Source organism: Kitasatospora sp. NRRL B-11411, assembly GCF_000721345.1.
GTDB lineage: Bacteria > Actinomycetota > Actinomycetes > Streptomycetales > Streptomycetaceae > Kitasatospora > Kitasatospora cineracea.
Genome location: NZ_JOGH01000042.1, coordinates 1 through 50,425, shown reverse-complemented (window position 1 = coordinate 50,425; position 50,425 = coordinate 1). Strand labels below are relative to the sequence as shown.

General features: G+C 73.1%; 42 protein-coding genes, 1 pseudogene and 2 CRISPR repeat arrays. Of the genes and pseudogenes, 14 read left to right on the top strand and 29 right to left on the bottom strand.

The window, feature by feature from the left end:
- Positions 1 to 94 (top strand): annotated as a pseudogene (locus IH44_RS45495) (fasciclin domain-containing protein); the annotation flags it as partial.
- Positions 95 to 165: 71 nt separating this feature from the next.
- Here IH44_RS45495 and IH44_RS0120390 read toward each other — a convergent pair.
- Positions 166 to 570, bottom strand: a complete 405-nt coding sequence (locus IH44_RS0120390) for an SsgA family sporulation/cell division regulator (protein WP_051817103.1) — start codon at positions 568 to 570, stop codon at positions 166 to 168.
- 315 nt (positions 571 to 885) lie between these two features.
- On the opposite strand from IH44_RS0120390, the gene IH44_RS0120385 reads away from it, so the two are divergent.
- On the top strand, positions 886 to 1,971 hold the full coding sequence (locus IH44_RS0120385) for an S-(hydroxymethyl)mycothiol dehydrogenase (RefSeq protein ID WP_030461076.1): 1,086 nt from the start codon (positions 886 to 888) through the stop codon (positions 1,969 to 1,971).
- Positions 1,971 to 2,600 (top strand): MBL fold metallo-hydrolase, encoded by a 630-nt coding sequence (locus IH44_RS0120380; protein WP_030461075.1) that lies wholly within the window; start codon positions 1,971 to 1,973, stop codon positions 2,598 to 2,600. The genes IH44_RS0120385 and IH44_RS0120380 overlap by 1 nt, the downstream gene beginning before the upstream one ends.
- A 7-nt stretch (positions 2,601 to 2,607) precedes the next feature.
- On the opposite strand, the gene IH44_RS0120375 is transcribed toward IH44_RS0120380, so the two are convergent.
- The 3 genes from IH44_RS0120375 to IH44_RS0120365 are packed head-to-tail and all read right to left on the bottom strand — an operon-like array spanning position 2,608 to position 4,712.
- The gene (locus tag IH44_RS0120375) at positions 2,608 to 3,246 is read right to left on the bottom strand and encodes an AAA family ATPase (protein WP_051817102.1); all 639 of its coding nucleotides are present in this window, start codon (positions 3,244 to 3,246) and stop codon (positions 2,608 to 2,610) included.
- A 42-nt stretch (positions 3,247 to 3,288) separates the two neighbouring features.
- Complete coding sequence (locus tag IH44_RS0120370) at positions 3,289 to 3,495, bottom strand: ferredoxin (RefSeq protein WP_030461073.1); 207 nt, start codon at positions 3,493 to 3,495, stop codon at positions 3,289 to 3,291.
- 26 nt (positions 3,496 to 3,521) lie between these two features.
- Positions 3,522 to 4,712 carry a cytochrome P450 gene (locus IH44_RS0120365; protein ID WP_030461072.1) on the bottom strand — a complete coding sequence of 397 codons (1,191 nt, stop codon included), beginning with the start codon at positions 4,710 to 4,712 and terminating at the stop codon, positions 3,522 to 3,524.
- Between the two features lie 569 nt (positions 4,713 to 5,281).
- Between IH44_RS0120365 and IH44_RS0120360 the strand changes: the two genes are divergently transcribed.
- Entirely contained in the window at positions 5,282 to 5,866 is a 585-nt protein-coding gene (locus tag IH44_RS0120360) for a TMEM165/GDT1 family protein (RefSeq protein ID WP_030461071.1), read from the top strand.
- Here the strand turns inward: IH44_RS0120360 and IH44_RS0120355 are convergent.
- A complete protein-coding gene (locus IH44_RS0120355) occupies positions 5,856 to 6,824 on the bottom strand; it encodes an NAD(P)-binding domain-containing protein (protein ID WP_081967001.1) in 969 nt (322 codons plus the stop codon). The two genes, IH44_RS0120360 and IH44_RS0120355, sit on opposite strands and share 11 nt — an antisense overlap.
- 60 nt (positions 6,825 to 6,884) lie before the next feature.
- Here IH44_RS0120355 and IH44_RS0120350 point away from each other — a divergent pair, with 60 nt between their 5' ends.
- Both IH44_RS0120350 and IH44_RS0120345 read left to right on the top strand, forming a co-directional pair.
- Positions 6,885 to 7,265, top strand: coding sequence for a MerR family transcriptional regulator (locus IH44_RS0120350; RefSeq protein WP_030461069.1), 381 nt, complete (start codon positions 6,885 to 6,887; stop codon positions 7,263 to 7,265).
- Positions 7,262 to 8,281, top strand: a complete 1,020-nt coding sequence (locus IH44_RS0120345; protein WP_030461068.1) for a phosphotransferase family protein — start codon at positions 7,262 to 7,264, stop codon at positions 8,279 to 8,281. Before IH44_RS0120350 ends, IH44_RS0120345 begins: the two co-directional genes overlap by 4 nt.
- Before the next feature lie 14 nt (positions 8,282 to 8,295).
- On the opposite strand, the gene IH44_RS0120340 is transcribed toward IH44_RS0120345, so the two are convergent.
- Both IH44_RS0120340 and IH44_RS0120335 read right to left on the bottom strand, forming a co-directional pair.
- Complete coding sequence (locus tag IH44_RS0120340) at positions 8,296 to 9,891, bottom strand: M4 family metallopeptidase (RefSeq protein ID WP_030461067.1); 1,596 nt, start codon at positions 9,889 to 9,891, stop codon at positions 8,296 to 8,298.
- A gap of 165 nt (positions 9,892 to 10,056) precedes the next feature.
- The gene (locus IH44_RS0120335) at positions 10,057 to 11,403 is read right to left on the bottom strand and encodes a VWA domain-containing protein (RefSeq protein ID WP_030461066.1); all 1,347 of its coding nucleotides are present in this window, start codon (positions 11,401 to 11,403) and stop codon (positions 10,057 to 10,059) included.
- 87 nt (positions 11,404 to 11,490) lie between these two features.
- Here IH44_RS0120335 and IH44_RS0120330 point away from each other — a divergent pair, with 87 nt between their 5' ends.
- Entirely contained in the window at positions 11,491 to 12,147 is a 657-nt protein-coding gene (locus IH44_RS0120330; protein ID WP_030461065.1) for a DedA family protein, read from the top strand.
- Positions 12,148 to 12,331: 184 nt separating this feature from the next.
- Here the strand turns inward: IH44_RS0120330 and IH44_RS0120325 are convergent, their stop codons facing one another.
- The 6 genes from IH44_RS0120325 to IH44_RS0120300 all read right to left on the bottom strand — a co-directional run bounded on the left by IH44_RS0120325 (position 12,332) and on the right by IH44_RS0120300 (position 20,998).
- Positions 12,332 to 13,186, bottom strand: a complete 855-nt coding sequence (locus IH44_RS0120325; RefSeq protein WP_030461064.1) for a DMT family transporter — start codon at positions 13,184 to 13,186, stop codon at positions 12,332 to 12,334.
- Positions 13,187 to 13,338: 152 nt separating this feature from the next.
- Positions 13,339 to 14,571, bottom strand: a complete 1,233-nt coding sequence (locus IH44_RS0120320; RefSeq protein WP_030461063.1) for a hypothetical protein — start codon at positions 14,569 to 14,571, stop codon at positions 13,339 to 13,341.
- Positions 14,572 to 14,720: 149 nt separating this feature from the next.
- A complete protein-coding gene (locus IH44_RS0120315; protein WP_030461062.1) occupies positions 14,721 to 16,607 on the bottom strand; it encodes a discoidin domain-containing protein in 1,887 nt (628 codons plus the stop codon).
- 162 nt (positions 16,608 to 16,769) lie between these two features.
- The gene (locus tag IH44_RS0120310) at positions 16,770 to 18,608 is read right to left on the bottom strand and encodes a hypothetical protein (RefSeq protein WP_030461061.1); all 1,839 of its coding nucleotides are present in this window, start codon (positions 18,606 to 18,608) and stop codon (positions 16,770 to 16,772) included.
- Positions 18,609 to 18,845: 237 nt separating this feature from the next.
- Entirely contained in the window at positions 18,846 to 20,453 is a 1,608-nt protein-coding gene (locus IH44_RS0120305; RefSeq protein WP_051817106.1) for an AMP-binding protein, read from the bottom strand.
- A 242-nt stretch (positions 20,454 to 20,695) separates the two neighbouring features.
- Positions 20,696 to 20,998: a hypothetical protein gene (locus tag IH44_RS0120300; RefSeq protein ID WP_030461059.1), complete on the bottom strand. Its 303-nt coding sequence runs from the start codon at positions 20,996 to 20,998 to the stop codon at positions 20,696 to 20,698.
- A gap of 202 nt (positions 20,999 to 21,200) precedes the next feature.
- Between IH44_RS0120300 and IH44_RS49740 the strand changes: the two genes are divergently transcribed.
- Positions 21,201 to 21,527: a hypothetical protein gene (locus IH44_RS49740; protein WP_157852407.1), complete on the top strand. Its 327-nt coding sequence runs from the start codon at positions 21,201 to 21,203 to the stop codon at positions 21,525 to 21,527.
- Between the two features lie 218 nt (positions 21,528 to 21,745).
- Positions 21,746 to 23,458: a CRISPR direct-repeat array (repeat unit 37 nt; unit sequence GTTGCGATCCTCGGCCGTCCCGAAGGACGACCGCCAC).
- Between the two features lie 139 nt (positions 23,459 to 23,597).
- On the opposite strand, the gene cas2 is transcribed toward IH44_RS49740, so the two are convergent.
- From cas2 to cas5c, 6 genes are read right to left on the bottom strand one after another with little or no spacing between them, the layout of a single operon-like run.
- On the bottom strand, positions 23,598 to 23,888 hold the full coding sequence (gene cas2 / locus IH44_RS0120290; protein WP_030461057.1) for a CRISPR-associated endonuclease Cas2: 291 nt from the start codon (positions 23,886 to 23,888) through the stop codon (positions 23,598 to 23,600).
- Complete coding sequence (cas1c, locus tag IH44_RS0120285) at positions 23,888 to 24,922, bottom strand: type I-C CRISPR-associated endonuclease Cas1c (RefSeq protein ID WP_030461056.1); 1,035 nt, start codon at positions 24,920 to 24,922, stop codon at positions 23,888 to 23,890. Before cas1c ends, cas2 begins: the two co-directional genes overlap by 1 nt.
- Complete coding sequence (cas4, locus tag IH44_RS0120280) at positions 24,919 to 25,593, bottom strand: CRISPR-associated protein Cas4 (RefSeq protein ID WP_030461055.1); 675 nt, start codon at positions 25,591 to 25,593, stop codon at positions 24,919 to 24,921. Before cas4 ends, cas1c begins: the two co-directional genes overlap by 4 nt.
- Positions 25,590 to 26,516, bottom strand: coding sequence for a type I-C CRISPR-associated protein Cas7/Csd2 (gene cas7c, locus IH44_RS0120275; RefSeq protein WP_030461054.1), 927 nt, complete (start codon positions 26,514 to 26,516; stop codon positions 25,590 to 25,592). The genes cas4 and cas7c overlap by 4 nt, the downstream gene beginning before the upstream one ends.
- Positions 26,517 to 26,569: 53 nt before the next feature.
- Positions 26,570 to 28,351: a type I-C CRISPR-associated protein Cas8c/Csd1 gene (gene cas8c, locus IH44_RS0120270; protein ID WP_051817101.1), complete on the bottom strand. Its 1,782-nt coding sequence runs from the start codon at positions 28,349 to 28,351 to the stop codon at positions 26,570 to 26,572.
- Positions 28,352 to 28,355: 4 nt separating this feature from the next.
- A complete protein-coding gene (cas5c, locus tag IH44_RS0120265; protein WP_035955756.1) occupies positions 28,356 to 29,039 on the bottom strand; it encodes a type I-C CRISPR-associated protein Cas5c in 684 nt (227 codons plus the stop codon).
- 383 nt (positions 29,040 to 29,422) lie between these two features.
- Positions 29,423 to 31,226: a CRISPR direct-repeat array (repeat unit 37 nt; unit sequence GTTGCGATCCTCGGCCGTCCCGAAGGACGACCGCCAC).
- A 189-nt stretch (positions 31,227 to 31,415) separates the two neighbouring features.
- Between cas5c and IH44_RS41225 the strand changes: the two genes are divergently transcribed.
- Positions 31,416 to 33,662 carry a CRISPR-associated helicase/endonuclease Cas3 gene (locus IH44_RS41225; RefSeq protein ID WP_081966997.1) on the top strand — a complete coding sequence of 749 codons (2,247 nt, stop codon included), beginning with the start codon at positions 31,416 to 31,418 and terminating at the stop codon, positions 33,660 to 33,662.
- A 55-nt stretch (positions 33,663 to 33,717) separates the two neighbouring features.
- Positions 33,718 to 33,912, top strand: coding sequence for a hypothetical protein (locus tag IH44_RS0120255; protein ID WP_035955753.1), 195 nt, complete (start codon positions 33,718 to 33,720; stop codon positions 33,910 to 33,912).
- A 502-nt stretch (positions 33,913 to 34,414) separates the two neighbouring features.
- Here the strand turns inward: IH44_RS0120255 and IH44_RS0120250 are convergent.
- Entirely contained in the window at positions 34,415 to 34,936 is a 522-nt protein-coding gene (locus IH44_RS0120250; protein WP_030461049.1) for a hypothetical protein, read from the bottom strand.
- Positions 34,937 to 35,065: 129 nt separating this feature from the next.
- Here IH44_RS0120250 and IH44_RS0120245 point away from each other — a divergent pair, with 129 nt between their 5' ends.
- The 4 genes from IH44_RS0120245 to IH44_RS0120230 all read left to right on the top strand — a co-directional run bounded on the left by IH44_RS0120245 (position 35,066) and on the right by IH44_RS0120230 (position 40,344).
- A complete protein-coding gene (locus IH44_RS0120245) occupies positions 35,066 to 35,965 on the top strand; it encodes an amidohydrolase family protein (protein ID WP_030461048.1) in 900 nt (299 codons plus the stop codon).
- Positions 35,966 to 36,017: 52 nt separating this feature from the next.
- A complete protein-coding gene (locus IH44_RS0120240) occupies positions 36,018 to 36,845 on the top strand; it encodes an alpha/beta hydrolase (protein ID WP_063759650.1) in 828 nt (275 codons plus the stop codon).
- A gap of 322 nt (positions 36,846 to 37,167) precedes the next feature.
- On the top strand, positions 37,168 to 38,454 hold the full coding sequence (locus IH44_RS0120235; RefSeq protein ID WP_030461046.1) for a glycoside hydrolase family 16 protein: 1,287 nt from the start codon (positions 37,168 to 37,170) through the stop codon (positions 38,452 to 38,454).
- A 213-nt stretch (positions 38,455 to 38,667) separates the two neighbouring features.
- A complete protein-coding gene (locus IH44_RS0120230) occupies positions 38,668 to 40,344 on the top strand; it encodes a beta-1,3-glucanase family protein (RefSeq protein WP_030461045.1) in 1,677 nt (558 codons plus the stop codon).
- A 140-nt stretch (positions 40,345 to 40,484) separates the two neighbouring features.
- Here IH44_RS0120230 and IH44_RS0120225 read toward each other — a convergent pair whose 3' ends face one another.
- The 9 genes from IH44_RS0120225 to IH44_RS0120185 form a co-directional block, all read right to left on the bottom strand.
- The gene (locus tag IH44_RS0120225) at positions 40,485 to 41,981 is read right to left on the bottom strand and encodes an MFS transporter (RefSeq protein ID WP_030461044.1); all 1,497 of its coding nucleotides are present in this window, start codon (positions 41,979 to 41,981) and stop codon (positions 40,485 to 40,487) included.
- Positions 41,982 to 42,090: 109 nt separating this feature from the next.
- Complete coding sequence (locus tag IH44_RS0120220) at positions 42,091 to 43,194, bottom strand: hypothetical protein (protein WP_063759647.1); 1,104 nt, start codon at positions 43,192 to 43,194, stop codon at positions 42,091 to 42,093.
- Positions 43,195 to 43,460: 266 nt separating this feature from the next.
- On the bottom strand, positions 43,461 to 44,327 hold the full coding sequence (locus IH44_RS0120215; RefSeq protein ID WP_051817099.1) for a Rieske (2Fe-2S) protein: 867 nt from the start codon (positions 44,325 to 44,327) through the stop codon (positions 43,461 to 43,463).
- Between the two features lie 64 nt (positions 44,328 to 44,391).
- A complete protein-coding gene (locus IH44_RS0120210) occupies positions 44,392 to 45,057 on the bottom strand; it encodes a response regulator transcription factor (protein ID WP_030461041.1) in 666 nt (221 codons plus the stop codon).
- Complete coding sequence (locus tag IH44_RS0120205; protein ID WP_035955737.1) at positions 45,054 to 46,358, bottom strand: sensor histidine kinase; 1,305 nt, start codon at positions 46,356 to 46,358, stop codon at positions 45,054 to 45,056. The genes IH44_RS0120210 and IH44_RS0120205 overlap by 4 nt, the downstream gene beginning before the upstream one ends.
- Positions 46,355 to 47,452, bottom strand: a complete 1,098-nt coding sequence (locus IH44_RS0120200) for a hypothetical protein (protein ID WP_051817098.1) — start codon at positions 47,450 to 47,452, stop codon at positions 46,355 to 46,357. Before IH44_RS0120200 ends, IH44_RS0120205 begins: the two co-directional genes overlap by 4 nt.
- A gap of 161 nt (positions 47,453 to 47,613) precedes the next feature.
- Positions 47,614 to 48,033 (bottom strand): PaaI family thioesterase, encoded by a 420-nt coding sequence (locus tag IH44_RS0120195; protein WP_030461038.1) that lies wholly within the window; start codon positions 48,031 to 48,033, stop codon positions 47,614 to 47,616.
- 179 nt (positions 48,034 to 48,212) lie between these two features.
- Positions 48,213 to 48,671 (bottom strand): SRPBCC family protein, encoded by a 459-nt coding sequence (locus tag IH44_RS0120190; RefSeq protein ID WP_030461037.1) that lies wholly within the window; start codon positions 48,669 to 48,671, stop codon positions 48,213 to 48,215.
- A gap of 168 nt (positions 48,672 to 48,839) precedes the next feature.
- A partial coding sequence (locus tag IH44_RS0120185; protein WP_157852405.1) for a PP2C family protein-serine/threonine phosphatase occupies positions 48,840 to 50,425 on the bottom strand: 1,586 nt, incomplete at its 5' end.

The following is a 50,425-nucleotide window of genomic DNA, read 5'->3' as shown; positions in this document are numbered from 1 at the left end:
CGTCAACACCAACTCCAAGGTCCTGTGCGGCAACGTCCAGACCGCCAACGCCACCGTCTACATCGTCGACACCGTCCTGATGCCCACCTCCTGACACCCGCCTCCTGACAGTCGGCGCCTGATCGCCCGGCGCCTGATCGCCCGGCGGCCTGGCACCCCGGCGGGTCAGGCCGTCCCCAGCCGGGCGATCAGGCCGTCGAGGTCCAGGTGCTCGTGTTCGCGGCCGGCCGGGACGAGCGTGTAGCACTCGAGCAGGAAGCCGGTGACGATCTCGGCCGGGATGTTGACCACCGCCGCCCCGGTGCCGCCGTGCAGGGTGACCAGGACCTCGCCGTCGGCGCCGGGGCGGACGGTGACGTCGCCGTGTCCGGCGGGGGCGAGGCGGCCCTCGTTGAGCAGGTCGCGGCCGAACACCCATTCCACGGCGCCGACCCGGCCGACCGGCGGGAACACCAGCCGGACCGCGTACGGGAGCGAGGAGTCGAAGTGCAGCCCGGCCTCCACCGCCAGGTCGGGGTGCGGGCTGTGCGGGAGCGTGACGGCGGTGGACCAGCAGGTGGCGACGGCCATGCGGGGCGGCCTTCCTTCCGGGTGACGGCGGTGGGCGGTGCCGAAAGCTGACGGCAGGACCCCGACTACCCGCCCGGCCCGGCGATCCGCCGATCGACGCAGAACCTTCACCGATGTCCTCCACCCACCACACGAACGGCCGAACCCGGTGGCGGCGGGACGGGGTTCGAGCGGGTTCCTCGACGACGGTGCGGGAACCGGGGGCGGGCATGGACGGGCGACTTCCGTCCCGGAACGGCGTAAGTTCGCTGCTGGGCGGGCCCGAGGCCGGGTGCCGCCGTGGATCGAGTGCCGAGCAGAGGACGGGTACGGGACATGGCTCAGGTTGTCCGGGGTGTGATCGCGCGGGCGAAGGGTGCACCGGTGGAGGTGGTTCCCGTCGTGGTGCCGGATCCGGGGCCGGGTGAGGCGGTGGTGCGGGTGCAGGCGTGCGGGGTGTGCCACACGGACCTGCACTACCGGGAGGGCGGGATCAACGACGAGTTCCCGTTCCTGCTGGGGCACGAGGCGGCGGGCGTGGTGGAGTCGGTCGGCGAGGGTGTCGAGGACCTCGCGCCGGGTGACTTCGTCGTCCTCAACTGGCGTGCGGTGTGCGGACGTTGCCGGGCCTGCAAGCGCGGCCGGCCGTGGTACTGCTTCGCCACCCACAACGCGAAGCAGAAGATGACGCTGGAGGACGGCACCGAGCTGTCCCCGGCGCTGGGCATCGGCGCGTTCGCGGAGAAGACGCTGGTCGCGGCCGGTCAGTGCACCAAGGTCGACCCGGCGGCGTCCCCGGCGGCGGCCGGCCTGCTGGGCTGCGGCGTGATGGCGGGCCTGGGCGCGGCGATCAACACCGGGCAGGTGGGCCGGGGCGACAGCGTCGCGGTGATCGGCTGCGGCGGCGTGGGCAACGCGGCGGTGGTCGGCTCCCGGCTGGCCGGCGCGGGCACGATCATCGCGGTGGACGTGGACGACCGCAAGCTCGCCACCGCGCAGCGCCTGGGCGCCACCCACACCGTCAACTCCCGTGCGGTGGACCCGGTGGAGGCGATCCGCGGCCTGACCGGCGGCCACGGCGCGGACGTGGTGATCGAGGCGGTGGGCCGCCCGGAGACGTACCGGCAGGCGTTCTACGCCCGCGACCTGGCGGGCACCGTGGTGCTGGTCGGCGTGCCGACGCCGGAGATGACGCTGGAGCTGCCGCTGCTGGACGTGTTCGGGCGCGGCGGCGCGCTGAAGTCGTCCTGGTACGGGGACTGCCTGCCGGAGCGGGACTTCCCGATGCTGATCGACCTGTACCTGCAGGGCCGCCTCGACCTGGACGCGTTCGTCAGCGAGACGGTCCCGCTGGACGGCGTGGAGGAGGCGTTCGCCCGGATGCAGCGCGGCGAGGTGCTGCGCTCGGTGGTGGTGTTCTGATGGCGGCCCGGATCGAACAGCTGGTCACCTCGGGCGAGTTCAGCCTGGACGGCGGCACCTGGCAGGTCGACAACAACGTGTGGATCGTCGGCGACGACACCGAGGCGGTGGTGATCGACGCGGCGCACGACGCGGCGGCGATCAAGGAGGCGCTGGGCGGCCGGCGGCTGCTGGCGGTGGTCTCCACCCACGCCCACAACGACCACGTGGACGCGGCGCCCGAGCTGTCGGACCTGACCGGCGCGCCGGTGCTGCTGCACCCGGCGGACGAGGTGCTGTGGCGGCAGACCCACCCGGACCGGGCGCCGGACGGCCCGTTGGCGGACGGTCAGGAGATCGCGGTCGCGGGCACGGTGCTGACGGTGCTGCACACCCCGGGCCACAGCCCGGGCGCGGTCAGCCTGTACGCCCCCGGGCTGGGCACCGTCTTCACCGGCGACACCCTGTTCGCGGGCGGCCCGGGCGCCACCGGCCGGTCGTTCTCGGACTTCCCGACCATCGTCGCCTCGATCCGCGAGCGGCTGCTGACGCTGCCGCCGGAGACGGTGGTGCGCACCGGCCACGGCGACTCGACGACCGTCGGCGCGGAGGCCCCGCACCTGGCGGAGTGGATCGCCCGCGGCCACTGACCGGCCGTCAGCCCGCGTCCTCGGCACCGGCCCCGGCCGGTTCCGCGGCGCCGAACCGGATGCCGGCCAGCCGTTCGCGGGAGGCGGCGTCGGCCAGCAGCACCGACCGGGCGCCGGGGAACGCCGCCCGCCCGTCCCGTTCGAGCGCGGCCAGCAGCCGGGCGGTGCGCCGCACGTGCAGCCGGAAGGTGCGCGGGGCGGCGGTGCGGGCCCGGGCGTGCTGCCCGGCCAGGGCCTCGGCGGGGCGGACGGCGAGCAGCACCACGTGCAGTTCGCGTCCGGCCCGCCGGGCCCAGTGCGCCAGGGCCCGGCGCATCCACCAGCGGCTGCCGCAGTCGTGCACCAGCAGCGGCCCGGGGCGGCGGAACGCGGCGCGGGTGCGCAGCAGGTGCAGCAGGCGGACGGCGGGGCGGTAGAGCGGGTAGGGCAGGGCGGCGGGCATCCGGGCCTGGCAGGCGAGCCGGGTGGTGCGCGGGTCGATCAGGGCGGCGGGGGCGTCCCAGCGGCGCAGCAGGGTGGACTTGCCGCTGCCGGGGACGCCGCCGACCACCACGACCGCGTCCGGCCCGTAGCGGAGCTCCAGCGGCCCGCCGGGGCGGCCGCGCAGGTCGGCGACCGCGTCCGGGGCGTACCCGGTGACCTGCACGTGCCCGCTCCCCCGGTCGTTCCCGCTCGTCCGCCCGGCAGCCTACCGGGGCACTCCCTCCTCCAGCCGGATCGCCCCTCCGGGGCAGGCGGCGACGGCGTCGGCGACCTCGCGGACCAGGTCGGCGGGCGGGCTTGCCTGGAGCAGGACGACGGTGCCGTCCTCGTCGTTCTGGTCGAACACCTCGGGGGCGGCGAGGACGCACTGCCCGGAGCCGCAGCAGCGGTCCGGCTCGACGTGGACGAGCATGGCGGTTCCTTTCGGGGGGTGGGCGGTCACCAGGCGACCGGGAGGGACTCGACGCCGTAGACGGTCATCTCGTGGCGGAAGCGGATCTCCTCGAAGGGCACGGCCAGGTGCAGGTCGGGCAGGCGGCGCAGCAGGGTGTCGAGGGCGATCTCGAGTTCGAGCCGGGCCAGCGGCTGGCCGAGGCACTGGTGGACGCCGAAGCCGAAGGCGAGGTGGCGGCGGGTGTCGCGGGTGAGGTCGAGGGCGTCGCCGTCGGGGTAGCGCTCGTCGTCGCGGTTGGCGGTGTTGATCTGGCAGATGACGCCCTCGCCGGCCCGGATCAGCACGCCGCCGACCTCGGCGTCCTCGACGGCGACCCGGACGACGCCGGTCTGCACGATGCTGAGCCAGCGCAGCAGTTCCTCGACGGCGGCGGGCGTGGAGTCGGGGTGGGCGCGCAGGTGGGCGAGCTGGTCGGGGTGGCGCAGCAGGGCGAGGACGGAGAGGGCGGTCATGTTGGCGGTGGTCTCGTGGCCGGCGATGAGCAGCAGGCGGCCCATGGCGCCGATCTCCTCGGTGGGGAGTTCGCCGCGGGCGACCAGGCGGCTGAGGATGCCGTCGTCGGGGTCGGTGCGCTTGCTCTCGGTGAGGGTGTCGAGGTAGGTGGTCAGGCTGTCCTGGGCGGCGGCCACCTCCGCCACGGTGCTGGCGCGGTGCAGCAGGGTGCGGCTGCAGCGCTGGAAGAACTCGTGGTCCTGGTAGGGGACGCCGAGCAGCAGGCAGATCACCAGGGAGGGCAGCGGGAGGGCGAACTCGGCGACCAGGTCGGCGGCGGTGCGGCCGGTGGTCATCCGGTCGAACAGCTCGTCGGCGGCCTGCTGGACGGCGGGGCGCAGCGCGGCGGTCTTGCGGAGGGTGAAGTCGCCGGTGAGCATCCGGCGCAGGTGGGCGTGCTCGGGGTCGTCCATCCGGATGAACGAGGTCTTGCCGACGCTGAGTTGGCGGGCGGCGGCGGTGAGGAAGGGGAAGCCGGGGCGGGTGGCGTCGGCGCTGAAGCGGGGGTCGGCGAGGACGGCGCGGGCGTCCTGGTAGCGGGTGATCAGCCAGCAGGGGCTGTCGTCCCAGAGGGCGACCCGGGTGACGGGCTCGTCCTGCTGGGCCTGCTGGTAGGCGGGCGGCGGCGCGAACGGGCAGGCGCCGCGCGGTGCGGGGTGGGAGGTGGTGGCGGCAGTGGCCATGCTGGGGTCCCTTCCCGGGGCCGGGCGCTGCCGTCCGGGCCCGGGCGGGGGCGGGGTGCGGCAGGGCGGCCCGGCAATTGAGTGCCTCGGGCAACTAACTCACGGTCACGCTAACTCGCGTTCCGTGTCCACGGAAAGGACGCCCGGCCGCCGGAGCGGATTCTGTCCGGATTCCGGCGTGCCCCGACCGCCGCCGCGGGCGGCCGGGCCCGGCACCCACCAGGCGGGTCCGTGCCCGGCGGGGCGGCGGCCGGTCCGCCCGGGCGGTCGAGAACGGGCCACCTCCCCGCCCCCGACCGGGCTTTACCCTGGCTTTGCCGATCCCTTACACTCGGCACCGCGAAGGGGAGTAGTCCCGAAACACCACCGGTCGACACACTGGACGGCACGCCCGTCCCGGCCCGTGGGTCGCAGCAGGCCACTGCCGCGACGGACGAGACCTTCGGCCCCGTGCACGCCCCGGCCGCACCACCGTGCGGCAGGTCTCGTCGTGCCGGGCCGAGAGGTTCGCCCGTCGCCCGCCCGGTGCCGTTCGAGCCCGCGGCCCGGCCCCTGCAGAAAGCACCGCGATGTCCTTCGACCCCCTGGCGATGCTCACCGCCTTCGGGCTGATCTTCCTGGCCGAACTCCCCGACAAGACGATGTTCGCCTCCCTGGCCATGGGCACCCGCATGCGCCCGCTGTACGTCTGGTTCGGCACCTCGGCCGCGTTCGTCGTGCACGTGGCGATCGCCGTCGGCGCGGGCAGCCTGCTGGGCCTGCTGCCCGGCCTGGCCGTCAAGCTGGTCTCCGCCGCGCTGTTCGGCTTCGGCGCGTTCGTGCTGCTGCGCTCGGGCGGCGACGAGGACGGCGAGGAGGGCGGCGCGCGGACCGTCACCGGCTTCTGGCCGGTCTGGGCCACGGCGTTCACCACCGTCTTCATCGGCGAGTGGGGCGACCTGACCCAGATCACCACCGCCAACCTCGCCGCCACCAACGGCTGGCTGCCCACCGCGATCGGCTCCGCCGCCGCCCTGATGTCCGTCTCCGCCCTCGCCCTGCTGGTCGGCCGCTTCATCGCCAAGCGGGTTCCGCTGCGCACCGTGCAGCGCGTCGGCGGCCTGTGCATGGCCGTCCTGGCCACCTGGACCCTGGTCGAGGCCCTCACCGGCTGACCGCACCCGCCCCCTCCGCCCGGCCGGCCGCGTCCCGCTCGGCCCCGGGCCCGTCGTCCGCCGGCCGGGCGACGGGCTCGGCCAGCACCGCGGCCAGCCGGGCCAGGCCCTCCGCGCCGTGGCCGGCCGCCAGCGCCCGGTCCAGGGCGGAACGGGCCGCGGCCAGCACGCCGGTGTCCAGGCCGTGCCGGGCGGAGGCGTCCAGGGCGTGGGTGAGGCCGGAGCGGGCGGCGGCGAGGGTGGAGCGGGTGCCGGGGAAGCTCCCGGCGGCCAACTGCTCGGCGAAGTCGGCGGCCAGGACGGCCAGCAGGTCGCCGATCCCGGCGGCCAGCGGCGCGAACCGGCCCGGGTCGATGCCCTCGGCGGCGGCCAGCGCGAAGGCGTGCGCCAGCCCGTGCACCGAGGTGGCGAACAGGTCCAGCAGCGCCGTCTCGTGAGCACCCGCCAGCCCGACCTCCGCCCCGAGGTGGAGCACCGCGCCGCCGGTCGCGGCCAGCGTGCCGCGCACCGCCCCGAACACCTCCACCAAACCACTGACCAGCACCGTCGCGCCGGGCGTCCCGATCGTCCGGGTCGGGGTGAGGACCGCCCCGTCCAGGTACGCCGCCCCGCGCCCGGCCGCCCACCCGGCCAGCCGGCGGGCCTCGTCCGGCGGGCCACTGGTCAGGTTCACCAGCGTCCGGCCCTGCCAGCCGTCCGGCGCCTGCGCCAGCACCTGCTCCAGCGCCTCCCGGTGCGCCAGGCAGGCGACCACCACCGTCCCCGCCGCCACCGCCCCGGCGACGCTGCCCGCCACCTCCACCGGCAGCCCCGCGGCCTTGCCGGGCGTGCGGTTCCACACCGTCACCCGGTGCCCGGCCGCCCCGAACGCGGCGGCCAGCGCCCGCCCCATCGGCCCCAGCCCCAGCACGGCCACCGCCGTGCCGCCCTTCCCGTCGTCCCTCGTGTTCCGCGTCATGGCCGGGACGCTAGGCCCTCACGTTGACGTGAAGGTCAAGTCGCTGCTGGACTACGCCGCATGCGAATCGGGGAACTGTCCGAGCGCACCGGCGCCAGCCGCCGCGCGCTGCGCTACTACGAGGAACAGGGCCTGCTGGTGCCGGAGCGGCTCCCCAACGGCTACCGGGACTACGGGGAGCGCTCGGTGCCCACCGTGCGCCGCATCCGGGTGCTGCTCTCGGCCGGCCTGAACAGCGCCCTCGTCGCCGAGATCCTGCCCTGCCTGGCCGACGACACCGTGGTCCTCACCGGCTCCTGCCCGGAGCTGCTGTCCGGCCTGGCCGCCGAACGCCGCCGCCTCACCGCGGCGATCGACGACCTGCTCGCCGCCCGCACCGTCCTCGACTCCCTGGTCGGCCTCCCCCTCGCGCCCGCCGGGGAAGGCCGGTCGGCCGCGTGAGCGCCGGACCGGCCCGGGGCCGCGCGTTCGCCGACGCCCGCTCGCTGGCCCCCGTCGTGCGGGAGGTCTTCGGCGCCGCCCGCCGGATCTCCGCCGTCGAACGGCTGCGCGGCGGCAGCAAGAAGGGCGTCTACCGGGTCGTGCTGGACGACGCCACCAGCGCGGTGGTCTACCTGTGGAGCGCCGACGAGGACTACTGGGACGGCCTGCTCCCGGACGGCCACGACGACCCGGCGAACCCGTTCTCGCACGCCTCCGGGCTCGACCTGCTCGAAGGCGCCACCCGGCGGCTGGCGGCCGTCGGCGCCCGCGCGCCGCGCCTGCTGTTCACCGACCGCGGCCGCGGGCTGTACCCGGCGGACGTCGCCGTCGCCGAGGACGTCCGCGGCGGAACGCTGCAGGACCTGCTGGAGCGCGACCCGGCCGCCGGGCGGCGCACCCTGGGGCGGCTCGCCGGGGCCCTGCGGCTGATGCACGCCCACCGCGCGCCCGCGTTCGGGCGGGTGGCGTGGCTCGACGGCGGCGGCGCGCCGACCGGCGACAGCTGCGAACGGGGCTACCTGGAACGGGCGTTGGTCAACCTCTCGACCGCGGTCGCGCACGACCCGCGGGCCGCCGCGGCCGAGTCCGCCCTGACCGACCGGCTGCACGCCCTGTACGCCGGGGTCGAGCCGCGCGCCGGACTCGGCGTGGTGCACGGCGAACTGGGCCCCGAGCACGTCCTGGTCGGGCCGGACGGCGAGCCCGTGCTGATCGACGTCGAGGGCCTGCTGTACGCGGACCCCGAGGTGGAGCACTGCTGGCTGCGGATGCGCTTCGACGCGCACCGCGAGCACTACGAGGCGCTGCGCGACCCCGGCCTCGACCCGCGCCGCCTCGCCTTCTACCGGTACGCCATGCACCTGGACCTGGTCGGCGGCCCGCTGCGGATCGCCGCCGGCGACTTCCCCGACCGCCAGTGGATGCTGGACGTCGCCGACCACCACCTGCGCCAGGCCCTCGCGTACCGGGCCTGACGCCTGGCGGTGCGTCAGGCGACGGAGACCGCGCTCCAGGCGGCGCCCACCGCCGCGTACTCGGCGGAGTTCGCGCCGTACAGGTCGCGGGCGGCGCTGAGGGAGGCGGCGCGGGCGCCCTTGTAGTCGGTGGTGGAGGTCATGTAGACGGTCAGGGCGCGGTACCAGATCGCGGCGACCTTCTGGTTGCCGATGCCGGTGACGGTCGAGCCGTCGCAGGTCGGCGAGTTGTAGGCGACGCCGTTGACGGTCTTGGCGCCGCTGCCCTCGCTGGCCAGGTAGAACCAGTGGTTGCCGACGCCCGAGGAGTAGTGGACGTCCAGGCGGGCGACCTTCTTGCTCCAGCAGTCCGCCGAGGAGCCGTCCAGCGAGGGCTGGTCGAAGCGGCGCAGCCAGGGCGGGGTGGACTGGTCGCTGAACAGGTAGTCGCCCTTGTCGACCGCATTGTCGGCGTACCACTCGACCATGGTGCCGAAGATGTCGCTGGTGGACTCGTTGAGGCCGCCGGACTCGCCGCTGTAGCGGAGGTTGGCGGTGGCGCTGGTGACGCCGTGGGTCATCTCGTGGCCCATGGTGTCGAGGTCGACCTGCTCGGGGTCGGTGCTGCCGTTGCCGTCGCCGGTCATCATGCAGAAGCAGGCGTCGGACCACTGGGCGTTGTCCCAGTTCGTGCCGACGTGGACGAAGACGGTGGCGCCCTTGCCGTCGTTCTTGATGCCGTTGCGGCCGAAGGTGTTCTTGTAGTAGTCGTACGTCCAGGCGGTGTTGGCGTGGGCGTCGACGGCGGCGGTGGCCCGGTCGGTGGAGAACTTCCGGCCGTCGCCCCACACGTCGTCGGCGTCGGTGTAGAGCGTCCCGGAGGTGGCCTTGACGCTGCTCGCGGAGAGGTTGTGGGCGTCCTTGGTGGTGTGGCCGCGGACGGGGTCGATCAGCGCGTAACTGCCGTCCGCCTGCTGGGTGGTGGAGAGCGTGACGTCGCCGGTGTACTCGGAGTGGCCGGTGCCGGTCGCGGAGTGCTCGGCGTCGTAGCTGTCGATGGCGGCGCCGGTGGTGGCGTCGGTGACCACCACCCGGCCGGTGGGCTGGCCCTGCTTGCCGGTGCCGGTGACGGTGGTGCGCCAGGCGAGGCGGGCGGTCCCGTCGGCGGCCCAGACCACGAGTTCGGGCGCGGAGGTGGCCGCCGCGATGCCGGGGGCCTGCTGGAGCGCCTCGGCGGCGCTGCGCTGGGCGGGCACGGCCGGGCGGGTGGTGGGCACCTTCGGATCGTGGCCCTTGGCCCGGGAGGAGTCGGTGAGCCGCCCGCGCGCGTCCTGGTGCACCACCAGGTCGCCGCCGACCACGGGCAGCCCTTGGAAGCTGCGGTCGAAGCGGACGTGCTGGGTGCCGTCCGGGTCGAGCACCACGTCCTTGAGGACGAGGTCCTGGCCGGGCCCGTAGCCGAACAGGGCGGCGTGCTGGGTGACGTTGGCCCGGGCGCGGGCGACGGCCGCGTCCCGGCCGCCGGGGGCGGCGTCGGCGGTGCCGGTGGTGACGGCGGTGAGGAGGAGAGCGGCGGTGGCCGCGAGGGCGGCCGTGCCGAGGACGTGGCGGTGCGCGGAGGAGGGGCTCACGCGGGACTCCGGTCGGGGTAGCTGGAGGATGGCCGACCGAGAGCCTGATGGTGAACAGACAAACACTTCTAGTAAACAGAACGGACCGTGACCCTTTCGTAGCGTCCCGGGGCCGTTCCAGGACCCGTTCCAGGAGCCGCCCCGGAGCCGCTCCGTGACCGGCCGTCAGCGCAGGATGCCCGCCCGGCGGGCCGCCGCCACCCACTGCGGGAACTCGGACAGCAGCCGGTCGTAGAGCTCCGGGTCCGGGAGGGTGCTGATGTCGTCGACCGCGAAGAACCCGACGTTGTCGACCCGGCGGCCGGGCAGCGTGTCGAACCGCTCCAGGACCCCGTAGTCGCCGTGGCCCAGCCCGACGAACTGCCAGAACACCGGCTCCTCGACGGCCGCGCGCAGCTGCTGCTCGATCTCGCTGTTGCGGTAGACCCCGCCGTCGGAGAAGAACAGCACCAGGGTCGGCTCCGCCGTCGGGTTCTCCCGCACGTGGGCGCGGACCTCCGCGATGACCTTCTGCTCGTCGTTGTTGACGCCGACCGCCTTCATGTCGACCCGCCCGTCGGGCAGCGGCGGGCGGACCTTGCGGCGGCCGAACAGCGAGATCTCGCCGACCCGGACGTGCCGGCCCAGCCACTCCGGCAGCTCGGACAGCCTCAGGTCGGGCAGCCGGGCCGGCCAGGTCGCGAAGGTCCACGCCTGCATGGTCCGGTCCTCGTCCAGCTGCGCGGCGACGGCGGCCATCCGCTCCACCACGTCCGCCACCACGCCCCGGTGGTAGAGCCCGGCCATCGAACCGGAGGCGTCCAGCACCAGCACCACCCGCGCGACGAGGCCCTGCGCGCCGTGCTTGCGCAGGCTGACCGCGACCTGCTGCTTGCGCAGGCTCAGCCGCTTGCGCATGTCGACGGGCAGCGCGCGTTCCTCCTCCTCCCCTTGACCGGCCGTCAGCTCCGGCCCGGGCAGGGGCAACGGCACCGGCACCGGCACCGGCACCTGCGCCTGCACCGAAGGCATCTCGGGCTCCGGCTCCGGCTCGGGCTCGGGGAGGGTGAACCCGTGCGCGACGGCGAGGCCCGCCAGGCCGTCCGTCCAGCCCTGGCCGACGGCGCGGAACTTCCAGCGGCCGTCGCGCCGGTACAGCTCGCCGCAGACCAGGGCGCGCTCCGCGCCCGGCTCGGGATCGAAGCGGGCCAGGCCGGCCCCGGTGCGGGCGTCGCCGAGCAGCAGCGACAGGCCGGGGACGGCGCCGAGGCCGGCCTCGTCGGTGACGGCCAGCAGCAGCACCCGCTGGACGGCGGGGGCCAGCGCGGCCAGGTCGACGTCGATCCCGTCCGGCCGCACCAGGACGCCGGGGGCGTGCGTGCGGACCAGCCGGGGCCCGTCGTCCGGGCCGAGCAGCAGCGCGGCGGTGCCCACCGCCGGGACGCCCGGCCCGGCCCGCCAGGAGAGTGCGGCCCGGACGGCGGCAGCGTCGATCGGCAGGTTGGCGCCCTTGGCGAGCGGAGTCTCGGTCACCTCCTCAGTCTGCCCGCTGCGGCGGCGCGGGTCCCCACCCCGGCCGGTGTCCGCACGTTACGGTGGGACGGGAGCGAGGTGGTCCTGATGAAGTCGGTGACCGACTGGCTGGGCGGCCTGTCCGGGCCGGTGGTGTACGCGGTGGTGGCGGCGCTGGTGTTCGCCGAGGACGCGCTGTTCTTCGGTTTCGTGCTGCCCGGCGAGACCGCGGCGGTGCTCGGCGGCGTGCTGGCCCACCAGGGCAGCGTCTCGCTGGGCTGGATGCTGGTGACGGTGGTGGCCGCGGCGGTGCTCGGCGACTCGGTCGGCTACGAGGTGGGGCGGCGGCTGGGCCCGCGGGTGCTGGAGACCAAGTCGCTGCGCCGCCACGCGGACCGGATCGGCCGGGCCCGGGAGCTGATCCGCCGCCGGGGCCCGGCGGCCGTGCTGCTGGGCCGGTTCGTGGCCTTCTTCCGCGCCCTGATGCCCGCCCTGGCGGGGGTGTCCCGGATGCCCTACCGCCGGTTCCTGCTCTTCAACGCCATCGGCGGCCTGCTGTGGGGCGTCGGCTTTGTTCTGCTCGGCTACTTCGCGGGCGCGGCCTACAGCCGGGTGGAGGGCACCGTCGGCCGCACCGCCGCCCTGGTCGTGGCGGGCCTCGCCGTGGTGGCGGTGCTGGTGCACTACGTCCGCAGCCACCGCCGGGAGCACGCCCAGGAGCACCAGCAGGAGAAGGAGCACGACCAGGGGCCCGGGGACGACTGACCCCGCCGGAGGGCACCGTTCGCCCCCCCGCGCTCTCCTGACCACCCGTCACCCGACGACGGCGAGTTCGGCCCGCGGGCCCGTCCGCCGTCACAGCGCGCTCCCCCTCGGCCTCCGCCACCCGTCGTGGGGGACGGGCGCCCGCACCTCCCGGCCGGTTCCGACGGGCCGTCGGTGCCGGGTGTCAGTGCGGGGTCTCGCGGATGTTCGGGACGGCGCGGACCAGGGTGATCACGCCGGTGGCGACCAGGGCGACGGCGAGGAGTTCGGGGATGAGCAGGGGGCCGGTGCGGATCGTCTCGTCGAACAGGACGATGCCGAGCAGCAGGCTGACGGCGGCGTCGCCGATGGTCAGGGCGGGTTGGGAGGCGACCAGCGGGCCGGCCTGGAGGGCGTTCTCCAGCAGGAGGACGGCGGCGATGCCGGTGAGGGCGAAGCCGTAGGTCTGCCAGGTGGTGAGGAAGGCGGCCGGGCCGTGGTCGGAGAAGGTGCCGGTGGCGGACTTGAGCAGGGCGGCGGTCAGGGCGTTGCCGATCGCGGCGGCGGTGCCCAGGGCTCCGGCGCGGAACACCGGTCCGCGGCCGCGGGCGGCGGCGACGCACAGCGCCATCGTGCCGAGGCAGCCGGCCAGGACGGGGGTCCAGCGGCTCATCGGGGCCTGGTCGTCGGCCCCGGTGGGGGCGGCGCAGGCGAGGAACAGGGCGAGGCCGCCGACCACCGCCGTGACGCCCGCCCAGCCGGCGGCGGGGATCCGGCGGTGCAGCAGGGGTGCGGCGATCAGCAGGGCGAACGGCAGTTCCAGCACGAACACGGGCTGCACCAGGGCGAGCGGTCCGAGCACCAGGGCCAGGGCCTGGAACAGTGCGGCGCCCATCACGCCCAGGATGCCCGCCAGCCAGGCCGGGTCCCGGGCCAGTACGGCCAGGAACCGCAGTCCCCCGCCCCGCGCCACCTGCGAGGCGGCTTTCCGTTGAAAGGCGGTCCCGGCCGCGTTGGAGGCAGCTCCGAGCACCGCGCACACCACCGCGAGCACGTCCACCCGCCATCGGTTCCCCCGCCCCGGGCCGCGAACCCCCGCTTCCCCCGGACGGCCGAACCGGGGTTGCGGGCCCGCGGCCGGTGCCGGACGGCCGCGGGCCCGCCGCGGCCGGGGAGGTGGCTGCGGCGGGCCCGGGCGGACTGGGCGGATCGTTACTGCTGTCCGGTCCAGGAGGAGCGGGGCTGGGTCTTCATGCTGCGGAGGGTGGCGGGGGCGATGTCGACGTCGGCGTAGAAGACGCCGAGGTTGTAGCCGTCGCCCTCGGTGTTGACGGTGACGGAGATGTCGGTGTCGCCGTTGCGCAGGTACGGGGAGACGTCCCAGCGGTTGGCGTCGTAGCCGAAGGAGTTCGGGTAGGCCGGGTTGCGGGGGAAGCGCTGGGCCGGGTCGGCGTTGTCGAGGTTGGAGGTGAAGGCGTCGTTCGCCGGGTGCAGGGCGTCGCTGAAGCGGGTGAGCGGGCCGTTGGTGGACTTCATGTCCATGGTGTCGCCGGTCCACTTGTGGTCGCCGTCGTAGACGACCCAGCCGAGGTGGCCGGTGACGGGGCCGCTGGCGGGGGTCCGGATGCCGCTCAGGACGCCGGTGAGGGCGGGGCTGTTGGGCAGTTCGGGCTGGAAGCCGTCCCAGATGTGCAGGTGGCGCAGGGGTTCGCAGTCGCGCTCGTAGGCGACCACGATGGTCCAGCCGCCCCAGCTGTGCGGCTTGACGACGGAGTCCATGTCGGCGGCCTCGTAGGTGCCGGAGCCGTGGTTGCGGACCTGCTCGGTGATGTCGGCGGACGCCTGGTAGCTGCTCTCGTCGTCGGTGGTGATGTAGCCGATGGAGGGCTGCTGGTTGGCGACGTTGGTGTACTGGCCGTCGCCGGGGAACTTCAGGTAGATCTCGTCGATCTGGCTCTCGGGCAGGACGGTGTCGCCGATGCCGCGGGTGCCGCCCCAGTAGAGGCGGGCGTACTTGACGGTGGCGCCCTCGGGGAGCTGCAGGTCGGCGGAGCTGGAGGAGTAGATGGTGTCGCCGAGCGGGCCGGTGTGGCCGGGGCCGTCGATGTTGATGTACTTCATCTGGTAGTTGTTGTTGATCGGGCGCGACCCGTCGCCGTTGCGGGCCTGCTCGCAGGGGGGCTGGGCCGAGTCGACCGGGGGCTTGGTCTCGTCACAGGTCATCAGGGTGTTGCTGATGTGGGTGATGCCGCCGTGGAAGTCGCCCTGGAAGCGGGTGGTGAAGGGCAGCCGGTTCTCGTTGATGGTGTGGGCCGCGGTGGCCCGGGTGTGGGTGGCGGGCCGGCTGTCGGTGGAGTACGCGGCGGGGACCGCGAGGGCGCTGGCGGCGACGAACGCGGCGCTGACGGCCAGGGTGCGCCGGGTGGGACGAGCGGGACGGGACAAGACTGGTGCTCCTCTGACGGGGTTCGGGTCGCCTTCCTGCGAAGGCGCTCCCAGATGACCATCCGTCAGACCGCCGATCCGGTTATTGGGCCGAATGACGGCATTCCTGAATGTTTCCTGAGAATGCCGTCATTCGGTCGGACGGCCCGTCAGGCCCGCTGTTCGACCCGGACCCAGTCCACCGCGAGGGTGGCCGCGCCGGCGGCGATCTGGTCGACGGTGGACTGCGGCAGGCCCCAGAACGGGGTGGTGACCTTGTTCCAGCCGGCCGGGTAGGCGCCGCCGAGGGCGAAGTTGAGGATCACGTACTGGTCGTGGTCGAACGCCCAGGCGCCGCGGGTGGCCAGGGTCTTCTGCCGGAGCACCTCCAGGGTCTGGGTGCCGTCGACGCTGAAGCGCATCGCGGTGGGCGTCCACTCGACGGCGTACACGTGCCAGCCGGTGACGTCCTGCCCGGCCGGGAAGTGCTGGAGCGCGCCGATGTTGCCGTCCGCGGAGTAGCCGGGGCCGTGCAGGGCGCTGCTGGTCCAGTCCGGGTAGCCGATGTTCTCCATGATGTCGGTCTCGCCGCAGTCGGGCCAGGACACGTCGGGGTCGTCGACGTCGGCGCCGAGCAGCCAGAACGCGGGCCACAGGCCGAGCCCGGCGGGCATCTTGATCCGGGCGCTGACCCGGCCGTAGGTGAACCTGACGGCGGTGCTGGTGTCGATCCGGGCGGAGGTGAACTTGTAGCTGCCGCCGCCGGGGGCGGTGTAGCCGCCGGGCAGGTAGCGCGGGGTGATGAGCAGTTGGCTGTCGGAGACCTTCAACGTGCCGGGGTCGTCGACGTACGCCTGCGACTCGCCGTTGACCGAGCCCATGGTGGAGCCGGTGACCACCACCCGCCACTTGCCGCGGTCGAGGCCGGTGCCCGCGAAGTCGTCGAAGAAGACGGTGCGGTAGGCGCCGGTGCTCTCGACGGGCGCCGCCGGGTACTCGGCGGCGGCGCTGCCGCCGGTGCCCCAGACCTGGAACTCGTAGAGCGAGTAGCCGAATTGGGCGGTGTAGGGGGCGGGGCTGTAGAACCGGCGGCGGCGCAGGCCGAGCATCCGGACGTAGCGGCCGGTGGCGGGGGCGGCCAGGGTGACGGCGTCGTGCAGGCCGGCCGAGCTGCCGGGGGTGCCGATGTCCGCGTCGCGGGCGGCGACCTCGGCGGCGGTGGGCTGGTGGACGGTGCGCCAGTTCTGGTTGTCGTCGGAGACCTGGAGCTGGTAGTCGACCGCGTAGGCGGACTCCCAGTGCAGGTCGACGGCGGTGATCCGGGCGGTCGCGCCGAGGTCGACGGAGATCCAGCGGTGGTCGTTCCAGTCGCTGGCCCACCTGGTGGCGTCGCCGCTCAGTCCGGCGGGGACGCCGCCGTCGAAGGCGTGCAGCGGGGTGTGGCCGGCGTCCTGGTAGTAGTTGCTGTAGCCGGGGTGGTTGAGCGCCAGGTTCGCGGTGCCGGTGGACGCGGGGGCGGGGGCGCCGCCGTAGACCTGGAAGGCGTACAGCGAGTACCCGTACGGGGTGGCGCGCCGCAGGCCGCGCATCCGGACGTGGCGGCCGAGGGCGGGCTGCGGGTGGGTGTGGATGGTGGTGGTGCCGCCGGTGCCGGCGTTCTCGGTGTAGAGCGACTGCCAGGCGGCGCCGTCGCGGGAGACCTCGACGACGTACTGGAGGCCGTAGGCGGCCTCCCAGACCAGGACGACCTGGGTGATCCGGATGACGCTGCCGAGGTCGATCCGGATCCAGGCGTCGTCGGCGAAGTTGCTGGAGAACCGGGTGCCGGCGTCGTTGTCGAAGGCCGCGCCGGGGCCGAACGGGCCGCCCTCGGTGCCGGAGGCGGTGGCGGCGGCCGGGTCGGCGGCGTACGCGGCGGCCGCCCAGTCGGCGTCCCAGGCGAGGCCGGTGGGAGCGGCGGCCCGGGCGGCGGTGGCGGGGCCGGCCAGGGTGAGGCCGGTGGCGCCGGCCGTGAGGGCGGCCAGGAGCAGGGCGTTGCGGCGGCTGAGCTCGGTCATGGGGGACTCCGCTACGGGTGGGGGGGATGTGGGGGGAGTGAACTGCCGTTACGGTCCCCGGAGTTCGGCTCGGGGGCCGGTACGCGGTGCGGCCCGCCGCGCGCTCGGGCCGGAGTGCGCGGCGGGCCGGGTCGGGGGGTTCGGTCGGTCAGCGGGAGGTCGTCACGGGTAGGAGACGACGTTGCTGGGGCCGCCGAAGGAGGGGTCGACGGTGCGGCCGGTGCCGTTGATCACCGAGTCGATGCCGCCGGAGCCGTTGAGGAAGACGGTCAGCAGGTCGTGGAACTTGACGCCGGGGGTGACGGGGGCCTGGAAGGCCATCGCGTTGCGGATGTCGACGCCCTGGTTGAAGTAGGAGTAGCTGCCCATGCCCCAGCCCTCGAAGGTCTGCACCTTCGGGCCGACGGCGAACGCCGGGTAGCCCTTCTGCTGCTTGTTCGCCATCCACGCGGCCTGGTTGGGCACGTCGTAGGGGTTCTCGTTCTGGAAGAACACCACCTGGCCGTGCTCGCCGTTCCACTGCACCTCGGTCTTCTGGAAGTGCTCGACGGCGAGGCCGGTGGCGGTGACCCGGTCGCCGTTGACGACCAGTCCGGTGTCGCTGCGGGCGCTGGTCCAGCTGCCGCCGCCGGTGCCGTGGTCGGCGCGCCAGATCCAGGCGTCGTCGATCAGGGTGTCGTCGCTGTTGACCTCCAGCGCGGTGTCGGCCGCGCCGTTCAGCGCGCCGCCGACCCGGAAGAACACGTCGGACAGCGCGATCGGGTCGGCGCGGTGCGAGTCGTTGCTCCCCCGGTTGCCGACCTGCACCAGCACCTTCGACTTCTTCTCCCCGGCGTCGACGATCAGGCCGGAGACGTTGACGCCGTCCACGTCGTCGACCTTGATCGCGGCGTTGCCGTCGGTCGGGACGAGGGTGGCGAAGCCGAGGCCGATCACCTGGGTGCCGGGGCGGGTGACCTTGATCGCCTCGGGCAGCTCGTACACGCCGGGGGTGAGCAGCAGGTTGCGGCCGGCCTTGAGGGCGGCGTTGATCTGCTTGACGTCGGCGCCGGGGCGGACCACGAAGAAGTCGTCAAGGGAGAGCGAGCGACCCGGGGTTCCGCCGTTCTCCCAGGTGGTGCCGCGGGAGTCGCGCTGGGCGGCGGGCACGAACACCCGGTACTTTCCGGCCTCGTCCAGGTACGGGTAGGGGGCTTCGCGGGTGACCGGGCAGGTGTCGAGGGTGGTGTAGGGAGAGGCGCCCTGCTCGGTGGAGAAGGACTGGGCGGGGGCGCCCTCGGTGCCGCAGAACACCTGGTTCCAGACGCCGTTGCTCCAGCCGTCCAGGTTGCTGTTGCGGGTGAAGAACTGCTGCTGGGAGCCGTTGACCACGGTGGCGCCGGTGAACTTGGAGTCGGCGATGAAGCCGCCGCTGGCCCAGGCGGGCGAGCCGGTGCAGTAGTCCATCAGCGTCACGTTGCCGTTCAGCTGGACCCGGCGCAGCGGCGCGGCCTGGGAGACCGCCCAGAAGTCGGTGTTGCCGTAACAGCCGCTCTGGCCCGCGACGTTGACGGTCAGGTTGCTGAGCGAGCGCCAGAAGTTGGTGGTGGCGTAGCACTGCGCCTGGTCGCCGCCGACGCACTGGTTGTACACGTTGACGGAGCCGTTGATCACCACGTCGCCGGGGTTGCGGCCGAGGCCGGCCACGCTCTCGTAGAAGCCGACCGGGAAGACCAGCGGGTCGGCGGTGGTGCCGTAGGTGCCGGGCTTGAACAGGATCGCGTAGCGCTGGGGGCCGAACTCGTTGCCGGCCTGGGCCTGGGCGAGGGCGTTCAGGCGGTCCTGGACCTGGGCCTTGGGCATGCTCGGGTCGAGGACGATCACGTTCTCGCCGAGGCTGCCGCCGCCGGGCGGCACGGGGGCCGCGGCGGCCTGGGTGGTGGGGGCGACGAGGGCCGCGACGAGGGCGGTCGCGGCGGCTGCCGCGAGGCCGTATCTGCGGGACCGGGGAGCTCGGTTCATGGGGGTGCACACCCGTCTGGTGGGATCCGGGAGGGGGACGGCGGCGGGCCCGGGCGGCGCACTGACTCGGCGTCGGCCGCAGACCACGTCCGCTTACTTCACGCCGAGATTTAACGTATGAGAAAAGTGGGCGTCAAGACCTGCGACAGCTTCCGTGCCGGACGGCGCGCGCGGAGACCGGACCCCTGGCGGGATCCGGCCTCCGGGAACCCGCTGGTCGGCGCGGGTCGACGCGCGTCAGCGGGCGGCGCCGCCCTCCCCCGCCAGGACGGCCACCGCCAGCTCGCGCATCTCGACCTTGCGGACCTTGCCGGTGACCGTCATCGGGAACTCCTCGACCACGTGCACGTAGCGCGGGATCTTGAAGTGGGCCAGCCGTCCGGTGCAGAATGCGCGCACCGCCTCGGCCGTGAGCGGCGGCGCGCCCTCGCGCATCCGCACCCAGGCCATCAGCTCCTCGCCGTACCTGGTGTCGGGCACCCCGATCACCTGGACGTCGAGCACGTCCGGGTGGGTGTACAGGAACTCCTCGATCTCGCGCGGGTACACGTTCTCGCCGCCGCGGATCACCATGTCCTTGATCCGGCCGGTGATCGACAGGTACCCCTCCTCGTCCATCACCGCCAGGTCGCCGGTGTGCATCCAGCGGGCGGCGTCGACCACCTCGGCGGTCCTGGCCGGCTCCGCCCAGTAGCCGAGCATCACCGAGTAGCCGCGGGTGCACAGTTCGCCGGGCTCGCCGCGCGGGAGGGTGCGGCCGGTCTCCGGGTCGACCACCTTGACCTCCAGGTGCGGCCCGACCCGGCCGACGGTGGAGACCCGGCGCTCGACCGGGTCGTCGGCCCGGGTCTGGGTGGAGACCGGGGAGGTCTCCGTCATGCCGTAGCAGATCGACACCTCCGCCATGCCCATCCGCTCCCGCACGCCCTTCATCACCTCGGCCGGGCACGGGGCGCCCGCCATGATGCCGGTGCGCAGGCTGGACAGGTCGTACCCGTCGAAGCCCGGATCGGCGAGCTCGGCGATGAACATGGTCGGCACCCCGTACAGCGAGGTGCACCGCTCGGCGGCCACCGCGGCCAGCGTGGTGGCCGCGTCGAAGGCCGGGGCCGGGATCACCGTGCAGGCGCCGTGCGAGGTGGCGGCGAGGTTGCCCATCACCATCCCGAAGCAGTGGTAGAACGGCACCGGGAGGCAGATCCGGTCCTGCTCGGTGTAGTTGCACAGCTCGCCGACGAAGTAGCCGTTGTTCAGGATGTTGTGGTGCGAGAGCGTCGCGCCCTTCGGGAAGCCGGTGGTGCCCGAGGTGTACTGGATGTTGATCGGGTCGTCCGCGCTCAACTCCCGCTCGATCGCCGCGAGTTCCTCCCGGCCGCCGTCCCGCTCGCGGGCCCGCCCGGCGGCCAGCAGCTCCGGCCAGTCCGGGCCGTCCAGCAGCACCACGTCCGCCAGCTCCGGGCAGCGCGGGCGCACCTCGGCGATCATCGCCGCGTAGTCGGAGGTCCTGAACCGCTCGGCCGCCACCAGCAGCCGCACGCCCGCCTGGTCCAGCACGTACGCCAACTCGTGCGCGCGGTACGCCGGGTTGATCGTCACCAGGATCGCGCCGAGCCGGGCGGTGGCGTACTGGGTGAGCGTCCACTCGGCCCGGTTGGGCGCCCAGATGCCCACCCGGTCGCCCGTGCCGACGCCCCGTGCGCGCAGCCCGAGCGCCACCGCGTCCACGTCGGCCGCGAACTCGGCGTACGTCCAGCGCCGGCCGGTGGCGCACTCGACCAGCACCTCCCGCTCCGGGAAGGCCCGCACCGCGCGGTCGAGGTTCGCGCCGATGGTGTCGCCGAGCAGCGGGGCGGCGGCCGGGCCGGAGGAGTAGCTGAGCGGCGGGAGGGGGGCGGCGGACTCGTGCGGGGCGTGCGGCTGCGGCGCGTGCGGGGCGTGCGGGGCGTGCGGCTCGTGCGACAAGGTGGCCTCCTGGGACCGGACGGTACCGACGGGTACCCATGCTGTGCGGCCGGGGGCCCGGTTGGCCAGCCCCGCTCGCGGGATCCGGTCGAGCGTCGAGCGGGGGTTCGGGGGGTTCGGCGGGCTCAGTCGAGCAGGGTGCGGTCGCCGATCACGTCCAGGTTGCGGAAGGTGGGCGGGCCGTCGCACAACTCGGCGGCGCGGGCCGCGAACTCGGCGGTCTCGGGGCGCTGCGAGTTCTCCATCGCCACCTCGTACGAGGGGAACTCCACGATGTTCAGGTAGGTGTCGGTGCCGTCGCGGTCCCTGGTCTGCAGGGCGCGCACCGCGAGGCGGTGGCCCTCGTTCTTGGCGACCCATTCGTCCAGCAGCTCGTTGAACGCGTCGATCCGCCCGGTCCGGTACTCGATGATCTGGATGAACTTCACCGGTGGCCTCCTCGGCTCACGCGGACGGGCGTGCCGCCCGCTGCGTCCAGCGTCTCCGCGGGCCGGACGGGCCGCAATGCGGGGCGGCCACCGCTCCCGGGGCCGCGCACCGACAGCGGCCCCTCGACGGGTGACCGCTCCTGCGCGCTGGGCAACCGCTACGGTGGGCCGGACCGGCAGGCGCGCGAAGGGACACGACCGCATGGAACCGACACTCGGCGTGGTGGTACTGACCATGGGCGACCGGCCCGCCGAACTCACCGCGCTGCTCGCCTCGGTGGCCGCCCAGGACGGGGCGCAGCACGGGGTGCGGACGGTGCTGCTGGGGCAGGGGACGGCGCTGCCGCCGCTGCCCGACTGGGTGGACGAGGTGGAGCTGCCGGAGAACCTCGGCTTCTACGTCCGCCCATCCGGTGTCGAGAGCGTACCTGGGCACGTAGGACGAGTGAAGGGACCCAGGACGGCGGACCGCGTGCCCAGACGCCCCTGGCCACGCCACCGACTGCCGTCCACCACCACCATGACCTGAACAAACAGCTGTCCAGGTCATATTCTCCGAAAGATCGGTTCGACCGCCCGCGTGGGTCAACCGACCTCGTTGCGCGGCTAGCGCTGCTGTGGCTCAAGAGACTTGGATTCCCAGGTACGGGTGTGTGGAGCAGGCCGCACTCAAACTCATGCTGACCTGATACAACGGGACGTCAGCTTCGACTCGCGCAATAAAACCAGGCCGACAGCCCGTCCCCGGTTGCAGCCCTCGGCCGTCTCGAAGGACGACCGCCACCACTTAGAGCGCCTTGCCTGCGGCCCAGAACGCGTTGCGATCCTCGGCCGTCCCGAAGGACGACCGCCACCTCGTCGGTGATCGTCCGGCCGACGAGCGTGTCGTAGTTGCGATCCTCGACCGTCCCGAAGGACGACCGCCACCGCAGGAACTGCTGGACAACTGGTCGGAGATCGACGCGTTGCGATCCTCGGCCGTCCCGAAGGACGACCGCCACGCAGTTTCCGTCCCCGTTGCTGTGGCTGGACTTGCGGTTGCGATCCTCGGCCGTCCCGAAGGACGACCGCCACCCCAACTCCGGGGCACCGCACCACCCATGGAGAACAGTTGCGATCCTCGGCCGTCCCGAAGGACGACCGCCACGCCGTCGCCTGACCGGCCCTCACGATCGGAGATTCCTGTTGCGATCCTCGGCCGTCCCGAAGGACGACCGCCACCACGGACGGCAACGGCCAGCCGCTCGTCATCAACAGGTTGCGATCCTCGGCCGTCCCGAAGGACGACCGCCACTCGGAGGAGGGTCGGACGGTCATCGCGGAGCTCGGGTTGCGATCCTCGGCCGTCCCGAAGGACGACCGCCACTCGAGGCGATCAACGGGCGGCACCGGGCGCAGGTGGTTGCGATCCTCGGCCGTCCCGAAGGACGACCGCCACAGCGCGGTGCCGATCACGCCCGCGGCCCAGCGGCCGTGTTGCGATCCTCGGCCGTCCCGAAGGACGACCGCCACCCGTCGTGCCGTCAGTCTACGGCTGACGCTTGTTCAGGTTGCGATCCTCGGCCGTCCCGAAGGACGACCGCCACATCGACATCGACACCCTGCTCACCCGCACCGGCTGGGTTGCGATCCTCGGCCGTCCCGAAGGACGACCGCCACGCCGATCCGGCCCCTCCGCCCGGTGCCTGTGGTGGGGTTGCGATCCTCGGCCGTCCCGAAGGACGACCGCCACCTGACCATGGGCGACGCCCTCAGCGACGGTCTGGTGTTTCGATCCTCGGCCGTCCCGAAGGACGACCGCCACTAGGAGGCGAGGGGGACGCGGCTGGTGGCGTCGAGGTTGCGATCCTCGGCCGTCCCGAAGGACGACCGCCACGTCGGGGCCGCGTGAAGCAGCGGGCCTCGCCAGTGGTTGCGATCCTCGGCCGTCCCGAAGGACGACCGCCACTGGTGGTTGGAGGTCCTTCGCCCTTTCGGACATCAAGTTGCGATCCTCGGCCGTCCCGAAGGACGACCGCCACCATCCCGCTCAAGGTGATCGACGAGCTGGACCGGCAGTTGCGATCCTCGGCCGTCCCGAAGGACGACCGCCACCGACGACGCGTGGATCACCGAATTCAAGGAGAGCCTGTTGCGATCCTCGGCCGTCCCGAAGGACGACCGCCACGCGGGGCCCGGACGGCGGACGGCTCGGCGACGGAGGCGTTGCGATCCTCGGCCGTCCCGAAGGACGACCGCCACCCGCATGGTCACCGCGCTGGAGCGCCGGGCGTCCGAGTTGCGATCCTCGGCCGTCCCGAAGGACGACCGCCACGACGACCGTCGTGCCCGTCGACCAGGGCCTGAGCGAGTTGCGATCCTCGGCCGTCCCGAAGGACGACCGCCACCGGCGCGCAGCACATCAAGAGCCAGCCGAAGACCACGTTGCGATCCTCGGCCGTCCCGAAGGACGACCGCCACAGCGAACGACCAGGGGGAACCCTTCGTGAGCGAGGGCAATCCAGGTCTTGTTCACCGGTTGATTCCACTCAATTCGGGCATCACGATTCGGTGCGATCTGCGTGTTGCGTGTGTGCTTGGGGTTCCGAACCCAAGGCTGTCACAGGACCAGGTCCTCGCGGTGGGGTTGGATCCGGGCGGTGCCCAGTGTCCGTACGTCGTTGAAGCCGTTGTGGGGGAGCCGGTAGATCCGGATGCTGTCGATGTCTGTGTCGATCGTCTTGCCGATGTCGTCCAGGAGGTGGAGGAGGTCGATGTCGGTGGCGACGATCTCGAAAACGGACTTCTGGACTCGTAGGCCGTGGCCTTCGCAGAGTTTGGCGACTTTCCGGAGTCGGCGGCGGCCTTCAGGGGTGGTGGTATCGACGTCGTAGGTGAGCAGGAGGTCCATCAGCTGGCCGTCCAGGGGAGGTAGCCGGGGAGGTCTCCTCGAATGTGGCGGGCGAGGATGCGGCACTGCATGACGGGCAGGAGTGCGGCGGGGATCGTGCGGCCGGCAATCGGGTGTTCCCAGGGCTGGGTCTTCCATTCCTGCCATGCGGCGAGGAGGGTTTTGCGGCCGTCTTCGGTGAGGTTGACGGCTCCTCCGGCGAGGGTTTCGAAGTGGTGGGCCCTCAGTTCGCGGCGGTTGAGGAGGGTGAGGGCGAAGCGGTCGGCCAGGACGGGGCGGAACTCTTCCATCAGGTCGAGGGCGAGGGCCGGTTTGGCGGGGCGCAGGCCGTGGAGGAAGCCGATGTAGGGGTCGAGGCCGACTTGTTCTATGGCGCCGTGGACGAGGTTGCGCAGGAGTCCGTAGGTGAAGGAGAGGGTGGCGTTGACGGGGTCGGTGGGCGGGCGCCGGTTGCGGTGGGTGAAGGCGGGAATCTCGTCGGTGGGGCGGTGGATGTCGCGGAGTCCGGCGAAGTAGTGGCGGGCGGCGTTGCCTTCGATGCCCATTAGGGTGTCCAGTGAGTCCGCGTTCTGGGTGTCGGCGAGTCCTTCGGCAAGTTTGGCGGCCGCTTCGCGGATGCGGGTCTGAGCATCGGTTTTACTGTCGCGGGCGGCTCGGAGCAGGACCCAGCGGCTGTTTCGAATCTTGCCCGCGACGGTGCTGCGGGCGATGCCGAGTCGTTGCGCGGGGTCGGTGTGGGCTCGGTGCTGTTCGTGGCGCAGGAGGACGTTGCCGCGGACGGGGCCTTCGAGGCGGGCTTGGAAGCGGCCGCCCCGGGTCATCCAGGTGACGGGACGGGCGTCCTGGGCGCAGCGGGTGAGGAGTTCGGTGGAGAGGTTGATGTGGCCGTAGACGACGATGGCGTCGAGGCGGCGCAGGGGGAGGGTCTTGCGACCGGGGGTGTCGGGGAGGTGGATGCGGAGGGTGTCCTGGTCGAGGCGGAGGTCGGTGCCTTGGGTTTGGACGTAGAGGGTGTTGAGGAGTTCGAGGGTCATGGGCGTGTGGGTTCTTCGTCGGGGAGGGTGTAGAGGTCGTTGAGGGCGTGCTGGTAGTGGCGGGTGCGGGTGAGGACGCTGGGAATGCAGGTGCCGGCCATGGAGCAGCGTCGGCAGGGCCGGTTGTCGGTTGGGGGCGGCGGGAGTTGACGGGTGGTGAGGAGTTCGCGGACCGCTCGGGTGGTGGTGAGGACGCGTTGGTGGAGTTCGGGGGTGATGGTGACGGTGTGGCGGCGTCGGTCGACCGCGGAATAGACGGCGGCCTCGGGGACGGGGCGTTGGAACATCTGTTGTAGGCAGATGGCTTGGGCGGCGGCTTGGACGTCGGCGGGGCCGTGCGGGTGATAGCGGCCTGATTTGTGCTCGATGGGCAGGATGGTGCCGTTGTCGTGGAGTTCGACGGTGTCGCAGGTACCGGTGAGGCCCAGGTCGTCGTGCCAGACAGGGAGGGCGTGCAGGGTGCGGACGGTGCCGCGGCCCTTGTTGCCCGGCGTGTCGACGCGTTGGTGGAGGAGGGTCCCGCGGGTGGTGGCGGCGTCGTCGGTGAAGGCGTCCTCGATGACGATGAGGGCGCACTGGCGGGGGCAGTAGGTGTAGTGCTCCAGCCAGGAGAGGGCGACCTGGGGCTGAGGTTGGCCGTTCTCTCCCGGCAGGCGTGCGGGGATGCTCATCCGAGGGGGCGGGGGAAGGCTTCGTTGGGGTCGACGAGGGGCTTGAGGGTGACGCCGGCTTCGGCGAGTCCGGTGTCGTCGATGTCGACGGGGCCGTAGTCGGTGATGTTGCGGGCGGTGGCGTCGTGGAGCTGCTTGATGCGGATGCGGTCGAAGAGGGTGTGGGCGGGCAGGCGGCCGAAGGCATCGTCGTGGGTGAAGACGTAGAGGCCGCGCAGGGCGAGGCTGCCGCGGGCGGCGGCGCGGTCGTGTTCGAACATGAGCTGGAAGGCGCGCCAGAACATGGCGAGGTCGTCGCTGGTGACGCCGGTGCGGGCGGCGAGGGGGGCGCTGAAGTGGCCGCTGCCGCGGTAGAGGGCGTAGGGGACGATGTGCTTGGTGCCCATCTCGGTCTCCTTGCCCTTCTTGTCCTCGGTGGGGTTGTTGAAGGCGTCGACGTCTTCCTGCTTGGTGGGGGTGACGCGGGTGATACCGATCTCCAGGGGGGTGATCGGGTCGATGGAGCGGGAGAAGGTGAGCTGCATCGGGCCCTGGACGCGTCCGGCGGGCTTCTTACCGGTGCTCATGACGGCACCGAACATGCGGATGTCGTAGAAGGTCTGGCACATCCAGGTGCGGGCGTCGACCTGCTGGGTCTCGGGGCCGAGGGCGGTGTAGGCGCGTTCGTGCTGGCTGTTGAGGGCGACGCCCGCCTCGACGTAGATGTCGTAACCGGGCTTGGGCTGGTGCTGGTTGAGCATGGCGACGGTGTTGCGGATCTTGCGCTTGATGGCGACGTCGGTGATCAGTCCCTGCCCGGAGACGGGGTCGGTGCGGGGGTTTCCGCCCGCGTCGGGGTCGCCGTTGGGGTTGCTGTCGACGGCTTCGACGAGGAACACGAAGTCGTGCTTGCGGGTGGGGTCGAGGTGGGCTTCGGTGGCCATGAGGGTCTCGTTCTCCAATAGGGGGGTGCGGTGCGGACGGTGGTGGCGCAGAGTCAGGAGGCAGGCTCGTCGGGGCTGTTCGCGGCGGACTTGGCGGCCTTCTCGGCTTTCGCTGCGGCGCGGGCGGCGAAGTCGGCGGCGCGCTGCTGCTCGTAGCCGATGACGAAGCGGGCCTGCTCGCGGGGCGACAGGTGGGTGGGGAGGTCGTCGGTGAAAGCTCCGAAGACCTGTGCCAGCCGCTCGTTCAGGACGTAGTGGGCACCCTTCTTGTCGCGGCGCAGGCGCTTGAGGTGGGCGTTGGCTCCGTGGCGGAGGTTGGCCAGGACGGCGGCCGGGGCGGTCATCGCGGTGCCGAAGTACTTGTCGCCGATGGTGGCCTTCACGTCCGGCAGCGCAGCCGTCTGGATCGCCTCGAGGACGGCGAACGCCCGCCCGCACAGGTAGGCGGGATCGGTGCTGTCGGGGTCGAGCCTGGGCATCGGGCGGTCCGTTCGATCGTGGGAGCGGTTGAGGGCGAGGCGCAACAGGGCGGTGCGCGGGGCGTCGATGCGGTGGTCGGCGCGGATACGCTGGAGCAGGTGCGGCAGCAGGTGCGCCGGGGGCGGGGTACGGTGCAGTGCGGTGCGCAGGAGTTCGCGTTCGATGCCGCGCGGTGCAGTGCCTTTGGCGTACTGGGTGCCGTTGTGGCGGCCGGTGGCGAGGGCGAGCAGCCACAGGGGAAGGTAGCGGGTGGTGCCGCGCCAGCCGTCGAAGACGCCGTGGTCATCGAACCAGGCGCCGAGGTTGGCCTTGACCGTCTGGACGGGGATGTCGAGCCATTCGCGCACCACGGTGCGGGCGTTGTTCAGGCCCAGGGTGAGGGCGTAGAAGTCGTTGGGTTCGATGCGGTCTGCGGTGGCCGGGTCGGGTCTGTGGTGGAGGCTGTCGATGAGGTGGGCAATGGCCTGCGGGTCCGGGTCGTTGTCGTCGACGAGTTCGAAGAGCGCCTCGCCCAGTGGTTCGCGGGTCCACCACAGCAGGACGCCGTCGCCCAGGGAGCGGCGGTGGCCGTCGGAGGCGAGCATGTTGTTGAGGGCGGCCATCGCGCGGCCTCCGCAGCGGTCGCACACCGGGGTGTTGACCAGCTTGGTGGCTGCGCCGCGCCCCTGCGCGGGCGAGTTGACGCTGATCAGCTGGGCCTCGTTGCTACCGCCGACCGAAGGGATCGCGCCCTTCTTGATCGGCTCGGGGATCGTCGACAGCAGGTCGCCCGGCTCCCCGCAGACCAGGCACAGCTCCTGCTGCCCGCCACCGGCGCCTTTGCGCTCGCGCACCACACGGGCCCACAACTCCCGCACCGAAGCGCGTTCGTGCAGCCACCGGCCGTCCACGAGCACCGCGACGGTGTGTCGGGCCTCCAGTTCCTCCCACCTCTTGTCCGCCGGGACGCCCTGGGTCAGCACGTCGAGCACCAGGGCGGCCGACGGTTCGTCGGACGCCTCGGCCACCCATCGGCGCAGCAGCGCCAGGTACTCGCCCCGCCGGCGGGCCGCCTCCGCGACGTCCTTCTCCGCCGGCCCCTCCTCGTCGGTGGCACCGCGCGCACGGCCCAGGACGAACTCCGCCGTGTCCACCACCAGGAACGGCGGAACCTTCGTCCCCGAGCGCTGCACGTAGGGCACCGCCTCGACGACCGCCTCGGCCCTGGACTTCGCCGGTGGCCTGCGGTCCACCAGCTCCGGGGCCGCGCCACCCGTCGTGACCATCAACACCCAGTCGATCTGCCGGTACCGGTAGAACTCCGGCGGCAGGCCCTCCAGCCGTCCGGCCTGCTCGGTCAACCGCTGCAGCAGCACCCCCTCACCCCTCGCTGCCGGCACGCCACGGCGCCGACGGCATCGCCACCGCGTCCGCGGACAACGGCTCCTCGGGCACCTCCATCACCCCGTCCACCAGCCGCGCCCGGAACCACCGGTAGCGCTCGCCCTTGGGGGTGTAGACGATCGAGTGCAGCATCACCCCCAACTCCTCCGTCCGCCCCGCCAACGCGGGCGCATCCGTCGCAGGCCCGAACGACGCGCTGAACTCCCGGCACCCCAGGAACGGCTGCGAGAAGCACGCCCCCCGATCGACCCGGCGCCGCAACTGTTCCCGGTACTTCTCCTCCGGCGCGTTCGCGTGCCGGGCCAGAACGATCTGCGCCCGGATCCGGTAGGCCACGTCCGCCAACGCCGTCGTGTTCCGCTGATCCCGGTCCTCCTCCACGTCGTACCGGGCCCCCGGGGTCGACTGGAGCTCCTGCACCTTCTTCGCCGTGACGACCGACTTCACCTCGTTGCGACGCACCTGCATCCACCGAATAGGCCGCAGCACCTCGATCGCCCGCACCACGTAACGGAACTCCGGCTTCCAATAGATCGCCTCCAGCACCCCCACCGCGGCCGAGGGTGTCATCACCGGATAACTCACCCGCTCCGCCTTCAACTCCGGTCTGGTGAAACACGCAAGAGGCCCCCACACCTCCGCCACCAGATCCGGGAACACCCACCTCCCGTTCCCCCGGCGGCGGGCCAGAGCATCCCGCTCCCCCGCCATCTCAACCCTTCCAGTCACCACAACTACCCTTTCACGCAATGGACATGAAGCCGACCCGGCTGCATACATCGCAGAGACCATAAACCCGGCCACCGACACCAGGACAAGCTGCGGAATCACCTAGCAACTCAACCACCGAAAGGGTTCGATCAATTGCAAGCAACAACGACGAAGGAAGCACGAGAAAAGAAAGAACGAGACAGATCAAAACAAGAACACGACTCATTTCAGTCATTTCTTGATCGATATTGATCGGATAGTTTATTTATCAACGGAGATCATCTGACTGCTCACCATCGGGCCTCCTGCGGTGCCTGAACCTCGGCATCGGAGCTAGGACTCTCGGCCACCCCGAGGGGCGACCGCCACGAGAGATCCACCAGCCACGCCCCCGATACCTTCTTGTCGTTGCGATCCTCGGCCGCCCCGGAGGGCGACCGCCACCGGCCGACAGGTCCATGGCTGAGTTGAGGCCCTCGATGTTGCGATCCTCGGCCGTCCCGAAGGACGACCGCCACCCTGCACCGGCCTGGAGATGGACGGAGTGGTCGGCCCCTTGCGATCCTCGGTCGTCCCGAAGGACGACCGCCACGACCGCGCCGTCGCCGTTGAAGGTGATCGTTTCGGCGTTGCGATCCTCGGCCGTCCCGAAGGACGACCGCCACGCGCCGTCCTCGGCCGGGCTTGACTCGTCCCATGCTGTTGCGATCCTCGGCCGTCCCGAAGGGCGACCGCCACGCTGCACCACCGACCCGCAGCCATCACCCACCGACGTGTTGCGATCCTCGGCCGTCCCGAAGGACGACCGCCACTTGAGCATCCCCGGGCCGAACTCGGCCTCGCGGGTCTTGTTGCGATCCTCGGCCGTCCCGAAGGACGACCGCCACCTCCACGCGGACGGTATCGGCTCCGTACTGTTCACCGCGTTGCGATCCTCGGCCGTCCCGAAGGACGACCGCCACCTGGGTGCTGCGGCTCACCGGGCGGCCAGCTCGTTCAGGTTGCGATCCTCGGCCGTCCCGAAGGGCGACCGCCACGCGTGTTGGGTAGTGCCCAGCGTCCCCGCAAGGGGATGGTTGCGATCCTCGGCCGTCCCGAAGGACGACCGCCACCCGGCTGCCCACACTCCGCGGCCGACGGTGGAAGAGTTGCGATCCTCGGCCGTCCCTAAGGACGACCGCCACGGTCGTGCCGTTCGACGTCACGATCCCGGACGAGGAGTTGCGATCCTCGGCCGTCCCGAAGGACGACCGCCACCTCGCCCTTCGCGGCCTGGTCGGTCTTCGAGTAGGGGTTGCGATCCTCGGCCGTCTCGAAGGACGACCGCCACCCGGCGGCTGCACCGAGACGCCCTCGGGCAGCCAGTAGTTGCGATCCTCGGCCGTCCCGAAGGACGACCGCCACCAGAGACCGTGTCCGATCCGGGCCGAGTCACGTGGTTGCGATCCTCGGCCGTCCCGAAGGACGACCGCCACGCGGTGCTCGCGGTCGCGGTCGCGCCGGCTGGGGGTGTTGCGATCCTCGGCCGTCCCGAAGGACGACCGCCACCGTGCGGTTGGCGGTCGAATTGACCGTGTAGATACGGTTGCGATCCTCGGCCGTCCCGAAGGACGACCGCCACGGGACTGGCCGGCTCCGACCCACTCGGTGTCGACGGTGTTGCGATCCTCGGCCGTCCCGAAGGACGACCGCCACGCCCCGCAGCGCCGGCCGCGGCCGAGGCCGAGCAGCCGTTGCGATCCTCGGCCGTCCCGAAGGACGACCGCCACACGGCCGGCAGCGGGCCGACAGCTACGACCAGGCCGTGTTGCGATCCTCGGCCGTCCCGAAGGACGACCGCCACCGCCGATGGGCCGTGGCTCACCGCGCTCCGGTCCGAGTTGCGATCCTCGGCCGTCCCGAAGGACGACCGCCACCACGCCGGGGCGGTCGTGGAGCAGGAAGGCGGCGCTGTTGCGATCCTCGGCCGTCCCGAAGGACGACCGCCACTGCAGCCACGGCCGGCCATCGACCCGCTGAATGATCCTGTTGCGATCCTCGGCCGTCCCGAAGGACGACCGCCACCACGACCCGCAGGGCATCGTCTGGACGCTGTTCAAGTTGCGATCCTCGGCCGTCCCGAAGGACGACCGCCACGCCAGTCCATCAGCGGTTTCCGCTGATGGACTGCGTTCCTATACACCATACGGAGCAGACAAATCAGCAGAGTTCGGGCATTCTGCTTCGGTGCGATCCGCATGTCGGCTGCATGCTTGGGGTTCCGAACCGTCGGCCCCAGATGTCAGCCCGCGGCGCTACGGTCCGGCTGTGAACACAGCAGTCGCTATGGAGGGTTCAAGCAGCGCGGTGGTGCCGTTGTGGGCCCACAGCCGAAACGTATCAGGTGCCCGCCACACTCTGGAGGATCATCTCCGGGGATCCGCTGCTCTGGCCCGCCGGTTCGGATCGGCCTTTGGGGCAGGTGAGTTGGCCGAGTACCTGGCGCTGGTCCACGACGTCGGGAAGGGCTCCTGCGCCTGGCAGCACGGTCTGGACGGGGCGGAGCGGCACAAGCGCGGGGTCGGTGTCCCCCACAAGGAGGCCGGCGCGTGGCTGGCCGCCTCGCACGCCGGGGTTCCGTTCGGCGCCGTCGTGCAGGGGCACCATGGCGGACTGCCCGCCCACCAGAAGGTGAAGGACCTCGTCCAGGCCGTCAAGTCCGGTACTCATCCGGACCAGAAGCTGATCGAGGAGGCGATCACCCGCACTGCGGCCGACGTCCCCGAGATCGTTCCGTCTGGGCGCGTCCCCCTGCCTGCCTGGGTATCCGCGTTGAAGGGCCCGGACGGGGCTCTCGCTCGTGACCTGCTGGTGCGGATGCTGTTCAGCTGTGTGGTGGACGCCGACTTCCTCGACACCGGCGCCCACTTCACCGACACGCCCGTGCAGGTACGGGCGGACGCCGACATGGCGCAGCTGGCCGCGGTGTTCGAGAAGCGTCGGTGCAAGGCCCTCTCCCGGCGCCGTCCCTCGAAGATCGACGGCATCCGCGAACGGGTGTACGAGGAGGTGGTGGGCGCGGCGACCAGCGCGCCCGGCATGTATGTGCTGCCCGCACCCACCGGTGCCGGGAAGACGTTCGCCTCCGCCGGCTTCGCCCTGCACCACGCGGCCGCGCACGGGCACCGGCGGGTGGTGGTGGCCGTCCCCTACACGAGCATCACCCAGCAGAACGCCCGCACCTACCGCGAGATGCTCGACCCCGAGGACCCGGGTCTGCCGCGGACCGTCCTGGAGCACCACAGCTCCGTCGACCTCGACGGCGCCGACGCGGCCTGGGCACGGACCGCCGCGGAGAATTGGGACGCGCCGTTCGTGGTCACCACCACCGTCCAGCTCTTCGAATCGCTGTTCTCGAACCGGCCCGCCGCGATGCGCAAGGTCCACCGGCTGGCGGGTGCGGTGGTGGTCCTGGACGAGGTGCAGGCGCTGCCCGACCGGCTCCTGGTGCCGATCCTCAGCGGCCTGCGCCACCTGGTCGAGCACTTCGGCACCACCGTCGTCCTCGCCTCCGCCACCCAGCCGGACTTCTGGCATCTCGCCCAGCTCGGCGGCCTTCCGCGCCGCCAACTCGTCCACGAAGCGGCCGGGTTGTTCGAGGAGTTGCGACGCGTCAGCTACGACTGGCGCACCGAGGCGGGCGTCACCTGGGAGTCGATGGCCGACGAGATCGGCCAATGCAACGGAGGCCAGACCCTGACGGTGGTGAACACCACGAAGGACGCCGCCCACCTGCACCGTCTCTTGGAGGAACGGGTCGGCGAAGATGCGGTGCTGCACCTGTCCACGAGGATGACCGCCGAGCACCGCGCCGCCACCATCGGGCGCGTCCGCGCGCTGTTGGAGAACGACGAAGGGGTCCACGTGGTGTCCACCCAGCTGATCGAGGCGGGCGTCGACCTCGACTTCCCCCAGGTCTTCCGCGCCTGGGCGCCGGCCGAATCCCTCCAGCAGGCAGCCGGACGCTGTAACCGCGAAGGCCACCAGGACAGAGGCACCGTCGTTGTTTTCCACATCGACGACGCCGGGCAGCCCCGCGACAACGTCTACAAAGCCGCCCTCGAAGCCACCGCCGCCCACTTCGGCCCCGACCTTGCCGACCCCGACGACCTGGACGCCCTCAACCGGTACTACCCGCTGCGCTACACCCTTCAGGGCAGCGGCCCCGCCGCCATGGGCGCCCACATCGACACCCTGCGCACCCGACTCGATTTCCCCGCCGTCCACGACGCCTTCCGCATGATCGACGACACCCACCATCAGCCCGTCGTCGTCATCCGCGACGAAGCCGACCGCCCCGCCGTCGAAGCCGACATCGCCGCCCTCAAATCCCCCTACCCCTGCGGCCCCGAACCCCTGCGCCGCCTCCAATCCCACATCGCCCAACTCCCCCGCCACGAAGCCACCGCAGCCCTCACCGCCGGCCTCGCCGAACCCCTCATCGGCAACCTCCTCCTCTGGAACGGGGCCTACCACCCCCACCGCGGCCTCGACCCCGAACAGCCGGAAGACCCAACCGCGTTCATCCTCTAGGAAGCGACAGATCGAGGCGGTAGACCTGCGCATTACGAGACCACGAGCGTTCGTGATGCCTGGTGAACCGCCCCGAGTCCGACGCGACCAGGTCGACTCCGGGCAGCGCCCGGGGACGACGACGGAGGAGTCCGCGCAGATCGAGGCGCTGAAGAAGGAGACCGCCGAGCTGAAGCAGGCGAACGAGATCCTCAAGGCCGCGGCGGGTTTCCTCGCAGCCGAGCCCGACCGACCGCGCCTGCGCCCGTAGCGTTCGTCGACGGGCACCGGGGCCGCTTCGGCGGCGTTGAGCCGATCTGCCGCGTGCTGACCGAGCGCGGCTGCAGCATTGCTCCCTCCACCTACTACGCTTTCAACAACCGTGGCGATTCTGCCTGTTCGCGCCGTGACGCAGAACCGAGATAACTGATCGGCACAAGGTCTACGAGGACAACTTCCGGGTCTGCGGCGCCCGCAAGATCTGGCGCGAGCCGAACCGCCTGGGCCACGTGGCGGCCCGGTGCACCGTCGAGCGGCTGACGACGCGCGGGCTCGGCACCACCGGAGCCGGCTGCGGCGAGCGCGTCGTCACCACCGTCCCGCCCCGTCCCCCGAACGGGCACCCGATCCGGTCGGTCGGTCGGCACAACCACCGCCGATTTCCCGGTGGGACAGGCCGCGTCCCGCCCGTCGAATACGAGAACGCCTACCACCTCACGACAACAAAACCGCAGGTCACCGCCGCAACCTGAGATCTCTACCGAATCGGGTGGTCAGAGGCGGTGGCGGCGGTAGTAGGGGTGGGCCGGGCCGCGTTCGATCCGGTTCTCGTCGAGTGCGTTGACGATCCGCAGCCGGGTGCCGCCGGTGAAGAGGAACTCGACCGCCACCGTGCCGGCGGCCAGGTCCGCGCGGTCGGCGGGCCGCCACTCCAGCAGGGCGGTCTCGTGCAGTTCGCGGCCGGTCAGGTCGTCGAGCAGTTCGTCGTGGCGCGACCAGCGGGGGGTGTGGTCGTTCCACTCCCAGCCCTCGATGGGCGCCGTGGTGTCGATCGTGTCCCAGCCGATCGAGAGCTCGTCCAGCTTCCAGTGGCACAGTTCGACCTGCCGTCCGTCGAACTCCAGCACCACCGGGCAGTCCGCGAACCACTCCCCGTCCTCGGCGAAGCGCACCACCGCCGACCCGGTCAGCCGGCGGCCCGCCAGCCCCGCCAGCAGTGCCCCGTGCGCGTCCCGCACCGCGTCGAGCCCGGCCAGCGGTGCCCGGTCGAACCCCTTGATCCCCATGTCTCCCATGGCTCCGACCCTGCCAGCCGGAGGCTGCGGCAGCGAGCGGATTACCGTTCCGGCGCCGGCATGCGGGGGGGCGTAACGGGGTGCGGCATGATCGTCCCGTTGGCGGGTTCGGCCGCGGGAGGAGTCGGGATGGAGTCCGTGCGGGAGGCAGGGTCGGCGGAGGCGGCGGAGGTGCGCCGGTTCTGGGGCGGGTTGGGGGTGCCGGGGCTGGTGGACGTGCATACGCACTTCATGCCGGAGCGGGTGCTGCGGAAGGTCTGGGAGTACTTCGACGCCAACGGGCCGCTGATCGGCGAGCGCGGCTGGCCGATCACCTACCGGCACGGCGAGGCCGAACGGACCGCGCTGCTGCGGGAGTTCGGAGTGCGGGCGTTCACCGCAATGCTGTACCCGCACAAGCCTGGCATGGCGCGCTGGCTGAACGGCTGGGCGGCGGAGTTCGCGGCCCGCACGCCCGACTGCCTGCACACCGCGACGCTGTTCCCGGAGGACGGGGCCGGGGCATACGTCCGGGAGGCGCTGGACGCCGGGGCGCGGGTGTTCAAGGCACACGTGCAGGTCGGCGGCTACGACCCGGCGGACGACCGGTTGGACGAGGCGTGGGGGCTGCTGGCGGAAGCCGGGACGCCCGTGGTGATCCACTGCGGCTCCGGTCCCGCCCCCGGCAAGCACACCGGGCCGGAGCCGATCGCCCGCGTCCTGGCCCGGCACCCGCAACTGCCGCTGGTGATCGCCCACTTGGGCATGCCCGAGTACCGCGAGTTCCTCGACCTGGCCGACCGGTACCCGCGGGTGCACCTGGACACCACCATGGCGTTCACCGACTTCACCGAGGACTTCATGCCCTTCCCCCGCGCACTGCTCCCCCGCCTCGCCGACCGCGGCGACCGCGTCCTGCTCGGCACCGACTTCCCCAACATCCCCTACCCCTACCTGCACCAGCTCCGCGCCCTGGAACGCCTCGACCTCGGCCCCGCCTGGCTGCGCGCGGTCTGCCACGACAACGCGGCCCGGCTGTTCGGCCTGTGAGACGCCCCGCCGGACGGGAATGAACGGCGGGAGGCGGGTGCTCGGGGCCGTCATGGATCTCTCTCTGCCTCCGGTCGCCCCCGTCCCCTCGCCGTACGGCGGTCTCTCCCGGCACGGTGTCAGCTACGCACTGCGCACCGGTTTCCGCCCGCTGCTGCTGGACCTGCACGTACCGGCCGGGGAGGGGCCGTTCCCGGTGGCGGTGTGGCTGCACGGCGGTGCGTTCCGCGAGGGCGACCGCCGCTACCTGCCGAGCACGCTGCGGCCCGGCTCGGTGTTCGAGGCGTTGGTGGCGGCGGGCATCGCGGTCGCCACGGTCGACTACCGGCTCTCCGGCGAGGCCCACTACCCGGCCCAACTCGACGACGTGACGGCCGCGTTGCGCTACCTGCGGGAGTACGCCGGCGAGCTCGGCCTGGACACCGGCCGGCTCGGGGTGTGGGGCGAGTCCGCGGGCGGAACACTGGCCGCGCTCGCGGCGCTGACCACCGACGCGGTCACGGCCGCGGTCTGCTGGTACCCGCCCACCGACCTGGCTGCCCTCGGCCACCACGGGCCGGACTCCCCGGTCACCCAGCTGCTGGGCGGCTGCTCGTCCGAACTCGTCGCGGAGGCCAACCGGGCCAGCCCCGTCTCGCACGTCACCCCCGCCGCGCCGCCGTTCCTGCTGGTGCACGGCGTGCAGGACGACCTGGTGCCGCTGTCCCAGTCCGAGGCCCTGCACGAGCGCCTGCTCGCGGCGGGCGCCCGCTCCGTCCTGGTGCCGGTCGAGGGGGCCGGGCACTGCTTCGGCGAGTATCCCGACACCTCGGGACTGATCGCCGACGCGGTGGCGTTCCTGTCCGCCGAACTCTCCCCCCGTGGCGGGCAGGCCGATTGACGCTCCGCCCGGCAGTACGCCGCCCCGGCCGGGCGACCGGACCGACCGGGGCGACCGGGGCGACCGGACCCGCCGGAGCGGCTGCCGCTGACGGACAGCCGGGCGAGCCGCCCGCGAAGAGAGCGCTCTCACAGGTCTCGACAGCCGCTCCGACATCAGCTTTCAAGTTCTGAAGGGGAGTTGCGGCCAAAGGTCCGAAAAATCGGCCGTTCTTTGACATTGTCATGCCGATTCCCGGTCCGTACCATTCATGGCTACCGGCGGAGGCGCCCCGCCGCAGAGAGCGCTCTCAGACAGAATCGGACAGCAAAGGATGTCCCCCATGGCTGCTGCCCCACGCACCCGCCGTTGGTCCCTCGGCGGATTCGTGCTCCTCGTCGCCACCGCCCTGGTGGCCGCCGCCCCGTTCGGCTCCGCCCCCACCGGATCCGCCGCCGCCACCACCCCGCTCGCCGCCGCACCGGTGGCCGCCAGCAACTGGGGCGACGACTTCGACGGCCCGGCCGGCGCGGCCGTCGACCCCGCCAAGTGGACGCTGGAGACCGGCGGTTCGGGCAACGGCAACCACGAGCTGCAGTACTACACGGCGGGCGCGGCGAACGCCGCGCTGGACGGCCAGGGCCACCTGGTGATCACCGCCAAGCGCAACACCGACCCGGGCCTGTCCTGTTGGTACGGCACCTGCCAGTACACCTCGGCCCGGCTGAACACCTCCCGCACCTTCACCCAGGCGTACGGGCACTTCGAGTCCCGGATCAAGATCCCGCGCGGGCAGGGCATCTGGCCCGCGTTCTGGATGCTCGGCAACGACCTCGGCACCGCGGGCTGGCCGAACAGCGGCGAGATCGACGTGATGGAGAACATCGGCCGCGAACCGGGCACCGTGCACGGCACCATCCACGGCCCCGGCTACTCCGGCGCGGGCGGCATCGGCGCCCCGTACAGCCTGCCCGCCGGGCAGTCCTTCGCCGACGCCTTCCACACCTTCGCCGTCGACTGGAGCCCCACCGCCATCACCTGGTCGGTGGACGGCACCGCCTACCAGACCCGCACCCCCGCCGACCTGGGCGGCAACCGCTGGGTCTTCGACCACCCGTTCTTCGTGATCCTCAACCTCGCGGTCGGCGGCGACTGGCCGGGCAGCCCCGACGGCTCCTCCACCTACCCGCAGACCATGACCGTCGACTACGTCCACACCACCACCTGGGGCGGCAGCACCGGCGGCAGCTACACCGGGCAGATCACCGGCCCCGGCGGCATGTGCATGGACGTGGCGGGCGCCTCCAGCGCCGACAGCACCCCCATCCAGCTGCACAACTGCACCGGCAACGCCGCCCAGCAGTGGACGGTCGGCACCGACGGCACCGTCCGCGCCCTCGGCAAGTGCCTGGACGTCGCCGCCGCCTCGCACAACGACGGCGCGGTCATCCAGCTCTACACCTGCAACGGCACCAGCGCCCAGCAGTGGACGCACCGCTCCGGCAACGACTTCCTGAACCCCGGCTCCGGCAAGTGCCTGGACTCCCCGAACGGCTCCTCGGCCGACGGCACCCACCTGCAGCTGTGGACCTGCAACGGGACCGGCGCGCAGAAGTGGTACTTCGGCTGACGCACCGCCAGGAACCACCAGGAACCACCAGGAACCGCCAGGAGCCGCCAGGAGCCATCAGGAACCGTCAGCCACCGGCGCCGCACCCCGCGAGCCACGGGCCGTCCCCACCGGCCCCTCCCCCCGCGCGGCCGGCCGTCCCCTTGCACCCACCTCGGCCGGCCGCGCCCCTCTTGCCCCCACCGTCCCGCCCCGAGAGGACTCCCCCACCCCATGACGCACCGTCACCCGGCGAAACTCTCCCGCCGCACCCTGCTGGCCGCCACCGCGCTCGCCCTGCCCGCCGGACTGCTGGCGCTCGGCGGCGGCGAGGCCCAGGCGCAGACCCCCGCGACCCTGCCGCTCGACCTCGCCAACACCACCGGCAGCAACACCGTCTACGCGTACGTGGTCGGGCGCGACCCGGCGGCCGGCGGCGGCTGGGCGTTCCTGCAGTCCGACGGCTCCAGCCTGTACCACCCGCCGAACCCGGCCAACGACCAGACGCCGCTGGGCGCGGACTGCGCGATCGCGCTGAACGCCTCCGGGGCCGCGCCGCGCCGGGTCACCCTGCCGCACCTGGACAGCGGGCGGATCTACTTCTCGGTCGGCGCCAAGCTGACCTTCCTGATGAACCGCGGCGGCGGACTGGCCCTGCCCTCGGTGGTCAACCCGACCGACCCGAACATCGACGTCCGGCACGACTTCTGCGAATTCACCTTCAACAACGACCAGTTGTACGGGAACATCACCTTCGTCGACATGGTCTGCCTGCCGATCGCCTTCCAGCTGGAGGTCTCCGGCGGCGCCACCCAGACGGTGCGCGGCCTGCCCTCCGACGGCCTGGCGAAGGTCGCCGCCGCGCTGCGCGCCCAGTCCGCCGCCGACGGCTCGGACTGGAGCCGGCTGGTGGTCAACCGCTCCGGCGCCGACCTGCGGGTGCTCGCCCCCAACCTGGCGATCCGCGGCAACAGCGCCCTGTTCAGCGGCTACTTCGAGCCCTACGTCGACCAGGTGTGGAGCAAGTACGCCGGCACCGACCTGCGGATCGACACCCAGTACACCTGGGGGACGTTCACCGGCCGGGTCAGCGGCGGCACCCTGAACTTCCCCGGCGCCGGGTCGTTCGCCAAGCCGTCCACGCTGGCGATCTTCTCCTGCAGCGACGCGCCGTTCACCACCGGCAACGACCTGATGGGCAACCTGAGCGCCCGCCTGGCCGCCGCGTTCAACCGCACCACGCTGCTCAGCGACCCCGTCCAGCCCACCAACGAGAACCCGGCCGCGTTCTACACCCAGGCCCGCACCAACCACTACGCCCGGATCCTGCACTCCACCACGCCCGACGGCCTCGGCTACGCCTTCCCGTACGACGACGTCCACCCGGCGGGCGTCGACTTCGAGGGCAAGGTGCAGTCCGGCAGCCCCGCCCGCTGGGTGATCACCGTCGGCGGCCTGGCCGGCAGCGGCGGGGGCGGCAGCACCACCCCGCCGCCGAGCGGCGGCACCAGCGCGTTCGCCACCGTGCAGGCCGAGTCGTACACCGCGCAGTCCGGCACCCAGACCGAGGCGTGCTCCGACACCGGCGGCGGCACGGACGTCGGCTGGCTCGCCAACGGCGACTGGCTGCGCTACACCCTGGACTTCGGCTCCACCGGCGCCACCCGGATCGACGCCCGGGTCGCCTCCGGCGCGGCCGCCGGCGTCAGCGGCCTGGTCCAGGTCCGCCTGGGCAGCCCCACCGCCACCCCCGTCGGCAGCTTCGCCGTCGCCAACACCGGCGGCTGGCAGACCTGGCGGACCGTCCCCGCCGACCTGAGCCGGATCACCGGCTCCCAGACGGTCTACCTGACCTTCAGCAGCGGCCAGCCCGCCGACTTCGTCAACCTCAACTGGTTCGTCTTCTCCTGACGCCGCGTCCGGTCCGATGCGGGAGCGCCCCTTCCCCCCGGCCGGGGCGCTCCCGCCGGACGATCCACCGCGCGATCCGCGGAACGGCCCACCACGCGGCCCACCGGACGGCCCGTCGCAGGGCCCACAGGGGAAACATGTCAGGAGGGCGTGGCGTCGGCCGGTTCGACCTGGCTGAGCGGGGCGGCCAGCGACTCCAGGCTGCGGCGCTCGGCCCGCACCCCGAGGAACGCCTCCACCAGGCCCGCGGCCGTCATCAGCGCCGCGCCGATGCAGAACGCCAGCGTGGCGTCGCCGACCGCCCCGCTGCTGACCAGGCCGTTGAAGAGCAGCGGCCCGGAGATGCCGCCCGCCGCCGTGCCGACCGCGTAGAAGAACGCGATGCACAGGGCGCGCGTCTCCAGCGGGAAGATCTCGCTGACGGTCAGGTAGGCGGCGCTCGCCCCGGCGGAGGCGAAGAACAGCACGACCGTCCAGCAGGCCGTCATCCCGACGGCGCTCAGCGAACCGTTCTGGAACAGCCAGGCGGTGCCGAACAGCAGGACGCCGGAGCCGATGTAGCTGCCCGCGATCATCGGCTTGCGGCCGACCGAGTCGAAGAAGTGGCCGAGCAGCACCGGCCCGAGGAAGTTGCCGACCGCGATCACCGCGAAGTAGTAGCCGGTGTCGCCCGCCGGGACGTCGAAGAACGTGGTGAGGATCGCCGCGTACCCGAAGGTGACCGAGTTGTAGAGGAAGGACTGCCCGATGAACAGCGACAGCCCGAGGACCGTACGGCGCGGGTAGGTGGTGACCAGGGTGCGGGCGATGGTGACGAAGCCGATCGGGCCGCGCTCGCGGATCCGGATCGGCGGCTCGTCCACCGGCGGCAGCGGCTTGCCGGTCTCCCGCTCGACGATCGCCTCCGCGTCCCGGACGATCTCCTCCGCCTCCTCGCCCTTGCCGTGCGTGAACAGCCAGCGCGGGCTCTCCGGGACGTGCCGGCGCACCAGCAGGATGACCAGGCCGAGCACCACGCCGATCCCGAACGCCAGCCGCCAGCCGACGTCGGTGGCGAACAGCGAGGTGTTCAGCAGCGCGATGGAGGCGAACGCGCCGAGCGCCGCGCCGATCCAGAAGCTGCCGTTGACGATCAGGTCGACCCGGCCGCGCACCCGGGCCGGGATCAGCTCGTCGATCGCCGAGTTGATGGCCGCGTACTCGCCGCCGATGCCGAAACCGGTGAAGAACCGGCAGACGAAGAAGAACCAGGGCGTCCAGGACAGCGCGGTGACGCCCGTCGCCAGCAGGTAGACGGCCAGGGTCAGCATGAACAGCTTCTTGCGGCCCAGCCGGTCGGTCAGCCAGCCGAAGAACAGCGCGCCGCAGCAGGCGCCCGCCACGTAGATCGCGGCGGCGACGGTGGTGACCTGGGCGGTGCTGATCGCGATGCCGCTGCCGGGCTCGGCGAGGCGGGCGGCCAGGTTGCCGACGATGGTGACTTCCAGGCCGTCCAGGATCCAGACGGTGCCCAGGCCGATCAGGATCCGCCAGTGCCAGGGCGACCACGGGAGCCGGTCCAGCCTGGCCGGTACGTCGGTCTCGATGACCGCCGGGTCACCCCCGGCTCCGACGGTGCGGCTTTGCGGTGCGGACATCTCTGCCTCCGTCGTCCGGCTGCCCGCCCGGCGGGTCCGGGCGTGCCACGGACGCGTCTGCCCGGCCGGAACCGGATCACACCAGCCGGGGGCGGCTCGGGGACGGGCCTCAGGTGCCGTGGTTCCGCCGGTCGGGCTTCGACGCCCGGTCGGGCCTGGGCGTCCGGTCGGGCCTGGGCGTCCGGCCTGGTCCGGGCGTCCGGGCGGTCCGGCCGGGGACGGTCCGGCCGGGGGTGAGCCGGTCCAGCAGTTCGGGGACGCCGGCCAGGTGGCGGTGCCGGGCGAACGCCGGGGCCAGGTCGCGGACCAGGGCGGTGCAGCGCGGGGCACCGATCCGGGCGGCCAGGTCGAGGGACTCGGTACCGGCGGCCACGGCCCGGTCGATCTCGCCGGTGCGCAGGTGGGTGCGGGCCTGGTAGGCGAGGAAGATGCCGCGGGTCTTGGCGCGGGCGGGCGGCAGCTGGGCGAGCCCCTCGGCGATCCGGGCCCGGGCGGCGACCGGGCGGCCCAGGTCGAGCAGGCAGCCGCCGGTGTCGACGGCGAGGTCGGCGGGGCCCATCCAGGCGCACCAGGCGGGGGCCGGGTCGGGGCTCACGGCGGCGAGGGCGCGTTCGGCGGCGGTCAGGTCGCGCCGGCAGGCGACCGGGTCGCCGAGGGCGGCGTGGGCGCGGGCCCGGCGGAGCAGCAGCAGGGCGCGGGCGGTGGGGTGGCGGGCGGCGGCGAGGGCGTAGTCGAGCCGGGCGGTGGCGGTGCCCGGCCGTCCGAGCCAGGTGGCCTGGTAGGCGGCGTCGGCGAGGACGCCCGCGCCGCGCTCGCGGTCGCCGGCCCGGTGGGCGCACTGCAGGGCCAGCTCCCAGAGGCGTTCGGCGGCGGGGTGGCGGCCCTGGTCGAAGCGGTGCCAGCCGCTGGTGGTGGCCAGCGAGGCGGCCAGCCGGTGCAGCCGCCGCCCGGTGCGCTCGTCGTACCGGCCGGTGGCGATCAGCGCCTGGACGGTGGCGAGTTGGGCGTCCAGCAGGTGCGAGGTGCGGCCGCGCTGCTCGGCGGGCAGCGCGGCCAGCCCGTGGCCGCCCGACTCCAGCCAGGCCACGAACTCCGCGTCCACCCGGGTGCCGCCCAGCAGCGCCCCCAGCCGCCCCGGCTCGGCGGCCCCGCCGGGCACGGCCAGCACGGCGAGCGAGGCCGCGCCGAACCCCACGAAACTGCGACGGTCCACGGCGCCTCCCGGTACGTCTCGGCGTCCGCCCGGCCGGAGGCGTACGAGGTCCTCACCCCTGCGCCCTGCTCCGACCGGGACGCCGAGCGTACTGTCCGTCCCGCCCGCCGGGTGGCGGCAACACCGGTATCGACCGCTCCCGACCGTTCCCGTCCCGTCCCGACCGCTCCTGTCCGGAACGGGACGGCCGGAGCATCGCGGGACCGGGCGGGGCGGCACAGGGAGGGACGGGGTCGGCGCAGGGCGGGACGGGGTCGGCGCGGGGCTCAGGGGCCGGGGCGGGGGCGGGCCTCCAGGTGGTCGGCCAGGACGCGGGTCTCGAAGCGGGGCTGGGCGGCGGTGGCCGGGCCGCGGGCCGGGCGTCCGTCGGAGAGCCGGAAGCGGGAGTGGTGCAGGGGGCACTCGAGGCAGCCGTCGACGACTTCGCCGCCGGCGAGGGAGGCCGCCATGTGGGTGCAGCGGTCGGCGAGCACCGTCCAGCTGTCGTCCGGGCCGCGGACCACCACGACGGGGACGTCGCCGAGCCGGCGGCGGACGGGGGTGTCGGCGGGAATGTCGGCGGTCGCCCCGAGCGAGTGCCAGTCGGACGGGGCCAGCCGGGGTTCGGCTTCGGCGTGCGCGGCCCCGGCAGCCTGCCGGTACGCCAGGTGGCCGCCCAGCGCGGCGGCCAGGCCGACGGCGCCGGTGCCGGCCAGGCCGAGCAGCCGTCCGCGGGTGGGGTGGCCGTGGCAGCGGGCGTGCAGCGAGGTGCCCTGCAGCAGGGCGGCGGCGACCGCTCCGGCGGCGTGCACCAGCCCGGTGCGGCGGTGGGCGGGCGGCAGCCGGGACCAGTCGACCCAGCCGGCCAGCAGCACCGGGGGCAGGGTGACCAGCCCGGCGGCGGTGAGCCGGCGGACGGCCCGGGGGTCGCCCCCGGTGGCGTCCAGCAGGCTCGCGGCCGTCCAGCAGCCGATCGGGGTCTGCGCGAGTGCCGGGTGCAGCGGGTGTCCGAGCCACACCCCGTGCAGCACGTCCCGGGCCGGTCCGAGCGGGAGTCGCTGGACCACTGCGGCAATCCGCTCCGCCACCGGGTCGAGGAACGTCCAGCCCGTGGGTGCGTCCAGACAGTCGGCGGGAGCACGGTACCTGTCCATGCCTTCGCGGCTGTCCACCCCCGCCGGACGGCAAACACCGCCCGCCCGCGCCGAGAGAGCGGGCCTAGAACGGGGGCGGGCCGGATCCGGCGGTGACGAAGCCGCTCTCGTAGGCGGCGATGACCGCCTGGGTGCGGTCGCGGACCTCGAGTTTGGCGAGGAGCCGGGCCACGTGGGTCTTGACGGTCTCGGCCCCGAGCTGCATCCGGTCGGCGATCTCGGCGTTCGCCAGTCCGGCGGCCATCAGGCGGAGCACCTCGCCCTCGCGGGCGGACAGCCGGTCGATCCGCGAGCGGTCGGGGGCGACCGGCGCGTGCCGGAGGGCGAGTTCGCGGACGGCGGCGGGGAAGAGCAGCGAGTCGCCGCGGGCCACCAGGCGCACCGCGTGCACGAGCGCGTCGGCGCGGGAGCGTTTGAGCAGGAAGCCCTGGGCTCCGGCGCGCAGCGCCTGGTAGACGTACGCGTCGTTCTCGAAGGTGGTGACGACCAGGACGCGCGGGGCGTCCGGCAGGCTGCGGACCAGGTGTGCGGTGGCGTCGATGCCCGAGAGCCGGGGCATCCGCACGTCCATCAGCACCACGTCGGGGCGCAACTGCCGGGCCAGTTCGGTGGCTTCGAGGCCGTCGGCCGCCTCGCCGACGACCTCGAGGTCGGGTTCGGCCTGGAGGATCGCGCGGAAGCCGGCCCGGATCAGCTGTTCGTCGTCGACGACGAGGATCCGGGTGCTCATGCCGGGTTCCGCAGCGGCAGGCCGGCGGCAAGCCGCCACCGGTCGGCCACGTCGGTCACGTCGGCCCCGTCGGACCCGTCAGGTCCGACCGATCCGGTCGATCCGACCGGCCCGACCGGCCCGGCTTCGAGGGTGCCGCGCAGCAGCCGGACCCGTTCGTGCATCCCGGTCAGTCCGCTGCCGCCGCCGGTCCGGCTCCGGGTGCGCGGGCGCAGCGGGTTGACCACGGTGATCTGCAAGGTGTCCTCCCGGACGGTCAGGCGTACCTGGACGGGCGCGCCGTCCGCGTGCTTGAGCGCGTTGCCGAGGCCCTCCTGGACGATGCGGTACGCCTCCCGGGACAGGGTTCCGGGCAGCGCCGCGGGTTCGAGTCCGTCCTCGGCGTAGTCCACTGCGGCGCCGACGGCACGGGCGCGGTCCAGCAGGGCGGGCAGGTCGGCGAGGGTGTGCGGCGCGGTGCGGTCCTCCTCGTCGCGCAACAGCCCGAGCACGTGGTCGAGTTCGGCGACGGCGTCGTGCGCGGTCTCCTCGATGGCGGTGAGGGCCGCGGCCGCGAAGTCGGGGTCGGTGCGCAGCAGCCGGGCGGCGGCCGCGGCCTGGATGCCGACCACGCTGAGCGCGTGGCCGACCGAGTCGTGCAGTTCGCGGGCGACCCGGTTGCGTTCGGCCATCCGGTCGGCGCGTTCCCGGGCGGCGGCGAGCAGGTCGGCGGGGGTCGGGCCGAGCAGCCGGGGGGCGAGTCGGGCCAGCCCGCGGCCCGCCGCGCCGGAGAACAGCACCGGCAGGACGAGCAGTCCCAGGCCCAACGCCGTGGAGAACCAGGGGTGTTGGGTGAGCGGCTGGATCGGGGCCGGCGGTTGCACGGCGTGCCGTCCGAACAGGGGGTGCAGCAGGAGCAGCACCCCGGCGGGCGGCAGGGCCAGGGACAGTGCGCCGGTGATCCCGCCGAGCAGGGTGTGCAGGGTGAACCAGAGCGACGTCCGGCGGCGGGCCGACCAGCTGTCGGCCGGTGCGGTGAGGATCTCGCCGTCCGCCCCGCACAGGGTGCGGGCCATCGCCCCTTCGAGGGAGCGCGCGACGGGCAGCAGTCCGGCGGCGGCGACCAGCGGGAGCGCGAGCGCCAGAGCCAGCAGTTGCGGCAGCAGTGCGGACGGCCCGGCGCCCGGGCCGACGACGGCCACCGCGACGGACGTCAGCAGCTGGAAGGGCATCAGCAGGGCGGCCCCGAGCAGCAGGTGCATCCAGCGCAGCCGGGCCCGGCGGCCGAGCAGCGCGCGGAGGCCGTCCCGGCGGTCGCTCACGGCCGGCCCACGCCTTCGCCTTCGCCTTCGCCTGCACCCGCACCCGCACCGGCACCGGCACCGGCAGCCCCACCGACAGCCCCACCGGCCTCACCGACCGTGGACCGGTTCGCGGCCGGCAGCCCCGTCAGCCCGGCGCCGAGTGCCAGCAGTCCCGCCGCGGTCTCCGCCGCGTACACGGCGATCATGAAGGCGGAGGAGGGGTGCTGGGCGTTCCGGGCGAGTGCGCCGAGGTCGCCCAGCAGGCCGCCCCAGCCGAAGGCGGCGGCGCTGCCCACGCAGGCCGCGGCGAGCGGCAGGCGCACCCGGGCCCGGGTGAGGCCGCGGACCGCGACGACGGTGCCGACGGCGGCGGCGAGGGCGAGCACCCCCTGGACGCCCTGGGTGAGGCGGGCGGTGCCGTCCAGTTCGGCGAGGCGTTCGGCGGTCAGTCCGAACCGCGCCCCGCAGGCCCAGGCGAGGTGCACCGCGCCCGTGGCGGCCAGCAGTCCGGCCGCGGCCAGGGCGGCGGTGCGGGCGGGCGCCGGGAGGCGGCGGGCGAACGCGGTGGCGGGGGCGTGCAGGAGCGGGCCGTGGCGGTCGTGGAGGTACAGGCCGAACGCGCCCATCAGGACGGCGCCTTCGACGATGAAGCCGCCGTAGACGACGCCGTAGACCCACGGTTCGAGGAACCCATCCTGGTCGCGGAACGGGTTGGGTCCGCCGAACAGCGGCTGGGCCGCGCCGAGCGGCACGGCGAGCATGATGACGGACAGCAGCCCGGACGCCATCCACATCGGCAGGGCGAGCAGCCAGGTCCGCACCCGGGGTCCGCCGGGGCGGGTGAGCAGGTAGGCGATCAGTGCGGCGGTGGCGTCCATCAGGAAGGTGACCAGGTTGACGGCGACCCAGGTGCCGCGGCCCGTCCCGTGCAGGTCGACCACGCCGACGTCGACGCCGAGGACCCACAGCAGTTTGAGGGTGAGGTAGGGGAGGCAGGCGACCATGGCGGCGAGGCCGAGGCGGCGGCGCAGGGCTTCGCGCCGGGCGCCGGCCCGGGCGGGGACGGTTGCGGGGACGGCGGCGGGGGCCGTTCCGAGGGGTGTGTCGGTCATGGGTCGAGCCTGTCGGCCGGGCCGACCGGGGGCCTCCGTCCGGCCGCCGATCCGGGTCCCCCGCACGGGGGACGCGGCCCGGCAGGGGCTGGAGGCGACACCGAACGGGACGGCACCGAACGGGACGGCACCGAACGGCGCGGCGCCGGGCGGGACGGGCCTCACCCGGCGGTGAGCACCGTGCCCTGCGCCACCGCGCAGAGCGTCCGGGCCCCGTCCGGCGCGACGGTGAACAGGTCGCACCGGCAGGTCGCCTGCCGCCGTCCGCCGGAGGCCACGGTGGCCTCGGCCTCCAGGGTGGCGCCGACCGCGGGCCGCACGTAGCTGATGGTCACGCCGCCGGTGAGGACGGCGGGGCCGAGCACGGTGCCGGCCGCGAAGGTGATCGCGTTGTCGGCGGCGTAGGCCAGGACGCCGCCGTGGACGAAGCCGTTCTGCTGCTTGAGGTCGTCGCGGATGTCGAGGGCCAGGACCGCGCGGCCCGGCTCGAAGACCTCCAGCCGCGCACCGACCAGGACGCTGAACGGCTGGGCCGCGAGGACCTCCCGGGCGAGCCGGAGGTCGGGCGGGGGCGGTGTCATGGAGCGGACGGACCTCTCGTCGACGGCGGGAGCGCGCGGAACGGCGGTGGCGGAGCGCCGCTCCGGACCGCTGTGGAGCGTACTCCGCGCCGTCCCGGCCCGACCACCCGGTTGTCCGCGGGCAGGTGCGCGCCGCCCCGCTGAACGGTGCGGGGCGGCGCGGGTGCGGTCGGCGGGGATCAGGCAGGGGTGATCCGTCCGCGCCAGCCGCCGCTCTCCAGGCCGCGTTCCTCGACGAAGGACTTGAAGCGGTCGAGGTCGCCGCTGACCCGGCGGTCGATCATGCCCATGGTGTCGGCGGCGTGTTCGGCCATGCCCTGGGGGTCGTAGTCCATCGCCAGCCGCACCTCGCAGCGGGCGTCGTCGAGCCGGGCGAAGCTGACCACGCCCATCTGCTGGACGTCGCCGCCGACGGTCCGCCAGGCGATCTTCTGGTCGGGCAGCTGGTCGACGATCTCGGTGTCGAACTCCCGGGACACGCCGGCGATCTTCGTCCGCCAGTGGTTGTGCCGCTCGTCGATCTGCACCACCTGCTCGACGCCGTCCATGAACTGGGGGAAGTCCTCGAACTGCGTCCACTGGTTGTAGGCGGTGTGCAGGGGGACGTCCACCTCGACGGTCTTCTGGACCATGCTCATGCGTTCTCCTCCGTCTTCGTCCTTCGCCGCTTCCGCTGCGGGCCTGCCGGGCGTCTGACCGGTTCGCCCCGGGTCAAACGCTTTCGCCCGGTTCCTGCGGGAACGGTTCCTGCGGGAACGGCTCCGGCGGGAACGGCTCCGGCGGGGCGGTCCCCACGGGGACGGTCCCTACCGGAACGGGTCCGGCGCGGGCGGGGGGCCGGCGGCGGGTTCGGCGAGGACTTCGACGGCGATCAGGCAGGTGTCGTCGTCGGTGTCGGCGGTGCTGGTGGCCAGGGCGCGGTCGAGCAGGGCGTCGAGGTCGGCGGCGGGTTCGGCGAGGGTCCGGGTGAGGTGGTCGAGCGGTTGTTCGACGGACTGGTCGCGGCGTTCGACCAGGCCGTCGGTGTAGAGCAGCAGGATGTCGCCGGGGCGCATGGCGAGGCGGTGCTCCTGGTACTCGGGGTCGTCGGCGGCGCCGAGCAGGATGCCGTGCGGCATCGGGAGCGGGCGGGCGGTGCCGTCGCGCAGCAGGACGGGCGGGAGGTGGCCGGCCCGGGCCCAGTGCAGGGTGCGGGTGTCGGGGTGGTAGCGGGCGCAGACGGCGGTGGCGGTGGCGGCGCCGGTGAGGTCGGCGGCGGCCTGGTTGAGCCAGCCGAGCAGGCGGCCGGGTCCGGCGCCGGTGTAGGCGAGGCCGCGCAGCGCGTTGCGCAGGGCGACCATGCCGGTGGCGGCCTCGACGCCGTGTCCGGCCATGTCGCCGACGACCAGCAGGGCGGTGCGGTCGGGCAGCAGGGTGGTGTCGTACCAGTCGCCGCCGACCCGGTCCTGCTGGGAGGAGGGCCGGTAGCGGACGGCGGCGCGCAGGCCGGCGCTCTCCAGCGGGGGCGGGGCGGGCGGCAGGATGGCCTGTTGCAGGCGCAGCGCGAGCAGGTGGCGTTCGGCGGCTTCCTGCCGGGTGGAGGCGAGGCTCTCGGTGGTGGCGGCGAGCGCGGTCTCGGTCCAGTGCTGGGCGGAGACGTCCTGGAAGGCGCCGCGGACGGCGGCGGTGCGTCCGGTGGGGTCGGGGACGGGTTCGGCGACCAGCCGGACGTAGTGGGTGTAGCTGCCGAGGTCCCGCATCCGGAACACCGTGGAGTCCGGACGCCCGTTCTCGACGGCCGCGTTGACGACCCGTCGGACGGCCTGCTCGTCGTCGGGGTGGACGTGGGCGGGCAGGGCGGCGAGCGGGACGGGGGCGGTGCCGGCGGGCAGGCCGAGCAGGTCGGCGGTGCGCGGCGTCCAGTGGATCTCGCCGGTGCGCAGGTCCTCCTCGAAGCCGGCCAGGTGGCTGAGGCGCTGGGCGGTGCGCAGCAGCCGGTCGGTGCGGTCGTCGTCGCCGGTGGGGCGCCAGCTGACCAGCAGGCGGCCGGGCGGGCCGGCCAGGCGGGCGGCGGCGAACTCGAGCAGGGCGGGGGCGGGGGTCTGGCCGGTGAGGAAGGTCAGGGCGAGGGTGTCGGCGTGGTGCGGGCGGCCGGTGGCGTGCACCCGCAGCAGCAGGTCGAGCAGGCCCTCGGCGCAGGCCCGGGGGTAGGTCTCGGTGAGGGTTCGGCCCTCGACGCGGTGCGGGGGGCGGTCGGCGGGGTCGGTGAAGGCGGCGTTGACCCGGGTGATCCGGAAGTCGACGGGGGTGCCGGTGGCGGGTTCGGGGCTGAGCAGCAGGGCGGGGGTGAGGGCGGCGTCGAGGGCGGCGGTGTCGGGGTCGTCCGGTGCGGTGGCGGGGCGGGCGGGGAGGG

Bases quoted from the DNA above. Each gene is read 5' to 3' on its own strand.
- IH44_RS49740 (WP_157852407.1), top strand. From the start codon at position 21,201: ATGGAACCGACACTCGGCGTGGTGGTACTGACCATGGGCGACCGGCCC.
- IH44_RS0120250 (WP_030461049.1), bottom strand. From the start codon at position 34,936: ATGGGAGACATGGGGATCAAGGGGTTCGACCGGGCACCGCTGGCCGGG.
- IH44_RS0120235 (WP_030461046.1), top strand. From the start codon at position 37,168: ATGGCTGCTGCCCCACGCACCCGCCGTTGGTCCCTCGGCGGATTCGTG.
- IH44_RS0120210 (WP_030461041.1), bottom strand. From the start codon at position 45,057: ATGAGCACCCGGATCCTCGTCGTCGACGACGAACAGCTGATCCGGGCC.
- IH44_RS0120315 (WP_030461062.1), bottom strand. From the start codon at position 16,607: ATGACCGAGCTCAGCCGCCGCAACGCCCTGCTCCTGGCCGCCCTCACG.
- cas1c (WP_030461056.1), bottom strand. From the start codon at position 24,922: ATGACCCTCGAACTCCTCAACACCCTCTACGTCCAAACCCAAGGCACC.
- IH44_RS0120330 (WP_030461065.1), top strand. From the start codon at position 11,491: ATGAAGTCGGTGACCGACTGGCTGGGCGGCCTGTCCGGGCCGGTGGTG.
- cas7c (WP_030461054.1), bottom strand. From the start codon at position 26,516: ATGGCCACCGAAGCCCACCTCGACCCCACCCGCAAGCACGACTTCGTG.
- IH44_RS0120390 (WP_051817103.1), bottom strand. From the start codon at position 570: ATGGCCGTCGCCACCTGCTGGTCCACCGCCGTCACGCTCCCGCACAGC.
- IH44_RS0120240 (WP_063759650.1), top strand. From the start codon at position 36,018: ATGGATCTCTCTCTGCCTCCGGTCGCCCCCGTCCCCTCGCCGTACGGC.
- IH44_RS0120355 (WP_081967001.1), bottom strand. From the start codon at position 6,824: ATGACGCGGAACACGAGGGACGACGGGAAGGGCGGCACGGCGGTGGCC.
- IH44_RS0120380 (WP_030461075.1), top strand. From the start codon at position 1,971: ATGGCGGCCCGGATCGAACAGCTGGTCACCTCGGGCGAGTTCAGCCTG.
- IH44_RS0120310 (WP_030461061.1), bottom strand. From the start codon at position 18,608: ATGAACCGAGCTCCCCGGTCCCGCAGATACGGCCTCGCGGCAGCCGCC.
- IH44_RS0120350 (WP_030461069.1), top strand. From the start codon at position 6,885: ATGCGAATCGGGGAACTGTCCGAGCGCACCGGCGCCAGCCGCCGCGCG.
- cas4 (WP_030461055.1), bottom strand. From the start codon at position 25,593: ATGAGCATCCCCGCACGCCTGCCGGGAGAGAACGGCCAACCTCAGCCC.
- IH44_RS0120245 (WP_030461048.1), top strand. From the start codon at position 35,066: ATGGAGTCCGTGCGGGAGGCAGGGTCGGCGGAGGCGGCGGAGGTGCGC.
- IH44_RS0120230 (WP_030461045.1), top strand. From the start codon at position 38,668: ATGACGCACCGTCACCCGGCGAAACTCTCCCGCCGCACCCTGCTGGCC.
- IH44_RS0120190 (WP_030461037.1), bottom strand. From the start codon at position 48,671: ATGAGCATGGTCCAGAAGACCGTCGAGGTGGACGTCCCCCTGCACACC.
- IH44_RS0120255 (WP_035955753.1), top strand. From the start codon at position 33,718: ATGCCTGGTGAACCGCCCCGAGTCCGACGCGACCAGGTCGACTCCGGG.
- IH44_RS0120215 (WP_051817099.1), bottom strand. From the start codon at position 44,327: ATGGACAGGTACCGTGCTCCCGCCGACTGTCTGGACGCACCCACGGGC.
- cas2 (WP_030461057.1), bottom strand. From the start codon at position 23,888: ATGGACCTCCTGCTCACCTACGACGTCGATACCACCACCCCTGAAGGC.
- IH44_RS41225 (WP_081966997.1), top strand. From the start codon at position 31,416: ATGGAGGGTTCAAGCAGCGCGGTGGTGCCGTTGTGGGCCCACAGCCGA.
- IH44_RS0120365 (WP_030461072.1), bottom strand. From the start codon at position 4,712: ATGGCCACTGCCGCCACCACCTCCCACCCCGCACCGCGCGGCGCCTGC.
- IH44_RS0120370 (WP_030461073.1), bottom strand. From the start codon at position 3,495: ATGCTCGTCCACGTCGAGCCGGACCGCTGCTGCGGCTCCGGGCAGTGC.
- IH44_RS0120195 (WP_030461038.1), bottom strand. From the start codon at position 48,033: ATGACACCGCCCCCGCCCGACCTCCGGCTCGCCCGGGAGGTCCTCGCG.
- IH44_RS0120200 (WP_051817098.1), bottom strand. From the start codon at position 47,452: ATGACCGACACACCCCTCGGAACGGCCCCCGCCGCCGTCCCCGCAACC.
- IH44_RS0120225 (WP_030461044.1), bottom strand. From the start codon at position 41,981: ATGTCCGCACCGCAAAGCCGCACCGTCGGAGCCGGGGGTGACCCGGCG.
- IH44_RS0120360 (WP_030461071.1), top strand. From the start codon at position 5,282: ATGTCCTTCGACCCCCTGGCGATGCTCACCGCCTTCGGGCTGATCTTC.
- IH44_RS0120385 (WP_030461076.1), top strand. From the start codon at position 886: ATGGCTCAGGTTGTCCGGGGTGTGATCGCGCGGGCGAAGGGTGCACCG.